We start from the raw sequence: 57,132 nt of genomic DNA, 5'->3' as shown, positions 1-57,132 counted from the left end.
GCATCCACCGGTGCTGGCGGGCGTGCTTTGCCGTCCTGAACAGCCGCAGGGAGCCGCAGTCTCCACCGCCTGGGGATTGCGCAGGGCATCGTGGAAATAGCCGGCAGTTTTGGCTGAAAGCTGGATGCACTTGTCCATGTCTTCCTGAGTGCCGAGAGTCGCCAGCACGGCGGCGCAGGTCGTGCAGCCGAATTCGGCTTCAAACCGACGACGCACCCCGGCGGCCAGGGCGGCCACGTTGTCCCAGCGTTCGTCCCCGTTGCTGCGGCCCTGCAGATAGCCCAGGGCGATGAGTCCACCCGAGAGCGCGCCGCACACCTCGGCCTTGCTGCGGCCAACGCCCGCGCCAAAGGCCGTCCCCAAACGCGTGACACCTTCTGGCTCGAGTCCCTGACCGGCCAGCACCGCCGCCAGCACCGATTCCGCACAGTTCAGCCCGCTGCAAAACAAAGCTTCAGCTCGCAGTTCAACGTCTTGTCTTTCCATGTCCATGCTCCGTGCTTGTGCCGGGCGGGTTGGTTCCGGCCCGTCCGGCGAGTTGAATTGATCTGTTTTTTTGTTTAGACCAGCCCGACGATCGGTTCCAACGAATATATCCGAAAGGGTCGATCGAAATTTCCGAACACACTGCTCGCATACGGGAGGCCGGATGGAACTGCGTGATGTGCGAACCTTCGTGGCCGTGGCGCGGCATTTGAGCTTTCACCGGGCAGGGCAGGAGGTGCACGCGGCGCAGTCCACGGTCTCGGCACGCATCGCCGCCCTGGAGGAAGAATTGCAGGTCCGCCTGTTTGACCGCCTGGGCCGGCGCGTAGCCCTCACCGAGGCAGGGGAGCGGCTGCAGCAATTCGCGATCAAGCTGCTGGACCTGGAAGACGAGGCTCGGGCCTGGGTGGCCGGGGCCTCTGAGGCGCGCGGGGCGTTGAGCATCCGGGTGCCGGAGTCGCTCTGCGCCTGGCGCATGGGCGGGCTGATTCGCGGGTATCGGGAACAGTTTCCGCATCTGCAGCTGCGCTTTATCTCCTGCACCTTGGACGGGCTGGAGAAGGATCTGCGCCAAGGCGTGACGGACTTGGCCTTCCTTATGGCCGACAGTGTCCGGGCCGGGGATCTGGTGGTGGAGGCCCTGGGCGTGGAACCCCTGGTGCTGGTGGCCGGGCCTGGGCATCGGCTGGCGCACGGCGGCCCCTGCAATGTGGAAGATCTGGCCGGCGAAACGTTGGCACTCTCCACGGCGGATTGCGCCACGCGCAAATCATTTGAACACTTGCTGGCCGAAGCCGGGGTGCGCCCGGCGGCCAGCCTGGAATTTTCCAGCGCCGCAGCCCTGCGGGGCTGTCTGGCCGGCGGGCTGGGGGTGAGCATCCTGCCGGCCCTGGCCGTGCGGGACGACCTGACCGCCGGTCGCCTGGCCCTGCTGCCCTGGGCCGGGCCGATCCTGGAGACGGCGGTGCTCATGCTGCACCACAAGGACAAATGGCTCTCCCCGCCGCTGGCCGCCTTCATGGATCTGATGCGCCGGGAACTCATGGGCGGGGCAGTTGCCTCGCCTCCCGCCTGCCTGGATTCACTCGCTGCGAAAGAGTGTATAACGGGGAAGAGCACCGACTGCTGCAGGGCAGGTGGGTAACGAAGCGACAGGAATCCGGCTAGAACCAATTCCTCCCAGTGTGCAGCATTAAAGACCCTTTGTCAGAGTTTGACGAGCGTGGTGGGAGGAGGCTTTTTACCACCCAGGGATTCCCCATCGTTTGGGCTACCGGGGCGTGGGCATCGCCGCGCAATGAGTGGGGCGGCACCCTGGCCGTAAGCAGGCCTTAGGACGGAAGCCAATCTCCGATATCTTGGGCTTTCCGCCTCGTCCTCCCTGGTTTCCTTGAGAATGTCGGGGGAGAGAAGTCTTCACTAGGGCAAGGGGTGGGATGATCGGTTGGGGGCCAGCAAAATGGAGGCGGATGAGGGAGGTGTGTCTGGGAGGGACCGCCCAGGCCCTTAACGAACGATTAGCCCAACGGCCTATCCGTTCCCGTCGCTTTCCAGGGGATCAACGGCTCTTCGCAGTCGCTCGAATTCATCAGGGGTTATTGCACCTTCGGCGAGGCGCAGGCGCAGGATGCGTAACGCGTCGTCTCGGTCGGCGGCAGCTCCACGGCGAAAAACAAACCGCTTGGGAGGATGAAACATTCGGACCAGGATCACGGCGGCTGCAAGCCCAACAAGGATCACCCCAAGCGTTTGCCAACCGCCCATGAAAAAGATTCTGTAGGTCGCACACATAGCTGGATGGGTATTTGATTGACCCTGAGCCGGCAGCAGGGACCGCCGGCTCAGGGAGTGTCTTTGTGTGGCTACTGACGGCCACCGCCCTGGTAGCCTGCCATCATGCCGCTACCCATGCCGCTTCCCATGCCGCTTCCCATACCACCGCCCATGCCGCTGCGCATTCCCCTTCCCATCCCAGGGCCGACATCCTTTGTCACCTGGATACGAAACTGAGTTCGCTCGGACAACAGCTTGCCCTGCAAATCGCCGATCTGCTTGGACAGGGCGTCTATCTTCGCCTGATCGGGATTTTGGGGCACAGACAAAGCGTTGAGTTCCGCCATTTTCACGCCAAGCTCGGCCCGCAGTTGCGCTGTCTTGGCAACAAATGCGTCACGAAGCTTTTGAAAGGTTGCCTGCTTTTCAGGGGTTAGCTGAGACATGCCGCCCCCCATGTTGGAGCAGCCGCCCTGCCCCGCGCCAGGTCCGCCGCCGGGGCGAGCCAGGGCCAGGGAAGAAGTCATAGCCAGAACAGCCAAAGCAGTCAGTGCAATATGAAACGTCTTAACGCGCATGATAAAACCTTCCTTTGGATATCCGGCCGCAACCGGAGTCGCTTGGTTGTGGAGAGGCGAGCGCCCAGAGCCTACACAAATTTAGCAGCATCCGTGCCATAGCAGTTTAAGTCCAGGAATGCAGTCTATTGCGGGAGAATGAGCCACGGTGATGTTCGCTGAACTGTATAGATAGTGACCATTATGACAGCTCAAAATTGATCTGTGTATACTTTCAACGCAAATCAGCTCGCGCTAACAGCGAGAATGATCCACCCACCAGATTTGGCTGGTGCGTTTTCAAGCGAACTGAAAGTCTAGATTTAAACGCGAAGGCTGTGCATGGCGTTTACGAGAGTTATCTCTGCCATTCTACTTCAGGAGGAATCGTTGTGAAACTCACGGACAAGAACTATACTTGGAAAAATACAACTGCTAGCTGAAAAAATGCCAAGTCATAAGCCTTGAAATTAAACGTTTTATTTAAAAATATGATGGAATAGAAACGATCTTTTATGATGGCAGGATATTTTTACTGGCCGCCAATCATGGCTGGATACATGAGCACTTCATGTCATTAGTTATTTGGCTAATTTCGACAACGATTGTCATGTTGTTTGAAACACTCGCGGTGTGAAACCGTAAGCTTTTTCCGTCATGTTGCCAGAGATCGATGATTTCACCCTGGATAAGACTTCCGGACAAAAGAGGCGGTCCGTATCGCGCTGAGACTTGAGCGACTAAATTCTTATACTGGTCTATGCTCATTGCATCCGTTTCAAAACTAGCCTCATAAAATACGTCATTTACAAAAGAATAATCAATCCATTTTACATCTATTCCAAAAAAATTGTCACGACGGTCTGTTCGTATCGAGTAGTTCTTGTTGTGATTGGCTATTTTTGCTTTATCTTTGCCGATCAATTCTTCCGGAACTGGATTTCCAAACTTTAGATCGCCAAATCCATCAGGGAGTGATTCGGCGCTAACAGAGTATGACGTGCTAAAAAGAAAAATTAGTACAGTTAAAAGCAATAGGTATTTTTTCATTTAAAAACTCCTTGGCCCTGTTTAAGTATGTACGCTGACCAATGCCCGGGGTCAACGGCAGACTGTATGTTTGAGACCAGCGGAAGAGGTGTTAGCTCCTCTCGCTGGCCCCAGGGCTGATTTTTTGCAAAGTGTACGCCTTTGATCCCATACAGGCCGAATATCTTATTTGGCATCACCTAAGACAACATTATTGCCGGCTTGTTCCCACCCAGAAAGACCTTCTGATGAGGCGATCACGTTTTTAAAGCCATTACTCTTCATAAAAGTTATTGCTTGTGGAGTCCACCGTCCTGCAAAACAATAGACCAAGTAGGTCTTATTCTTATCCATCATCTGGATGTTCTTTTCAAAATCAGGATGATTTGCAGGCATGTTTATTGCCCCGTCGATGTGGCGTTGCGCAAAAGCCGGCGCGGGGCTTACATCGAGAATGACAAAGTTGTCATTTGCTTTGTTTTCCGCAATGAATTTCTTCATTGACTTTGTATCTAATTGATTCGCTGTCTGAGTGACTACACTATTGCCAGCCTTCATCCAACCCTCTTTTCCTTCTGCCGAAGCAAAGAGGTTTTCAAAACCATTTCTTTTCATGACCTCGATGGCCTTTGGAGTCCATTTCATTTTATGGCAATACACGAGATAACTTTTGTTTTTGTCGAGCTTTTGTATGTTTTCTTCAAAGTTTTGGCTTTCTGCCGGCAATGAAATGGCTCCTTCAAGATGACTGCTTTCGTAAGACACTGTTGGACTTACGTCAATTACTACGAAGTTTTTATTGTTAGCATTCTCGGAAATGACAGACTTCATTGTTTCCGTATCGCAATGTTGAACGTCTGCTAATGCGAGACTGCTTAGACCAAGTAAAAAAAATATAGCCAAAACAATATGGCGCTTAATAGTCACAATGTACTCCGTGTTAGTCGTTCCGTTGTTACAAGGTTATTTATTTTTATCGGCTGGGCAGCAGGCTTCTTCTGCACTCAACACTTTTTGCGCAGTAACATTAAATTCGGTAGCAGCTGGACACACTTTCAATCCGCATTGGAACAATGTAGCTACCGAAAAACAAAGACATGCCCCCACCGCTAGACCAAAAAATCCTTTTTTGTATCGAGATAAAACTATTGTTTCCTCCTGATTTTTTTGAGCACCCATAACAAGCGTCAAGCTTGAAGCTAGGATACAGCTCATAAACACAAGGAATGCCCAAGTATACGTGTGGACTCCAAACACAACAGGGCCGAATCCTGGGTTTCCAGGCATTATATAGGAAAGAATTTGCCGAACAGAAACAGAAGCTCCAAACAGAGAAAAAATTATAATTAGCCCATAGTGGCTTGCTCTTTGGCCAAACTTTATGTTCATGAGCAGCAATGTAACGATAATAAACATGGCCATTCTTTGCCAAGTACACAAACGGCACGGCTGTTCGCCAATAAAGAATTGGATATAAAGCGATCCTAGTAAGACACACATTATCACAGTAATCCAGACAAGGTTACAAAAAACTATAAACTTCGAAATTTTCATCTCATAGTCCTTAGAGGGATATATTTAAATAGAAATTGATGTTGTAAACATACCACATGATAACGACAGGGAGGAGTGCGACAAGAATATAAATGGCTTGCTTTCTGTGCCCTAGGTACGTCAATACCATTGAGGCAGAAATTGCAAAGAAAAAAAATGCGTCCAAGGGGCATTCTCCTTTAAATATTGCTTTTGAAAACCGACTAATCCCAGAGATCTTTGCGAGACCGATGGCTTGTGAATTGTTTTGTCAGGATGCTTGTAGCCGCGATACGTCCGCCAATGCATTCTTTTGCCTCCGAAATATTCACAATAGAGTAATAAGCCTCATTGGAAAATATTCTTCGAGGATTGGCTCATTCCGAACGCCTGCCCCCCCCTGACCAACTCGGAGATTTGCCTCCCCTTAAGCATTTTTTGTTCCAACAAATTTGTCCATAATTACAGCACTGTGGCATCGACGCATCTCGATTGTGTAAGATAATCATGCAGTTATTTAGTTGTATGCTCATTTTCCATACACAGAGTGTGTCTAAAAATCTTACAAACCACTGCAATTCCATACTTTTCTGTAGGGATATTGAGTGTTGGTGTGTCTTCCGAAAGGAAGGAAAGTTCTGCATCCTTTTTTCTCGGATTCCGTCTTCCTCCAAAAGCCGCACATTTTGCGGGTACAGGAGAACTCAGATGAAAGAGCATTGCGATGTCGAGATCAGAGAATCAATCCGTACAAAATACGCCGAGACAGCCTTGTCCGGGAAGTCCGGCTGTGGCTGCGGGAGCGGATGCTGTGGCCCAAACAGCGCCACTTCATCGGAGGATTTGGCTCGGATGGCCGGGTATGCCACGGCGGAAGTGCAAAGTGTCCCGGAAGGGGCGAACATGGGCCTCGGCTGCGGCAATCCGCAAGCCATAGCCGCATTACGCCCGGGCGAGGTTGTCGTGGACCTGGGCAGCGGCGGTGGTTTCGACTGTTTTCTTGCGGCCAGACAGGTGGGGGAAACCGGGCGCGTCATCGGTGTGGACATGACGCCGGAGATGGTTGAAAAAGCGAGAAGAAATGCGGTAACTGCACAATGCGGCAACGTGTCATTTCGCCTTGGCGAGATCGAATATCTTCCGGTTCCCGACGGCATCGCCGATGTCGTGCTTTCCAACTGCGTCGTGAACCTGAGCACGGACAAGGCCCAGGTATTCCGGGAGGCTTATCGGGTACTCAAGCCCGGCGGGCGACTGGCCATATCGGATATCGTGGCGACGGAGGAACTCCCCGAAACGGTGCGTCGGGACATCAAGCTGCATGCGGCCTGTGTGGCCGGAGCCGAGCGAATTGTTGTGCTCGAAGCGATGATGCGAGAAGCCGGATTCAGGCAAGTTTCCATCCGTCCACGGCCGGAAACCAAAGCACTGCTTGCGGCGTGGCTTCCGGGACTTAACTTGGAGAAGAGCCTTGCCTCGGCGAGCATCGAGGCCGTCAAGGCTTAGGGACGGTTGTCATGCAGGAAGAGCTGGAAATCATGTGGATTGCGCATCGGGATGAACTCAGGGCTTTCATCACCCGGCGGGTGCTTTGTCAGGCTGCCGTGGACGATATCCTGCAAGACGTATTCTGCAAGACCTTATCTCATTTGGCACAAAGCCATGTTACGCAACCGCGAGGCTGGCTTTTCGCGGTTGCCCGAACAACTATTGCCGACCATTATCGCGGCAAGCGTCCCACGGTCGAACTCCCGCCGTCGCTGGCCTCTGCAAGCCCTGACCCGAGTGTGGGTTCCCCCAAAGAAATGGGAGCTTGCCTGAAGCCGATGATCGAAGCCTTGCCGGAGAAGATGCGAGCACCATTGGTTATGGCCGATTACGAGGGGATGCGACAACGGGAGGTGGCCAGCCGGCTGGGTATCTCCCTGGCTGCGGTCAAGTCCCGCGTTTTGCGGGCGAGGCTGCAAATGCGACGCATGATCGAGGATTGTTGCCAGTTGGAGTTGGATGCCCGGGGAAGCATCACGGATTTTGTCGTCAAACCGGGAGGATGTTCCCGGTGGAGTGCCGTGGGCACCGAAAACTGATGCGTCAAGCCTCGCATCAGTTGGAGGTTGGGCACAACGCCGATACAGACTCCATCCCCGACGCATTCATCATGTCTACCCCAAAAATGGCTGCCCCGGGGAGGACTTCGGGGCAGCCAGGTGGAGGGGGTGAGACGGAAATACTGTCAGCGTTTACGGGCTATCAGAACATCGCATTTGGCATGGGCCGCAACTTTGCTGGACACACTGCCAAGGAGAAACCGCTCAATGCCATGCATTCCTCTGGAGCCAAGAACGATCATGTCCGCGCCAAGTGTTTCGGCGGTTTCCAGGATTTTGCCCGCAGGGTGTCCAAATTCCAGTATCGACTGGGCGCGTATCCCCTTGTCGGCCAGTAACGCGCAAGCCTTGTCCAAGAGTTCTTTGCATTCTTTGGCGAATGCGTTGTTTATCGTCTCGCAGTAGCCTTCCGGAAATCCCGCCGCCGAGCAACTGAGTTCCGGGATCACAGAGATGACAAACAATTGCGCATCGAGCGTTTGGGACAGCCTGGCCGCACGCTCCATGGCAACTTCGGCATAATCGGAGTTGTCGTAGGCGAGAAGTATTTTCACGCGATACTCCTTTAAGCGAGTGGCTTTGTTCGGTTGGCACAGGGATGCCTGCATCGAAACCACAGCATCAAAACGGGCTGCCCGAAGGGGCACTATCGGGGCAGCCCGTACGCGCCGCGCTGCCGCTACACCTTCACCAGTTTCACCTGGGTTTGGTAAAACACTGCCGAGCCGCCCACTTTGTCCACAAGACAGGTGTTTTTGAGCACTGGGTCCACCCGCATGGCCGCATTGCCGTGCACGCCCGTGGCCCGGCGCGGGTCGGGCGTAATGGCCTGGCCGTCAATTTGCCACTGCCCAGCGCCGTAGGCCCAGTGTCCGTGTCCCAGGGAGAAGGCGGTGACACCCGGACGCAGCCCTTCCAGGATGCGCACCTTGCCGATCATGAACTTTTTGCCGAACGGTCCCAGATCCCACACCCCTTCGGTGTTGGAGGCCGAAACGATCTTGACCGCGTCGCCGGCCTTGAAGCCCAGGCGGGCCGCGTCGGCTGCCGCCAGCTCCACGAAGTTTTCCGGATACGGGGCCTGGAGCCAGTAGTCGCCTGAGGTGCGGCTTTTGGTCTGGGTCACGGCCTTGTAGGTGATCATGGTCAGGTCATAGCCGGCGGCCGCGTCGTCGAGGGGCTTGCCCGTGCAGTCCAGGGGCGAGGGCAGATAGCCGCCGTAGGGGAGGTAGGCCTTGCCGGTCATGGAGTCCTTGGCCTTGACCATGTTCTCGAAGTACAGACCCACCATTTTGCCGTACTTATTAACGAGCTGCCCATCCTTGTAGGCCTTGTCATAAGCCTGGAACCGCCCGCCCCGGTTGAGCATGGCCACTACCGACGGCCACAGCTCCGGGCCGACCAGCGCTTCCCAGCGCTTGGCGTCGAACACCGTGGCCGGCAGATGCTTGCGGGCGGCCAGGAAGATGTCCATCTCGGTCTTGTCGGCAGCCGGGATCTTCTCCGAGCCGTCGGCCTTGTCGCCGTAAGCCATATTGGCGCACATGGGCAGATACAGGTCGTCCATGTGCCGCAAATGTCGGCCCGGACCGAAGGCATTCTCGCCAAAGCCGGCCAGTCCCATCTTTTCGGCCAGCCCCAGCAGCATGGACTCCAGGCAGATGGGCATCTGCTGGCCGTAGACCGTGCAGGAGTCAGTCAGGGGCGCGGCCGCCGGCTGACGGATGGCCCCCACCTTGGGCGTCATGGACGGGTGGGAGCCCACGAATTCCCAGCGCTCCAGATAGGTCACGTCGGGAAAGACGTAGTCCGCGAAGATGCTCGTCTCGCCAACTGTAATATCGGAGGTGATGAACAGCGGAATCTTTTTCGGATCGGCCAGGATCTTGGCGATCTCGTGCCCGGCCGGCAGGGAATAGACCGGGGTGCCCATGTAGAGCATGAGGCACTTGAGCGGATAGGGATAGCCGTCCCCGGCCGAAGGGATGACCTCCTGGTAGATGTCCGAACAAAACGGATACCAGACGCGCTTGGCCGGATAGCCGGAAAAGAGCGTGGATTTGTCGTAAGCCGTCTGATGGCGGATGATTGACACGCCCCAGCCCTTGAGCTTGGCCGGATGTGCCGTACAGTCGTAGGGTTTGCCCGGGGACGCTCCGTCGTAGTTGAAGTTGGTGGCCTTGGACAGGCCGCCCATCCAGTCGTGGTTGCCGATCAGCGTGTTGACCGTGTACCAAGCTACCACGTTGTAAAAGCCGTTGGTGTGCTGGGACACACCACGGTGCAGGTCGGCCACGGCCCGCTTGCCGTGGGAGGTAAACTCCCTGGCCACTTCCACGACGTCGACTTCAGACAGGCCGGCCAGCTTGCACCACTCGGCCAGGGGTTTGGCGCTCGCTTCCTCCCAGTAGATCTGCAGGACCGTCTTGGCTGGGACACCGCTGGGCTCGCCGCTCCACAAGAGCTGTCCCTCGGCCACGGTCTTGTCGTCATTGGGATCAAACAGAACCGGGTTGCCGGCCTCGTCCAGGCAGACAAAGGGATCGAAGTCCCAATCGCCCTTGCCGTCCTTTTTCGGGCGCTTTTCCGGCGTCCCACCCAGGTCTGAGCCGCGCAGATACGGGCCGGGTTTGCCGCTTCCGTCGAGCTTCACCAGCCAGCAAGCCTGGCTCCAGGTCGGCTCGTTGTCGGCCTTGGCCGCAGCCTTGTTGGCGTTTTTGAGGTAGCGTTCGTCAAAGCGCTTGTTCTCAATGATCCAGCGGATCATCGCTTGGGCCAACGCACCGACGCCGTCGGGTTTGTTGGGCAGCCATTTCCAGGCCCGGGAGGCGGCCTTGGAGCAGCGCGGGTCCACTACGGCGACTTTGACGCCCTCGTGCTGGAGCCGCGTGATCTTGCCGGCCCGAAGCGGCGGTCCGTAGTTGGCCTCGAAGGGGCTGGCTCCCACAAACAGCAGGAATTCGGCATTACCGGTGTCGCCCTGCCAGTAGAACTTGGACCCGTCGGTGAATTTCCCTTCCACGAACTGATCCGACATGGCCTTGCCCGAGAAATAGAGCGAACCCTGGCAGACCGTGGTGTGGCCGTGGTAATTGTAAGAGCCGCAGGAGAAATCGGTAAAGCGCCGGATCAGCTCGCTGCGCCCGCCCTTGAGCCGGCCCCAGTTGAGGCAGAACTGGTTGTTTTTAAGCCCCAGGTCCGGGTGGTCCGGGTCGATCAAGTATTTGAGATTGACGGCCTGTTTGGCCTTGAACTCCTCCAGGGTCAGTTTCTTGGCCGCCACGTCGGCGGCGTCTTTCTGCAAGGCGTCGGCAATCTTGGGATCGCGGCAGGCGATGATGGCGTTTAATCCATCGACATGTCCTTCGCCAAACAGGTCGCCGCCGGCCACGACTTCGGCCACGGCCTGTTCAAAGGGGATGCTCTTCCACCTGTTCTCACCGCGCTTGCCAGCCCGCTTGAGCACCTTGACGATGCGGTACGGGTCGTAGAGCGTCTGGATGCCGGCATAGCCCTTGGGGCACAGGGAGGCGTCGAAGCTGGCCGCCTCGGCCATGGGCGTGGCGTAGGGCAGCTGCGGCGTCATGGTCCAGGGGCTAAATGGGTTTCCGTCAATCTTGGCCACCTGACCATCTTTAATCTTTACCTTGATGCCGCACTGGGTGTTGCACTGCTGGCAGGCTGAGAAAATCATATTTTCTGGCATATTGCCGGTGTATGTAGAAATGGAGGCCGAGGCGTCGGCCAAAGAGTCCGGGCGCAGCCAGCCCGAGACAGCCAAGGAGCCGCCAAGCAAGGCTGAAGTCTTGATAAAACATCTGCGATCCATGGCGTCACCTCATCGGGCCAAGGGTTGAAGCCAGGCCGGCCGGGAAAAAAGCCGTGGGAACAAACGCGGACCGACAACGAAGCCGGCCAAACCCAGGGAAAAGACCCACAGCGTCAGCAGCCATTCGCCAAGAGTCGGTGTGTAGGTCAACGTCAGGCGCGGGTCCTGCCAGGCCTTATCCAGCCCCGGCAGCATGGGCACGGACTGTGGAGCCACCACGAAGGCGTAGCGGTAGGCCAGGAAGCCGGCCACGATGCACAGGCCAGCCCAGGCCACGGCGGCGGGCGAGTTGCGACCGACAAGCAGCAAGGCCAAGGGCAGGAAAAGTCCCAGGCCAATATGGAGCAGCCAGAAGCTCCAGGCCGCTTGCCCGGTCAGCATGGCGGTCAGAGCCGCAGCGATGTCCGGGCGTCCGCCCCGGTAGCCGGCCGAAAAATACAACCACTCAAAGATGAGAAAACAGGCCAGGAGCACGGCCACGGTCCGGCCCAGGCGCAGCGTGACTTCGGATTCTTCCTGGCTAAACCAGGCCAGGGCGGTGACCAGCCCCCCGCCGGACAAGAGGGCCGCCAGCACGAACCAGACCGTGGTGAATGCACCGCTCCAGGCCGGATGGCTGGTGATGATAGAGAAAAAATAGCCGTTTGTGGCGTAGAAGCACAGGCTGACCGGGATCGAAACGAGCGAGCACAACCGGGCCAGCGACTGACTGCCCACGATGATGGCCAGGGCTTTTACGGCGTAGACGACGAGGACCGCCGTGAAAAAGATGAGCATCCAGAACATGGGGGAGGTCAGGCTGGGAGAGACGATAAAACGATACATCCGCTCCCAGTGCCCAAGGTCCAGGGCGATGGCGATGCCGGCACAGACTTCCGTTAAAAGTGTTGCATAGGTGACTACGCCAGCGATGCGGTCCAGTTCCTTCTTCCCAAGGATGTATACCAGACAATTGACGAGAAGCCCGCCGGCCGACAGCCCCAGAAAAAGCAGATACAGCGCCACACCAAGCCCCCAGGGCACATACGACCCCAGCCCCGTGGGTCCCGTCCGGTAGACCAGCGCTTCAAAGACGCCATAGAGGCCGGCGAGCAACCCGAGGCAGGCAACAAGGAGCAGCGGGTTGGAGCGTTTCGTATTGGCCATATCGCACCTCCCTTAAGCCAGATAGTAGACGTTGGGTTGGGTGCCCTGCTCTTCTTTGAGCCGGAACACGCGCGGCGACCCCATGCATTCCCGGACATAGGACGCGGGGTCGTTGGCGTCGCCAAAGACCGTGGCCCGGCCGATGCAGGAGGTGACGCAGGAGGGCAGTTGGCCCACGGCCAGACGGTGCTGGCAGAAATGGCATTTCCGGGCGTTGCCGATAGGTGAGCCATGGCCGCGTGGGGGCCAGGCCTTGCCATATTCCGGGGTGGCGGCATCCTCGTACCCCTTGGCGGCTGCCTTGCGGCCGAGAAGCAGGCCGTCGGCCTCGGCTGTGGCGTTGGTGTAGAAGCCGGCAAAATCCGAGCAGCGCGCGCCATAGGGACAGGCGGTCAGGCAGTAGCGGCAACCGATGCAGCGGTCGTAGTCGATGACGGTAACGCCTTGTTTGTTTTTCCAGGTGGCTGTGACCGGGCACACGGCCACGCAGGGCGGATTTTCGCACTGCATGCAGGGCCTGGGCAGGAAGCGGCGACGGACATTGGGGTAAACGCCAATTTCTTCTTCCATGACCGGTCGATAGACCACCCCAGGCGGCAGCTTGTTTTCCGACACGCAGGCCACGGCGCAGGCATGGCAGCCGATGCACCGGGCCAAGTCAATGACCATGACCCATTTGACCTTGTCCGGGTCCTTGGCCAGTGCCCGGGCCAATTCCCGGTGCATGCGGACAAGCAGGTCTTCAGAAGGGAGGCTTGGACTCATGAAGTTTCCCCTTTCCTGGCGGTTTTCGAGGAGACGACGACTGGCACGGGATACTAAGTTTTCGTGTGACTTTAATATTTGCGTATCCGAATATTACGAATGTGACAAGGGGGGGGCAAAGAAACAGCGTTCCTTCTTTGGCAAGAAAATGCTTCCCTTCGAAAGCGTCCGGGGAGAAGGGTGACGCGGTGAAATGGGTGGAGCCAGAGCATGGCTTACAAATTGCGAGCTGCCGGGATAGGCCCGGGCGGGTTGATTTCGCCTCTTGACAAATTCGCCTAAGCGAATACATGGTGAAGCATGAATGAACTTGCTGCAGGATTCAAGGCCCTGGCAGATCCGACCCGGCTGCGGTTGCTCAACCTGTTGCGGCACGGCGAGTTGTGCGTCTGCGATTTGATGGAAGCACTCGATGTGCCACAGCCCAAAGTGTCAAGACATTTGAGTTTCTTGAAAAAAGAGCAGTGGGTGAGCGGTCGGCGCGCCGGCAAGTGGATGCACTACAAATTGTCCACCCCGCGTCAAACCGTCCTCATCAAAGTGATGGACGTCCTGCAGGAGCACCTCGGCGACTCTGAAACGGCACGGTGGGATGAGGCGCGCCTGCGGCAGCACCTCAAAACGAAATTGACTGGACACTGCGGCTGAGTATGGCCCAGGAGGATCGTCATGAGTGAGAGCGTTGTAAAAAAACTGTCATTTCTTGATCGCTTCCTGACGGTGTGGATTTTTGCCGCCATGTTTGTCGGCGTCGGGATGGGGTATTTATATCCTGGAACGAAAGACATCATTAATGCCTTTCAGGTGGGGACAACCAATATCCCCATAGCTCTTGGTCTCATTTTGATGATGTACCCACCGCTGGCCAAGGTGAAGTACGAGCAATTGGGGCAGGTTTTTCGAAACGGGAAAGTGCTTGCCCTTTCGCTGGTGCAGAACTGGATCATCGGCCCGGTGCTGATGTTCTTCCTGGCCATCACATTCCTCTCAGGGCATCACGAATACATGGTCGGTCTGATTCTCATCGGACTGGCCCGCTGCATCGCCATGGTCATCGTTTGGAACGATCTGGCCCAGGGCGACCGGGAATACTGCGCCGGATTGGTGGCTTTCAATTCCATCTTTCAGGTTCTTTTCTTTTCGGTCTACGCCTATTTTTTCATCACAGTGCTGCCCAAGGTGTTCGGTCTTGAGGGTGTTGTGGTCGACATCTCCATGGGACAGATCGCCGAAAGCGTCTTCATCTATCTTGGCATACCGTTTATTGCCGGCATGATCACGCGGTTTGTCGGACTCAAAATGAAGGGCGAACAATGGTATGAAACCGTCCTCGTCCCAAAAATCAGCCCGCTGACCCTCGTTTTTCTGCTCTTTACCATCCTGGTGATGTTTTCGCTCAAGGGCGAATACATCGTGCAGTTGCCGTTCGACGTCGTGCGCATAGCCATTCCCCTGGGCATCTATTTTTTGCTCATGTTTTTGGCGTCGTTTTATCTCTCGGCCAAGGCCGGAGCAACCTACGAACAGTCGACGACGCTCAGTTTTACCGCGGCATCGAACAATTTTGAGCTGGCCATAGCGGTAGCCATTGCCGTTTTCGGCATCGATTCCGGCGAGGCCTTTGCCGCAGTGATCGGACCGCTTGTGGAAGTCCCAGTGCTGATTGCCCTCGTCAACGTCGCCTTGTATTTTAAGCGCAAGTATTTTTCCTACGCGGTGGAAACGCTGACCGGTGTTTGTCATGTCGCCTGTCCGCCCAAGCGGTAACATGAAAACGCATGCATCTTTCGGCCATATACCCTACGTCATCTGTCTCAAATTGTTTTTGAGATAAATGAAGTAAGCTCACTAAATTTTTACTGTTGCTGCCATATCGGTTTCATGAATTTTGTTAAATCAGGAGGACAACATGGATATCAACAATTGGGATTTGATTGTTAAAAAATCTGTTTCCAACATTGAGTATAAAAACAGATTACTTACTGAACCCAATATAGTTTTGGCTGAGGAAGGCGTGCTTGTCCCAGAAGGCGTCACAGTTCATGTTGTAGAATCAACACCAACAGAAGTGTGGCTCATTTTACCAAATCACAGGGAGAGCGTAAAGTTCTTGAGTCCATATGTGGCAGTGTGCGAAGTTAATGGGGTCGAAGTCCAAGGGTGTGATCCAAAAAATGCAAAAATCCTGCGGCAGGATGTGCCAAGTAATAATCCAGCAAGCGCTGCCATACTCAGTGTTTGAAACCGCTAGGCAGCGTACTTTATGAATGTGCTATCCATCGAGGCGCGTAATGACAAATGCTGACAACACACACGATGACCTGTCGCAGCGAGACCACCCTTCGCGACTCTTTGTCGAGGTGACTTCCAGATGCAATCTTCGTTGCGCCTTCTGCGTGAAGCAATCCGGATCTGCGCCGTCAATTGACGGCGACATGCTTCCAGAAACTTTTACTGCGTTAGCGCCCGAATTTGAGCACCTGCAAGCCCTGGTCCTCAATGGCATAGGTGAGCCGCTCATGCATCCGCTGCTCGAAGAATTCATTAGGACGGGCAAACGCCTGATGCCCGCCCAAAGCTGGGTTGGTTTTCAAACAAACGGGCATCTGCTCGACACGGCTCGCAGTTCTTCGCTCATTGCGGCCGGGCTGGACAGAATCTTTCTTTCCGTGGACTCGACTTCTCCCGAGCTTTTCAAGGCCGTGCGGGGTGGAGGCAGTCTGGGGCATATTGAACGAGCCCTGACTGCTTTGGCTCAAGCGAAAAAGGAACACCCGGGAAACACGTTGGAGGTCGGCGCGGAGTTCGTTGTCATGCGTGATAACATCGCTGAACTTCCTGCGATCATTGCATGGCTTGCCAAACGTGGCGTAAGCAGGCTTGTCGTGTCCCATGTTTTGCCTTTTAGTTCTGCGCTGGCGAATCAGACGGTCTTTGGCATCAATACAAATTCGGCGAAGTATTTTTACAAGGCTTGGTCTGACAGGGCGCGCCAAGAGGGCATAGATATTACGCAATATTTCAATGTGCTGTGGAAGTATCACAAAACGCCGCAAGAACTAACATTGGTGCGTTTTGTCCAACGGATGGTATCCCAGGCACTTGAAAATGATATTCCTTTGCATGTTGCGAATCTGACCGATGGCGATGATGTTGGTCCGGTGGAGGCGGTATTCCGCAAGGCAGAGGCCGTTGCCGGTGCTGTTGGCCTTCGGCTTCTTCTGCCGTCTGTAAGGCCAGTCAACGGGCACGCCTGTTTGGGAGTCAAACAGGGAGGTGCGTTTATTGCCTGGGATGGCAAGGTGTCTCCGTGCCATTTCCTCTGGCGAAGCTTTAACTGCTATTTCTATGGGAGAGAGAAGCAAGTCGCTCATAAAGTATTCGGAGATTTATCCCAGGATTCGCTATCTGAAATATGGAATAGCTCGAAGTATAAAGCATTTCGTGCTGATGTCATGCAGAAAAGATACCCACATTGCCCTGGATGCAATGTGTATCCCTGTGAAGATATCAATAGCATTGATTTCGAATATGACTGTTACGGCGAAACAGTTCCCTGCGGCGATTGCTTATGGAACATGGGACTCCTTCAATGCATGGGGCAAGAAGATGAATTTGGAGAGTTCCACGATTGCTGCGATGGTATCCAGAGTGTTGACAAATTTAAACATACTGATTTTGGTGTGCCTGCACAGGTATAATATTAACAACATGGGCAGCCGGTTGCGAATATGGTAGATAACAGCCTTTTCTTTGAAGCAAAATTGTCAGGAATGCGTTTTCGGTTGAGCGACAATCAAATCCGCTCCCGCTGCGAGAAGGAGCTTGACAAGGGCTTGCTTTTGGCTATTTTGCCAAATAGAAAATGACTGGAAAATGGAGAGTCGATGCCAACGCGAAAATTTTCGTCACAAGTCAAGGTCTTCAAGGCATTAGGCCATGAAACCCGCCTGTTTATTGTTGACGAGCTTTCGCGCGGCGAACGATGTGTCTGCGAATTGACGAAGATGGTCGGCGCGGATATCTCGACAATTTCCAAGCATTTAAGTCAGCTTCGCGAAGCAGGGATCATAGCTTCGGATAAAAGGGGGATGCAGGTCTACTATCGCCTGCTTACCCCTTGCGTGTTGCAACTTTTCTCATGTGTTAAAGGTGTTTATTCGCACCCTCCATGCGAGTGTTCAGAGTCGAATCCCGGGTAATTTTTTTGCGCTTATACTTTGCTATTTGGCAAAACATACAAACACCGTCAAGATTACCCCTTGCTGGAGGTCGTCTTGGCAAAACACTGGAGATAAAATCATGTCCGAGAAAAAAAGCTGCTGCTGTTCCGCCGCTCCCAAACTCGTATTCGCTTGTTCCGGCGGTGCCGATGTCGGGGCCTTGGCTGATCAAGTTGCTAGGAAACTCACAGCGGAGGGTGTGGCCAAGATGTTCTGTCTGGCCGGTATCGGCGGTCGCGTCAGCGGCATCCTCAAGACCACGGAAGCAGCGTCCAAGATCGTGGCCATTGATGGCTGTCCCCTTAACTGCGCCCGCAAGTCGCTGGAAGAGGCCGGATTCACCGACTTCGCCCATGTGCAATTGGCTGATCTGGGTTTTAAAAAAGGGGAAAGCCCCGTGACCGAAGAGCGTGTGCTGACGGCGGCCATGGCCACGGCCCCGCATTTCGCCAATCTGTCCTGACCATTTTTCCACGAAGGGCCTGCGTGAATCTGGTGGGCTGCTCCGTCGGTCCTGCCACGTAAGCGGCAATTGAGGAGATGTTTGTATGGAACCACTTGGAAAAATGACCTGCTGTACCAAAGAAGCTGTGGCTGAAAGCGCACACCCGCACAACGGGAAGCTTGTCCGCTATCTTTTGCTGCTTGCGCCGGCCCTGGTCGTCTGGTGGGTGGTGTACGGAATGCTGCCCGGGTTTTCCCGTCTGCTGACCTATGATGTCCTGGGGATCGCCCAGGGGAGCCACCTTGGCGACTCCGTCGAATTCCTGCTCTATGACACACCCAAGGTGCTCATGTTGCTGACCCTGGTGGTCTTTGGGGTAGGTGTCATCCGCACCTTTTTCACACCGGAGCGTACTCGGCGCGTACTGGCCGGCAAGCGTGAATCGGCTGGCAACGTGCTGGCCGCCTTGCTCGGCATCGTCACGCCCTTTTGCTCCTGCTCGGCAGTTCCGCTCTTTATTGGCTTCGTTACGGCAGGCGTCCCCATGGGCGTGACCTTTTCCTTTCTGATCTCGGCTCCCATGGTCAATGAGATCGCCCTGGTTCTGCTCTACGGCCTACTCGGCTGGAAGGTGGCCGCCCTCTATCTCGGCACCGGGTTGGCCATTGCTATCGTTGCGGGCTGGGTGCTCGGCAAGCTCAATCTGGAGCCATATGTCGAAGATTGGGTCATGAAAATTCGGACCGATCCCTCGGTCTTGCCCCTCGATGAACAGACCTGGACGGATCGGATCGAAGCAGGCTTTCATGCCGTCAAGGATATCGTCGGCAAGGTCTGGATTTACGTTGTGATCGGTATCGCCGTGGGCGCAGGCATCCACGGTTACGTACCTGAAGGCTTCATGGCCTCCATCATGGGCAAGGACGCTTGGTGGTCCGTGCCGGCGGCCGTCCTGATCGGCATACCCATGTATTCGAACGCGGCGGGCATCGTCCCGGTAGTTGAGGCGCTCCTGGGTAAAGGCGCAGCGCTCGGCACCGTTCTGGCGTTCATGATGGCAGTGATTGCTTTGTCATTGCCTGAAATGATCATCTTAAGGAAAGTACTCAAGCCGCGACTTATCATGGTTTTTGCTGGAGTTGTTGGGTTGGGAATTGCTTTTGTGGGATACCTTTTCAATTATCTCTACTAACAATTTGTAACGCGAAATCAATCATTGGAGGAAAGCCATGGAAATCAAGGTTCTTGGTCCCGGATGCGCCAAATGCAAAGAAGCAGAAAAAATTGTCTTGGAGGCCGTCAAGGAATCTGGAGTTGACGCCACGGTGGAAAAAATTGCGGATTTTCAGCAGATCGCCAGTTTTGGCGTATTTTCTACTCCGGCAGTCGTCATTGATGGCGAGGTCAAAGTGGTGGGCAAAGTGCCATCCAAAGGGGACGTTCTTTCCTGGCTGAAGTAGGCGGCAGGTCTTCGAAACCCATAGAAGGAGAGGGTCCTCTCTTCTTGGTTGGTTTGGCCATCTGCTGCCTGCGGCTGACGCCCTGGAGCAGCCTGTTCCCGGGACCATCCGGATGCGCACACATTTAAAGATTCGGTCAGGTCGCCGCGTAGGTACGGGAGAAAAGCACCATGCACGATCAAATCAAGGTGTTGTGAGAACTCTCTATGTATAGCGTTTAAGTATGATATATCCATATAATGTGTCTATTATTTAGACACAGAGACTGTTCAATGTGTATAGTAATTTTTCACATACTACACGACAAAGGAGGATCATTCGACAAGATACTGAAAATGCACGATTAAAATTGTGGCATAATTCCTGCTTGTTATACAAACTACTTTCAATTGAGGAACGCTATGAAACATGTTGCTATGTGTTTTGCTCTCGCCACCGTGCTGAGCGCTGGGATTTGCTTCGCCGCAGAGCCCGTTCCTGAGGTCCCGGTCAAGGGGATGGTAACCGTTGTCGATCTTGGCGCTAAGACATGTATCCCCTGCAAAATGATGGTTCCCGTCTTGGATGCCATGGAAAAGCAATACCAGGGCAAAGCATCAGTCGTATTCATTGACGTGCGTGAAAATCCTGCCCAAGCTCCCAAATTTGGGATTAAAACGATACCAACCCAAATCTTCTACGATAAGAACGGAAAAGAGACTTATCGCCACGAGGGTTATTTGGACCAAAAACCATTTGCCGAGATGATTGATAAATTGCTGGCCGATTAAGGTGGTGCCACATGCTTGACCAGCTCTTCTTGGCTATTAACACCTGGATGACCGGCAGCCTCATCGTTGCGGCGCTGGGCTGTTTCCTCTGGGGTCTGGTAAGTGTTCTTTTCAGCCCCTGCCACCTTGCTTCCATCCCCTTGATCGTTGGCTATGTCGCCGGGCAAGGCAGAATCATCCATGGCCAGGAGGCGGCGCGCTATGCCGTCGCCTTTACCTCCGGCCTGTTTCTGACCATAGCAACCATCGGGATTCTCTGTACGCTCCTTGGGCGAATGCTTGGGGATGTCGGCCCATATTGGACTATCCTCGTCGGAGCCGTGCTGATTTGGGTTTCCCTGGACATGATGGGGGTCGCCAAGTGCTCGGTCTCCGGCGGCATGATGGGCAAGCTCAAGGTCAAGGGCGTTGGCGGAGCGTTTCTCCTCGGCTTGGCCTACGGCGTTCTGTCGGGTTCGTGTACATTCGGTTTTATTGCTCCCATCCTGGCCATCATCACCATTCAGGAAAAGATCCTGACCGGCGTGGTGCTCATTGTGCTCTTCGCAATTGGGCACTGTCTTCCCATCGTGGTGGCCGGCAGTTCAACGGCCCTGGTCCAACGTTGGCTGGAAAATGGGGCCATGCGCCACGGGGGAACTTGGTTCCGAAAAACCGCCGGGGCAATGATCGCGCTTCTTGGAATCTACTTCATTGCTATGCCGTTTCTGCCTGTTTGAGTTTGCCAACTGTTTCGACATGGATTCAAGGAAGGGACATGCATAAAGGTAACGCATTTGTGAGCACGCTTATTTCCATGGTGTTTATCATGGGAATACTTGCTCCAGTGCCTGAGTGCTATGTCACCAGGATCGTTGGCCCGCTCCGGGCAAGTATAGCTCACGCAAATCTTGCCTTGAAAGGTATGCCAGACTCTTCCGGTCCCGCTTCGTGTTGCCCCAAAGTGGAAAAAAACATCGGGGGCAATGACCAGTGTCCCTTGGCTTCGTCGAAATTATGTAAGAAACCCTATGCTCCAGCCTTTGAAACAGCAGAAGTCCCGGGAATCCCGCTCGCGCTTTTGCCTGTTCCTTTCCACAAGCCAATTGCACGCACTATCGTGGTTTTCTATTTTAATATAGATAATCAGCCCGATATGCCTGACCCCATTCCTATCCTGCTTCGCAAACAATCCTTTCTGATTTGATCTCTCGCCTGCCCGGCGATTTGACACGTACTCTCGCAGCCAAGTCAGGGCTTTTTCATTCGTGCTCTATGGCGCATCCCTTGCGTCGAGAGCATAGAATGCAAGAAAATAGCCAGGCTTGTACGGGTCAGCGCAGAGCTTGCGTCCTCTTCATGAATGCGCCAAATGATATATGGTGCACCAATGATTAATATTTATTTCAACATGAAGGAAATGTATTATGTGGATCGTTCGACTTGCATTGAGTCGACCATATACATTCGTCGTCGCTGCGCTTGTGCTCTTGCTTATGGCACCTTTCGTGTTGCTTCGAACCCCGACAGACATCTTCCCGGAAATTAATATTCCTGTGGTGAGTATTGTTTGGGTCTATAACGGTTTGAATGCCCAAGAAGTGGAACAGCGCATCATCTACAACCATGAGCGCATGGTCAGCACTCTGGTCAATGATATCGAGCACATAGAATCGACATCATACAACGGCGCGGGCGTCATCAAGGTATTTCTCCAGCCCGGGGCCTCCGTTTCTGATGCGGTTGCCCAAATCACGGCCAGCGGTCAGAGCGTTCTCCGATTGCTCCCTCCGGGTATTAACCCACCGTTTATTATTAAGTACAACGCCGCCTCGGTTCCGATTCTCCAGTACAGCCTGGCAAGCAATAAGTTGTCAGAGCAGCAGATTCAGGACCTGGCCATGAACCGCATCAAAGTGGGGCTTTCGACCGTGCCAGGCGCTTCCGTGCCGTATCCGTCGGGCGGCAAGGCACGAGTCGTCGCCGTGGACATCGACCTCGCGGCCCTGGAGGCGAAAAATCTTGCTCCGCAGGATGTCGTCAACGCCTTCACTGCCCAAAATTTCATTCTTCCCAGCGGTACGGCAAAAATCGGCGAAACCGAATACACCGTATCCCTGAACACCAATCCGACGGAGATCGCAGCCTTAAACGACCTGCCGGTGAAAACCGTCAACGGTGCGGTGATCCGTGTGGGCGACGTGGCCCAAGTGCATGACGGCTACCAACCGCAACAGAATGTTGTCCGACTGGACGGCGTGCGTGGCGTGCTGCTCACTATTCTCAAGAGTGGCGCGGCATCGACCCTCAAGGTCGTCGATGGCGTGAAAAAAGCTATGCCCTCGATATTGAGTGGTCTCCCGCCCGAGTTGGAAGCCAAGGAATTCGCCGACCAATCGCTCTTTGTTCGTGCTGCTGTCGATGGAGTGGTGAAGGAAGGTTTGATCGCCGCGATACTGACAGCCGTCATGATTCTCCTCTTTCTCGGCTCCTGGCGAAGCACCTTCATCATCGCGCTTTCCATTCCGCTTTCGGTCCTGTGCTCCCTCACTCTGCTCAGTGCGCTTGGGGAAACCATTAATCTCATGACGCTGGGAGGGCTTGCCCTGGCCGTCGGCATCCTCGTGGATGATGCCACCGTTGAGATCGAGAATGTTCACCGGCAGATGGCTCTGGGAAAACCCAACATCCAGGCCATTCTCGACGGGGCGCAGGAAATCGCCCTTCCGGCCTTCGTCTCGACGCTTTGTATCTGCATCGTGTTCGTACCCATGTTTTTTCTCACCGGGGTCGCTCGCTATCTCTTCGTGCCCCTGGCTGAAGCGGTCGTTTTTGCGATGCTGGCCAGCTATGTGCTCTCACGAACGCTTATCCCGACACTTGTCATGTGGTTCTATCGCAACATTTCCTATAGCGGCCATGCCGCCGACCCGGGAACGGCTTCTCTGTGGTTGCGCCCCTTTGTTCTTCTGCAAGGCAGCTTTGAGAACGCTTTCGCTCGATTTCGAGAAAGTTATCGCCTGTTCCTGGGCACGATCCTGTCGCACCGCGCTCTGGTTGTAACCTTGTTTCTTGTATTTTGCGCCGGCACAGCCTTCCTCATTCCGCAGCTTGGACAAGATTTCTTCCCCACCGTTGATGCAGGTCAATTCAGGCTGCACGTTCGTGCCCATAGCGGAACGCGCATCGAAGAAACAACCCGGCTCGTGGACCGCATTGAGACCGTGATCCGAGAGGTCATCCCGGCCGAAGAACTCACCGGGGTACTCGACAACATTGGCTTCCCCTCCGGCGGAATCCCACTCACGTACATCGATAACGGCCTCACGGGAACCGGAGATGCCGATATTCTCGTCTCTCTCAACCATGGGCACCAGCCTACAGATGACTATATGCAGCGTCTGCGCATCAGGCTTAATCACGATTTCCCAGGAGTGATCTTTTATTTCCTGCCTGCCGACATCGTCAATCAGACGATCAACTTTGGGCTGCCGGCTCCCTTTGACATCCAGATAGTGGGGCGGGAACGTGACAAGAGCCAAGCTATCGCGGCCAAGATTGTTGAAAAAATCCGGAAGGTATCAGGCGTTGTCGACGTTCGCGTACAACAACCGACCGATCTGCCCGAACTCCACTTTGCGGTGGACCGCACCAAGGCATCCCAGATCGGCCTCTCCGAGCGTGACGTAGCCAACTCGGTGCTCCTGAGCTTAAGCGGCAGCAGCCAGGTGCAGCCCAACTACTGGCTTAACCCGAAGAACGGCATTCAATATCTCGTGAATATGAGGGTTCCAGAGCATCCGATGGATTCGCTCGCCGCGCTCAATGCGATTCCTGTGAGTGCCGGACAGCCGGACACTGGAGGCGCTCAACTCCTCGCCAATGTCGCATCCCTTAAACGCGCCAACGGTTCCCCCATCTTCTCTCACTACAACGTGATGCCAGTCATCGACGTCTTTGGAGGGGTGAGTGGCCGCGATCTGGGCGGGGTGCTGCAAGACATCACCCCCATCATCGAACAGGCCAAAAAGGAACTTCCGAAAGGAAGCTCCATCATGCTCCGGGGGCAGGCGGACACGATGCACTCCAGCTTCACCGGGCTTGGCCTCGGGTTGGTGCTGGCGGTGGTCCTTATCTATTTGCTGCTGGTGGTCAATTTCCAGAGCTGGCTCGATCCGTTCATCATTATTTGCGCGCTGCCCGCCGCTCTAGCTGGTGTGGTGTGGGGACTCTACCTGACCTTCACCACACTCAGCGTGCCGGCCCTGATGGGGGCAATCATGAGCCTGGGCGTTGCCACGGCAAACGCTATTCTTGTCGTGAGCTTCGCGCGAAACGCCATCAGCCAGGGCGTGGACCCGCTGACTGCCGCCTGGGAAGCCGGGGTGGGCCGTCTGCGTCCGGTGCTTATGACTGCGCTGGCCATGATCATCGGCATGCTCCCTATGTCCTTCGCCCTCGGTGAAGGCGGCGAGCAAAATGCCCCCCTCGGCCGCGCGGTCATCGGCGGCCTTGTCTTCGCCACCGTGGCGACCCTGGTTTTCGTTCCCGTGGTTTTTAGCCTGCTCCACAGGCGTGTCCCGGCGGCCACACTGCTTGACGAGTCCGGTTCAACTGAAACACAACCTTCATAGGTGTTGCCATGCACTCAAATTCAAATGATTCAAGCCAAGTAGCGACGACTTTCGAGCCGAAAAAGATGCCTGGGACAGCTCCACGAAAGTTCTCGCTTCTGCCCACTGTTCTTGTGTTGTTGCTGTTAGTTCTGGGGGCGGTTGCCGGGCTTCTCGTGCGCTCCCAGCAAAAAACGGCGCTGGCCACCACAACGCAGCTTCTTTCTGTCCCGAGCGTGGCCGTGGTCTCCCCCAAACCGAGCCCGGCAGTATCCGGCATGCCGCTTCCCGCTGAAATCAAGGCCTGGGTCGAAACACCGATTTTTTCGCGCCTCAATGGCTACCTCAAGCACCGGTTCGTCGATATCGGCGACAATGTTGTCGCGGGTCAGCTCTTGGCTGAGATTGATACGCCCGAACTTCGCCAGGAGTACGCGCGCGCTCAAGGCCAGTTGGTCCAGGCGCAAGCGGCTCTCGGGACCGCCAAGCAGTACTCCGATCGCTGGGCGCTCCTTGTGAAGTCAGGAAGCGTTAGCGTTCAGGAGAACGCGGACAAGCAGGCAGACTTCAACCTCAAGGCCGCCGCCGTTGAATCTGCCCGTGCGGAGGTGCGCAGACTGGAAGAGCTGCTGTCGTTCAATCGCCTGACGGCTCCTTTTGCCGGGACAATTACAGCCCGCAATATCGATTCGGGCGATCTCATCGTGGCGGCCGGGGGCAAGGAACTCTTTCATCTGGCGCAGACGCGCAAGCTCCGGGTGTTTGTGCAAGCTCCTCAGGGCATGGCCCTTGGTTTCCGAACTGGGCAGGATGCAGAAATTACTGTCCAGGAACGGCCGGGTCGGGTGTTCCCGGCCAAGGTCGTCCGCACTGCAGGAGTGATGGCGTCTGACTCAAGAACCCTCCTGGTCGAACTCGAAGTTGACAATCCGAAACAAGAAATTCTGGCCGGCAGCTATGCCCAGGCACGTTTCACCGAGACCAAAGCGGAGGCGGCCCTGACCCTGCCTGGGAACACTGTGCTGTTCGGCGCAGAAGGGCCGAGGGTTTGCGTTGTGAAGGAAGATGGTCAGGTCGAGGTTCGGCCGGTAAAGCTTGGACGCGACTTCGGGCAAATGATTGAAGTAATCACGGGTGTGGAACTGAAGGATAGGATTATTGTAAACCCATCCGAATCGTTTGAAAATGGGTCCACAGTATCCGTAAGTGTGCCTTCTACCGATCCCAAAAACAATAATTTTGACATAGTATTTGGGAAAAAACCGATAGAAACTTGGGTATTTCGGTATGTCATTGTGAGCAAGGAATTCACTACCGAACTGGGCTCCGTCCTGCCCATAGGATTATGTGCGATTCTTATGAGCGGTTCGCAGGGTGCTGTATGAGTATTCGTTTTAAATTATTGGTGCTCCTACTGGCCCTCTCACTGCTTCCTTTGGGTATTCTGCGCACACTCCGAGGGGGAGCCCTGGAACAGCTCGGCGTTGAGATGGGGAATCTCACCCGTGAGGCCCTCCTTGAAAATGCCAAAAATCAACTGCTGACCACCGTGGAAGACCAAGCCCGACTCCTCGACCAGGGGGCACGTCTCCTGACGCTGGCCCTTGCAAGCCAAGCCGACCGTGCCGCGCAATTCATCGAGAATGGAGGTCGGCCGGATGCAACGGACAGCGTCAGTCTGACAGTTTCCGAAGCAGTGCATGAGCTGACAAGCTGGCAGGTAACCGCGTTGGAGGACGGGCGGATGCAGGTCTATCCAGAGGGATATCCATTACCACCTCAGTTCGATCCTCGCCACGCCAAATGGTACCGGGATGCCCTGCGCTCTGGGAAGCTCGTGTGGACTATTCCTTCCGTTGAACCATCTACCCACCAAGTCACCATCACGGTATCCATGCCACTGCGGGACGCCAGTGGTCGAACCGTGGGAGTGACGGCCATCATGGCTCCATTTTCCCGACTGCTTGCGGATTCATTTCGAGCGCAAGGCCTCACCCCGGAGATCAAGGCTTTTCTGGTGTCTACTGATGCGTCTGAGGGGACCTCTCAAGGACTCCCTCTTATCGCTCAATACGAGGCTACCTCTGCTGAAGTCTCACCTGAAAACACGAAATTCGCATGGTGCTGTCCTTCCGGCCAACTTCGACTCAATGCTGACGATCCCCAGCTTGGCCGAGCAATGTTAGAGGACCTTCGTTCGCGCAAGAGCAATTACCGCCAAGCTTTCTATGAAGGCCGCGATGCACTCTGGGCTTACGCCCCGACCGACCAGTGGGGGGCTGCCCTCGTTATCGTCGCACCCGTTGACCATATGATGCAGACAGCAAATCTGGCTCGACAGCGCCTGGAGGCGCGCGTGGCCCAACAAGCTGACACATCTCTTCGTTTCGTGTTGGCGGCTATGGCTATTATTGCAACTATGGCCTTGTGGGTGGCCGGGCGGGTCACTCGTCCCATACGAGATTTAGCCCTCGCCACGGAGCGCATAGCGCAAGGCGATCTGGAAACTAAAGTCGAGCCGCACGGCAAAGATGAACTGGCTTCCCTCGGACACGCTTTCAACAACATGGTTCCTCGTCTGCGGGATCACGCTCGTCTGATCGAGGCGATTGCTTTGGCCGAAGAACTTCAGAAGAACCTCCTTCCCGAGAGTTTGCCCCAATTCGCTGGGCTGGAGATCGCCGCCCATACCAAGTTCTGCGAGGAAGTGGGCGGTGACTTCTATGATGTGATCAAGGATGCCCATGGGTATCCTGGCTGTCTGAGCGTGCTTCTTGGGGATGTTTCCGGACACGGATTGGACGCGGCCCTCCTTATGGCTACCGCCCGGGCTTTCTTGCGCCTGCGAGCGAATCAAAACGGAACACCGGCCGAAGTGGTTTGCGAGGTGAATCGCTTCCTCACGTTGGACACGGATGGGACCGGTCGGTTCATGACCCTCTTCTATATGGAATTTGACCGTGCCGCTGGGATGATTTCCTGGGTGCGTGCCGGACATGACCCGGCAATGTTGTTCGATCCAGGACAAAGCACATTCACGGAGTTAATCGGTCCAGGAATCCCTTTAGGAGTCGTAAGGGATTATGTTTTTTTGCAGCAGAATCGTTGTTGGCTGTTGCCAGGACAAGTGCTCCTCATTGGTTCTGATGGTCTTTGGGAGGCAAGGAATTCATTTGGTGAAATGTTTGGGAAAGATCGAACAAAAGATGTGATAAAAGCCAATGCTGAGCTTTCATCTCAGTCTATTCTTGACGCGCTACTGGCAAATCAATCCGAATTTGTTGGGACAGATACATCTGAAGATGACATTACATTGATAGTCGTCAAAGCAACTCAAGTTCAAAATGCAAAAAATTTCTGCTGGCTGTATCCATGAATGGGTACTTAGATGTTAAGTGACTTTAAATGTATTTTATTAGCTTAGCTAAGTTTTAAAATTTTCAAGACAATCTAACATGCCAATATTGTAAAATAATACCCGCGAGGTAAACGCATGCAGGTGAAATTTTTTAGGACAAGATGTAAATCGCCCCATTTAAATATATTTTTAACTATAATTGTATTTCAAATGCTGGCATTGATGCCGCTAAATGCCGACGCGTTAGAGTGGAATTTCCTCTGGAAAAGTTTCGATGACGCCATGGTTGTTTACTATGACGATCAGTCCATTCAAAGTTTTGGCAATTACGTTCGACTAACAACAAAAGTGTTACTTCGTAATAGCGGCCAATTTGATCGAGACAGCAACAGAGACTACAGGGCTCCGATAGATAATTTTACAACAGACGTCCTTGTTGACTGCAATAGCAACAAAAAGGCTCCATTTAAAATGCAATTTTTCGATAAAGATGGAAATTTGCTAGACTATATATCTTGTTCATACAATGAACAGGTAAGGTTTTTGTCTAGCGACTTTGCTAACAAGATTTGCGACCAAATCATGTCGAAGGCAGCTGAGTCGCCATAGCGATGGCGAATTGTTGGTTATGTAGATTTTTCTATTCACAAGTTAGCTGCACGCAATTGTATAGCTAGGTTATTTGTGGTGTCGTATTGATTTTAACCTTAAATTGAAGTGTCTGTGCTTTCCTTGTGCAAATCTAAAAAACAATTACGGTAAGGTGAGCGAGATATGATTATAAACAAGACTAGATTGACAATCATTTTATTCGCTTCTTTCATAGTGTGCATGATTTTACCCCAAGCCAACGCATTGGCTCAGGATGCAAAAGATATTGGGGGCAAAAAACGGGTAGAGAATAGATACCCAACGCTACCCAAGGCCTCCGATTCACCCAGAGATGAACTTGAGGAGAAAGTTCAAAATGTTCCTCTTCCAGAGTTCGTCAAGGAGAGTTTGCTCACTCCTCCCGCTAGTTCCGTGCAGGCCGGCAAGACTCTCGTGCCATCCGTGGATAGCGTAGCGTTTGATATGGGAAAAAGCGTACAGCGTAGTCTTGATGCCAATCCGCAGATGCAGTCTGCTCGTGCCCTTTACGCCGGTTCTGAGCAGTCCCGTCGCCAGTCTCTCGCCAACTTCGGCCCGGTTGGCACAGTCAGCTACAGTTACAAGCGCGTCGATACCCAGACATACAAGACAGGCAGTATCACCGATCCTTCGGTGCAAGTCATCAATTCCATGACCGGTTCCAACCTCTCAACCACCAAGGCAACCACCCCCAAAATTGGACACTGGCAGAATTCCTACCAGCTCCAAATGGAGATCACCCAGCCACTTTTCACCGGCTTCAAACTCCTCTCCAGTTACCAGAAGGCCGAACTGGCCAAGGAACAGGCTGAGGCCAACGTAAAGTACAGCGAGTTGACCTTGGTTAAGGCCGTGCAACAGGCCTTCTTGGCCCTGCTCCAAGCTCGATCCAACGTGCAGAGCAATATGGCTTCGGTGGCCCGCCTCGAATCTCAGTACAAGGTGGCTCAGGCTTATTACGATGTCGGCCTCAAGCCGCGACTCGATGTGTTGCAAGCCGAATCCGATTTGGCTCAGGCTGAACAGGACCTGCTCAAAGCTCAAAACAACGTGCTGGTCCAGACCGCCCAGCTCAACTCCCTCCTTAACCTGCCGCTCAACCAGCAGACGAATTATGTAGGCGAGCTCGCTTACCTACCTTTTCCCTTGAGCATCGAGGCATGTCTGGACACGGCCTACAAGCAGCGCCCTGACCTCTACATGGGCGTCAAATCCGTGCAGATGGCTGAACGCGATGTCAAGATTGCGGCCAGCCCCCTGTATCCGCAAGTCCAGACCCAGGCCACCTACACAAAGCAGGGCAACACCCCCAACCTGTCGCTCAAAGACATGTCGGGGGCTACCACTCCCGACACCACCACCATAGGGGTTTCGGCCACACTTCAGGCCTGGGACTGGGGGTCAACATTTTTCGGCATTCAGGCCGCGCGAGACAACGTGAAGAAGCTCCAGGCCGATCTAGCCAAGTTGCGCCTCGACGTCGGCTATCAGGTCAAGAATTTCTATCTCAACATTCAGGACGCGGCCAAACGCATCTCGGTCGCCCGCACGGCCCTGGAAGCTTCCATGGAGGGCTACCGTATGGCTGTGGCCCGCTACCAAGCCCAGGTGGGTACCAGTACTGACGTGCTCGACGCCCAGGCCCGGGTGAGTTCAGCTGAATTCAACCTGACACAGGCCCTGACCGACTATCAAAGCGCCCTGGCCGATATTTATGTGGCAATGGGCATGAAAGACCTGAACCTTATGCCCCTCTGACTAGCAGGAATGAGGAGTTGACACATGATGTTAAGGAACAAGGGCGTCGACAAGGACGTAAGAATCCTGACTAGCTCGCACTGCTCCCTGTCGATGCATTGCGGCGAGAGCAAGTTGCGGATAGTGGTGGGTATGCCTTCGCACGAAGTAACAAATGTGTTTAGCTAAATCGATCTCCTAAAGTACCTGGCCAGTGATTGTCACCGTTGTATTTATGACCGTAGATATCTATTGTGCGATTGCGTGTTCTGGTGGATTCGTTCAAAAAAATAACCGACAATTCATAAGCGATAAAAATATTTCGAGCATAGATATGTCGAAGACAACGAGAGACTTGTCCATCATGATTGCAACACGTTAGCAGCCTTGCCTTCTTGGAGAAACCTGTTGGCTCTCTGCGATAGGACGATGCCAACGTAAAACTTCTAAGGAGAAATCAGCACAATGAGTAATATCTTTCATGACAGCAGTGTCATAAATAAGGCAGATTGCGTACGTCATATCAATCAATTTCTCACAAATGGTGAGAGTGTAGTCGTTGCCACTCTTGTTGCTCGGAAAAAGTCCGATTTGCGTACGGCCGATTCCAAGATGCTTGTTCGGCGCAATGGAGAAATCGCCGGCGTAGCCGAAGGAGGGGCGCTAGAACGAAAAATAATTGCCACAGCGGCTCCAGTTTTTGCGTCTGGCATGCCAAGTCTGATAAATTTTGATGGATTAGGCACTGTTGAAGACAAGGAAACGGGCATTTCTGAAAACGTAGAACGGATATTTTTAGAAAACATTGATCCTGATGTGTCGAGTTTGCATCTATTTAATACATTGCACGATCGACTGTCTAAGGGGCATACGAGCCTACTTTTATCTCGCTTGAGCGCTCCAGCCGATTCATGTGAACAAGACATACGGAGGTGCCTGCTTGGGGGGAATGACGTAGTGGCGGGTAGTTTTTTATCCTCTCTATTGCTTAGGGAAACCCTGAGTCGGGGACAAGACCTCAATACCCCAATCGTTTTTCAGTTTGATGGCATATGCTATTTTCTGGAACCATTTCTTCCTTTATACCCACTCTACATTCTCGGCGCAGGAAAGGTGGGGCGTTTTACAGCCCAACTGGCGGCTTTCTCCGGGTTCAGGGTGGTGGTCATGGATGATGACCCCTGGTTTGCCAACAGCGAGCGTTTTCCACTGGCCGACGAAGTGGTTGTGCTGGAATCCTTCTGCGACTGTTTTCAAGGACGGAGTGTGGATGCAAACTCGTCTGTGGTCGTCATTACCCGAGGCCACGAACATGACAAAGAAGTGCTTTCCCAGGTTTTGCTCACCGAGGCAGGTTATGTGGGCATGATGGGATGCAAGGCCGACGGGCCGAAGAAGGTGGCTCAGGTAGGTCACGAAGGTGGAACGCACCTGGATGTCAGCCGTGTCCATTGTCCAATCGGACTGCCCATCGGTGGCGCTACCCCAGAGGAGATAGCGATGAGCATCGTTGCGGAACTTATTTCGGCCCGAACGAAACGCCTGACCTGAAGCGGAGAAATCAGGAGATTCATTTGATGCGTGCGTATTCCAATCGGGAGAAATCGGATGCTGGGGGCAAGCTCCGGAGCAAGGTCCGCATGCTGGGTGTGCGGCACCAAACAATCAGAACAAATGATGCGAGGGACAGGTGGATAACCTCTTGATCATTGGCGGCAGCGATGCGGGCATCAGTGCGGCTCTGCGGGCCAGGGAAGTGGCCCCATCCTGTAGCGTGACCGTGATGTTGGCCGACGATTACCCTAACTATAGCATCTGTGGCCTGCCATTTTTCCTCAGCGGGGAAATTCCGGACTGGCGCGCTCTCGCCCATCGGACCAGAGAAGAGTTGCTCAGGCAGGGCATCCGGTTGCTCCCCGACCACAAGGCGACAGCCGTCCGCCCAGAAGAAAAGATAGTTGTGGTTTCGTCTTCAAGCGGAGGGAAAACGCTTTCATATGATCGGCTCATCCTTGCCACGGGGGCTGCTTCCCGGAAGCCTGGGCACATAAAAGGCCTGGATACGCCGGGCGTGTTTTTCCTGCGCTGGATGGCGGACAGCTTTGCCATTGCCCAGCACATAGAACGCAATACCCCTACCTCTGCCCTCATTATTGGCAACGGCTACATCGGCATGGAGATGGCCGACGCCCTCACCCGCAGGGGGCTTGCGGTGACCTTGGTTGGTCATTCCCAACACGTATTGAAGACGGTCGACCCCACCTTGGGAAGGCTGGTTCTGGCCGAGCTTGAACGCAACAGTGTGCGAGTGGCGAGCGGTGTCGACGTCGAAGAAATAGGAGTCAGGGATGGCCGCCTCATGGCCATTGGATCTGGTGGATTCCAGGCCCAGGTTGATCTTGTCCTGGTGGCCACCGGGGCGGAACCGGAAGTTGGCCTGGCCAAGTCGGGGAAGGTGCCCCTGGGGTATGGCGGGGCTATCAAGGTCAACCGTCGGATGGAGACTGGCGTGCCTGGCATCTTTGCTGCCGGCGACTGTGTGGAAACTTGGCACAGGCTCCTAGAAAAGTCCTTGTATCTTCCTCTTGGCACCACGGCTCACAAACAGGGAAGGATTGCTGGAGAGAACGCCCTGGGGGGGCGCAAAGAATATGCCGGCACTTTGGGGACGCAGGTGTTGAAACTCTTCGATTTAGCCATAGCGCGTACCGGATTAAACGATGCAGAGGCTCGGTTGGAAGGATTTTCACCTCTGACGGTGGAGACGGAGTGTTGGGACCACAAAAACTATTACCCAGGTGCGCATCGGCTTCACATTCGCGTAACTGGAGATAGGACCACTGGATATTTACTTGGAGCGCAAATCATTGGCCATTGGCAGACGGGTGTGGCTAAGCGGATCGATGTTTTCGCAACGGCAATATTTAACAGGATGAAAGTTGAGGAAGTCGAACAGCTCGACTTAAGCTATACGCCTCCGCTCAGTAATCCATGGGACCCAGTTCAGATGAGCGCAGAGGCGTGGTGCAGAACTGCATACCAATAAGGGGCGGCGAATAACTAAACCGAGCACGCTATTATTGATTGGCTGTAATTTCAGACAGATAATGTTTTGGCATAAAGGATCAACAACTAGCTCGGCAAATAGCTAGATTTGTTTGCATGGAAAAGCATGGCCTGAATCGTAACGGCGTCAACGGCATGATTGAGGCAACTGTAGACATGTCTAAACACCGACCAAAATAGTCGATGAGATTTAAAAGCGTTCTCTTGTTGTAGGCAAATCGGATAAATTCCAACACTTGGAGTCGTCATGCTAATAAAGGAAGTTCTGTCTTTCGTCCTTGTGAGTTTAATTCTGGTTACGCAAGTTAATGCGTCTATTGGTGAGGAATATAAATATATTTCTCCAGAAACACTACAGGGACGCATAAAGGCTGGTGACTCCTCAATGATCATTTTGGACATCTGCCCTGTGGAACAATTTGCAAAAGGGCACATCCCCGGGGCCATCGAAACCAATGCTTCGCCAGCCCAACGGCCCGAGGAAACTGCGAGATTGGAAGCTGCCCTACCTAAGCTTGTTGGCGACAAGGACATTATCATAATTTGTCCTGGCGGTGGTGGTGGTGCAAAACGAACTGTTGATCTATATAAGTCGAAAGGAATCGACTCTAAAAGACTGCTCATTTTAGAGAATGGAATGAACAAGTGGCCTTATGAAACTGAGCCCAAGTAGCACTCCTATCCTGCTAAATCATGCAAAATTTTTGCATTGAAAAACCATAAATGCACTAATGGAACCGTCAAGCTTCACACATTCGAATAGTCGTGACTCATTCAGTTTGACTCACAGTAAGATTGTACCAACCTATAGCGCAGGAGAAATTGTGAAAAGTTTTACGATTGCCGCATGTCTTCTTGGAATTCTTTGCGTTGCTCAGCCAGCTGTTTCCGCTGAGACAATAAGCTTGGAAAATTTCGTCCGGACGTTTAATTATGAAACGAGAAAGGACATGAAATGTTCCGGGAAAGAGCTGCTGACGCTTTTGGCCAAAAATGAGGCAGTTCTTATTGATATCCGATTCCCAGAGGAGCAACAGGCCTGGGGGATGGAATTCGCAATGAAAATTCCTCTCAACGAGCTTCCGAATCGCCTGAAAGAAATACCAAAAGACAAGATCATTGTGACGGCCTGTCCGCACATAGACAGGTCAAACATAGCCATGGCCTACTTGCGAACCCAGGGCTATAACTCTCGCTATCTGGTCGATGGACTGGTTGGACTTGCCGAATTGCTACGTGGGGATGTCGCTCGTGAGTTCATGGAAGGCCTCAGTAAAAAGAAGTAGGAATTCCTTTTAGTCAAGTACAACCTCAAGTCATACAACATTGAGTTTGGCATGGCCTTATGTTTGAGTCCATTTCTATGAACATGGACTGTAACTATTTAGTTGACAAACCATGCACGCTCTTATGTTGTATTTTGACAGCCTGAGTAGCCGTCCGTCCTTCTTGTTGCGGGGGACGGACGGATTTGGCTGAGAAGCTAAGAATGACTCGCGGGAAAGCTGTTGGCTATACGACGCGGCCGAGGCTTCAAAACAAAAGGGAATCATATCAGCGCGCCTTTATCAGATCAGCGCATCGGGGCCAAGTAGCGGGGGCAGGTGTTGTCAGTACGAGACACCTTGGGGCTATCGGTCGTGGTGTTTGCCCTCATGCGTGTCGGGATGATGCCAGCTTCTCCCTCAAGAGCAGGGCTACTTTTCCCGGGATTCTGAGATGAGTCCCTTTTCATTTGCATTCCTCCCCAGGGGGGACAAGATGTTCCCCTTGTTCCGTAAGGCCTTGCCCCACTTGGCCTGAGCAAAAAGCAAGGCGGCCTCCCGGGCTGCCGCATCATGCGCAGAATATGTGATTTGCTTTCCCGTGTCGCGGATGGCCCCTCCGCTGGCCAACCGGATGAATACCGTCCCCTTGGTGTCAATCGAACTCGTGAAGTCCGAAAAAAGTTGTTTTCCTCCCATTGAGGCCTCTAAATCTGCTAATTCGCGGGCTTTAGTCACGGCTAGGAGGCCGCGCCGCGTCTGTGAACTCACGCCGGTGGAAGTCGCAATGTCCAATTGCTCTTTAAGCCACTTCTCCTGGATCTCCTCCCTTTGGCCATGGCGCGGGGCTTTACTCTCCGGTTCGACGAGTTGTTTCTTCGACCGAAGGATGGCCAGGGCCGTTTCGTTGCCCAGTCCAGCTTTCCACCTCAAAAAATCTGTCCAGGTAGCATAGGGTGTTGCCTGCCTAATCGTCTCCCGTGCGGTATAGATCCGTTTTCGAGTCTGGAGGCGATGCTCCGCATCATGCAGGCGCGCAATTTTGAGCAGCTCAAAGCGGTGACGCCCGAAAAACTCTCGGGAAATCTTTTGGCGTTCCAGGTCCCACCTGATCCGAACGGCTTCAAGCTCTGTCTGGGCACGAGTGTTGAGGTTCTCCAGGGCCGCCTTCCGAGTGGCGACCCCGGCTTGATATTCTTCATAGAGGGCACTGCGATTGGGCTCGCGCTGTACGGGCTTGGCCGTGTACCGCTCGTCTTCGGGATTGTGTTCTTTCGCCTGGTCAGGCGGGACGTAGGCCCCAAACCGGCGGACCAGGTTCCCCATGGACAAGGATCGGTCCAGCGAGCTGGCTTTGATGGCGTGTCTGCCGTTGCGGTCCTTGATGACCAGGCCATTGCCGTGCGGCCTGATCTCAAGTCCGTACCGAGCGAAGGCGGCATGGACCTGCTGCCATCCAGCGGCCTGCCCCAGGGCTTCAAGGAGTGACACCCGCCGCTCCTTGACATAGCCGTCAAAGGACTGCTGACCCGTCTGGGCCTCAACCGTGGCCGCTACTGGTGTCCGCTTCGGCTCCGTGCTCTCCACGGAACGGCCATTGTCGATGGCCAAGCCAAAACGTCTTTCCAGCTCACGGCATACGCGATCCCGGATGTGGTAATCACGGAAGGGCTCATGCCGAGCCAGTTTCTCCGGGTGGATCATGTTGTAGGCCATGTGCATGTGCAGGTTGTTGGTGTTTTTGTGGACCCCGCAATGCCGTTGGTGTTCCTCGAATCCCAGTGCCTTGGCGAACTCCAGTTCGATTTCCTTGAGCATCTCCGGTGTGAGCTTGGCCTCGTCCTCGGGCCGGAAGCTCACGATGAGATGGTAGGTTTTCTCCCGGGTGGTTCTGGTGTTGAGCGCCTGGGTGTCGGCGACTTCGCGGATGGCCAGTTCGTAGTCGTCGCCGGCCCAACAGCCGGCGCACCAGCTCATGAGAGATTTTTCATCTCCATGGTCGGCCGCACGGATATACCGAGCCAGCCGTCGGTAGTCATCGTTTTCAACCTTTCGGGAAATACGCCGACTAATCATAGATTTGCGGTTTTGTGTTCAGATTTTCGAAATGAGGGTTTTCATTTCGCGCTGTCTTGCCTCGATCTCCCGAAGCACATGGCGCACCTGCGGGTGCAATGCCTCCAGAGGGGGCCCCTTCTCGGACAGGCACAGTTTGAAAAGGCCGCCTAACCGGCCGAGGTCAGCGTTAATCCTGAGCAGGTCAAGCCGGAATTGCTGTTTTTCGAGACTAGGGGTCGGAAGCCCCAGGCAAACGCGTTTGACATAGGCCGAGTACGATAATCCGGCCCTCTTCGCGTTGGCCGTGATTTCAGCGTGCTCTTCGGCCGTAATGTACATTTTGATCGTAGGAAGTCGTGACGGCACTTGGGTCCTTCCGATGGTGTCTAGCGTTGAGCCGGAGGCGAATAAGCAAAGCCCCGCAGGGCAGGACGTACGGTAGGCCTACCGTACCTGTCCTGCCTCCGCTGCCTTTGTCATTGTTTCGACAAATAGTGTCAATATATAATACAAAATCTGGAAGTGACAAATTATGTCGCTATAGTGACAAAAAAATGTAAGTCATTTCCAAAAAATTTGCGCAACACACTGAACAATAAGATTTTTTTATTGACAAATATTGACAAATTGTGACAAATAACGTCGCTCATAGTGCGACGCCGAGATGTTTTCCAGGCAATTCCTGGACATGGAGAATATTTATGAATTTTATCGGAGGATTTGTTGTTGGGGGATTGATTGTCGTTGGCAGTTTGTTTGGATGCATAGCATATTTTCTTGCCTCACTTGGCCCAGTATTTGTTGGTTTGTTTGCTTTTCTGTGTATTGGTCTTTTTTTGTTGTCACAGGGGTAAGGGTTGGCAGCCCATGGCTTTCATTCTTCTCGTCTTGTATTACTATTTTTCTTGTTATTCTTGCTATCGCCGCAGAATGCTATGGCTTTAAATATGCGGGATGGCCTGTGTTTGGTCGGGGCGGGGTGCTTCTACTCGGAGTCGGTGCGGGATTAACTTATGCTGCAAGGCGCTCTAATATCTGGCTATGGCGTTTTTTCTCAGCACTATCCGGATGTTAAATGCAACACAGTTGTTATACAAAAGCCCCACCCCCATGCATCAACAAATGGGCGGGGCTTGAAATCGCTAGAGACAAGTTCCTATGTTGACATAATCAACGAACTGCTCTAAAGCTTTAACGGCAGATGCACCTTGGCTTGGCGCAAGATGAGCATAGCGCATTGTCATTTGAAGAGTTTTGTGACCAAGCAGTTGGCTTACAACGATTAGAGGCGTGCCTGACTGAACAAGCCAGCTTGCAAAAGTATGTCTCAATGTATGAAACACCACTTTTTGGCGACGATCTTGAGTTGAAGCATTGAGCTGACACATTTTTACTGAATCTGAGAAAATTCTGTTAACGTTTTTTATTTGACGCTCGTGCTCTTCGAAAATGAACCTTCGGCACTGCGTTGAATTGCGCTGTAGCACCTCAAGCGCCTTTGCGTTAAGCGGGATAGTTCTGTTCCTATTCGATTTTGTTTCGAATATATATAAAACAGAGTTATGCCGATCAAAATGGCTTGGATGTAAAGAAAATATTTCGCCCGCCCTCAAGCCGGTATTCAACGCCAACAGGCCGATATCGTGCCAAATTTGAGACTTCGCCGACAGAGCAATCAACAGTGTCGAGGCCTCGGATTTAGTCAAGAATCGAACGCGCTTGTTGTCAAACTTCGGCATATCGAAATTTGGCAGCTTTGAATCGCATAATTCCCATTGCTGGGCACGATGCAAAACACGTCGCAGCAACGAAAGACAATGAGTTATAGTTTGTGGGCTTAAACGCTTTTTAACCAATACTGCTCTGAACGAGAGCAAGCTTTTGTTAGTAATACTTTCAACCGGCAAAGATGTGCCAAAGTATTTAAGTATGTGATTGTTCCATCTCCCTGTTTCTGTCCGGATGCAATTAGCTGGACTTGAAGACAAAACCAGGTTAGCGTAGAGCTCCCAAGCATCAGAAATCGTAGCCATGCACATCTCCTAACGGTGAGAATTTGAGATGAGACTGGCATAAAGAAAAAATTATGGAATTTCAAGGGAATGCGTCAAGAAACGGCCTCTCACGCCGCTAACAGGGGTTCAAATCCCCTTGGGGACGCCAAGAGAATTCAGCGGGTTAGGACAATCTCCTAACCCGCTTTTTCTTTTGTCCACACGAAGTCCACATCCAGCCCCCGGACAGTAGTTCAAATCGACCGTCGTCTTGTGCGCCATGAAGAGGCTTCCACCGTATGGATTCACCGGCGGCTCCACAGGCAAAGTTTCATGAATAAGCATGTCATAGAAGCGGTTTTACGAACATTTCAGCGCCGAGAAAAAGAAGCCCAATCAGGAACCAGCGCCGGAAAGTCGCTGGACTCACCCTTTTGCGGACGACCTGCCCTACCCACATTCCAGCCAGGGCAGGGAGTATTGCCAATGTCGACAACAAGAGACTGTTGTCATGGAAGGCGTCGCGCAGAAGCAATCCAACCGCAAGCGCTATGGTTGAGACGGTGAACGACAATCCCAATGCCTGGACCAAATCATCCTTCTGAAGACCTAGAGCTTGAAGGTAAGGCACGGCAGGAATAACGAATACTCCCGTTCCTCCAGTCACCGTCCCGGTCGAAACGCCGACAAGAAGTGAAAGCCACATTTCGTGTCGGGCCGGAACCAGGATTTGACGGGAAAGAAGCGTATAGCCTGCGTAGAGGACCAAAGCCGCTCCGAGCGCACAGGTTGTCAGCCGGGTGTTACCGCTCGCCAACAGGGCTGTGCCTGAAACAGTACCGGCGACGATGGCGGCCATCATGGGCCAAAGTCGCCTAGCCAAAGCACCAAAGTTCGGTCCAGCCAAAAGCTGCCAGACGTTTGTGACCAGTGATGGAACAACAAGAAGAGCTGCCGCCGTGACTGGAGAGAGCAGCGTTCCGAGCACACCCATGGCCACTGTTGGCAGTCCCATTCCGGTGACTCCCTTCACCATGCCGGCAAGGAAAAATGTGGCCCCGACCTCAATAATCATAAATGGAGTTGTGCTAAGCATGGCTTCACAGTGCGTCATTGGCTCGCTTGGCACAATGCGGAATTGCCGCAGGGTGGCTCCGGCTAGACCGAAGGCTCGTTGTGTTGTATCCTCCCTGTATGTGGTACGATCTCACCGATCTTCGTCTGTTTCTCGCGGTCCTAGAGGCCGGGAGCATCACCCATGGGGCCACTGCGGCTCATCTGTCACTGGCTGCCGCCAGCGAGCGGCTGCGGGACATGGAAACAGCCGGAGGAGTGAAGCTGCTTGAGCGCGGACGAAGGGGGACCGTCCCGACAGAGGCCGGCAATGCGTTGGCTCACCATGCACGGATTGTCCTTCGTCAACTCGCGCAGATGCATGCGGAGCTCGGTGACATCACAAAGGGCCTGCGCGCTACTATTCGTTTGCTGGCAAACACCGCCGCAATGACGGAATTTCTGCCCGACCGCCTTGGAGCCTGGCTTGCCGCGCACCCTCACATCGATGTCGACCTGAAGGAACGGCAGAGCACCGATATCGTCAAAGCCGTGTCCGCCGGGTTTGCCGAAGCCGGTATCATCTCCGATGCCGTCGACACGGCAGGGTTAGAGCTCCAGCCCTTCGCCGTCGACAGGCTGGTCGTTGCTGTCCCGCGAGGCCACGCCCTCGCCGCAAAAAAGCAGATCCTTTTCTTGGACATCCTGCACGAACAGTTCGTGGGACTTGCCCGGGGAGCTTTGCAGGAGCACATCGACGGGCATGCCGCCCGGCTGGGCAAGAAGCTGACCTTCCGTGCCCGAGTGCGCACCTTCGAAGCCATTTGTGGCATGGTCGCGCAGGGCATAGGACTCGGCATCGTTCCGCAAAGAGCCGCTCGCAGGTGCCGCAGTTCAATGCCATTATCGTTGGTCAGCTTACTTGACCCTTGGGCGACACGCCACCTCTCGATCTGCTATCGTTCAAAGGATGATTTGTGCGCGCACACCCAAGGCCTCCTCATGCATCTATCCGCGAGCACGAAGCAGACTGATGGTTCCTCACGAAAATTACATACGCCCCAATGACAGTAGTTTAAATCAACCGACGTGCCGCATCAGTGGATTGTCATGAATTGGTGTTGCGCGATAAAGCGCAAGAAAGCCATGTGCTTAGCCAATCTATAACGTCGGAAATCTGCTCTTTCTGCTGGCATGGTTACGTTGTATTAGTAGATTGAATTCGAGACAATTAATTCCATCATGTATTTGATTTTGTGCCGGGCATATTTCTTGAAAATTTGCGCAGGATCCTGCGCATGCGGTTCAGCTTGATCGCTGAACCAAAACCAAACGGTTTGGCATCATCGAGGAATCAAAACTCTTTGGGATTCGGTCGCCGGCGGATGATAGGATTTTATTTATACAAGTTCATATAGTTACGTAACTTTTCAGACTTTTCGTATTTCCCACCCCCTCACTCCTCCCCTGTGAAAAGGCCAGACGCGGTCCACATCCTGGGGCGACCACAGCCCCTCTCTTGATCGTGGCGCTCATTCAAAAATAAAAGTATTTGAAGGTGTTTGATAAAGCAGTTGAGTCGGCCCGGCCACTCTCACGCCGCTAACAGGGGTTCAAATCCCCTTGGGGACGCCAAGAGAATTCAGCGGCTTTCGCGATATGCGGAAGCCGCTTTTTCTTTACCACAGCTCGTCCCCATCCACCCCTTTGGTATTGCCTCAAATGGACCGGCGTCTTGGGCGCTGGATGATGCGTGCTCATTTTCTGCGGGCGTTCACCGCCACGCTGCCCGCTCGCTACAGGGCGGCTGCGGCCGCACTGGCCCGTTCCATTTCCGCGCCGACATAGCTCGCAATCTCACGGGCAAACGGGTCGAAGAACTGGAATCTGTCAAAGTCGATCTTTGTGGAAAGGCGTGTCAGACGGAGCAGGTCACCGTTATCCTCTGCTTCATGAGGCCAGATTCCTGCAAAATGATATCCCGCATTTTCAGCTTGTTCACAAAGCAAAGAGGTTTGCGGCTGCAGCAAGGGGAGGTCGAGGCATACCAAATCCGCTCCGGCAATGTCGATCAGGTCGATGGTGGCGCGCAAAATCTCCCGCCACTGCCGGCTGTCGGCATCCTTGACTGTTATCATGCCCTTGTTATCCATCTTGTTGAAGGAAACCGCATAGCGCCCAGGCATGTCGCGCCGGTCCGGTTCCCCCGGAACCAATGGCCGTTGAAGCTTGGCGTAGATGCGCTCGACGATTTCCCTGTGCCGGGCCGGGACATGAACGGAGGCAGGGGGTGGATCGACGAGATACTTGAAACAATGCAGGAATGATTCGCGTTGCGGCGGCATCCCCTCAAGTCCCAGGGCCTTGAAACCAAACGGGGAAATTGTGGCCAAATCCAACCCGCAGGGGTGCGCGCCGAACTTCGCCACCTCCCGCTGGCTGATGGCATGACTTGTGACGGCCCCGAACGACAGCCCGAACAGGTTCATCTCCTGCGCCTTGAGAGCCAGTGCATCGGTCAAAGCGGCTTGCAGCCCGCGCCCCCGATGGGAGGGCGATACCACCAGCGCGACCATTTCAGCCATGGCGGCCTGGCCGGAACGGAGCATACCGGCGTGTCCCGTCACCTCGCCATTTTCCGCAACAGCCACATAACTGACGAGTTTCCCCTCCTGCACCAGCTCAAGCAAGCCTTCAGGCCGGTAAAACTGCTCGAAACGGTATGTATAGCCATAGGCCAACCAGAACATCCGCGAGACCTGCAAAGCGTCATCCGGCTGCAACGGCCGGATTGCGTATCGTTGCATGGGGGCCTGCGGCATTCCCATCGACTGGGGAGCCGGGGCCTGGATGGCATCACTGCCGGGCAGGCGCTTGACCAACCGGAGCTCCTTCCCGTCTTTCCCCTGATTGATCCAGCGCACCGCATCAACCGCGTGGTGGATAAGCTTGAGTCCCAACCCGAGGCCTTCCGTTGCCCCCCCGGCAGTTTCAAACCTCGCCTTTTCGATTTTGGCCGGATCGAATGGCAAGCCTTCGTCACCAAAAGCAAGCCTGAGTTCACCGGCGGCAATTTCGCCATGCAGGAAGACGCCGCCATTGGTGCCGTCTGGATAGGCGTGCTCGCGAATGTTCAAGAAGGCCTCTTCTGTCGCCAGTTCAAGCGCGAGTATGTCTCGTCCGGATAAGCCTCCAATCTCTGCCAATATCCTCACGCTGTCTTGAAGCAGAGGCAGAAACCGGCTGTCCGTTGTAACATGCAGTTTCGTCTTGAGGGTGGGCGTCATCGGGACCTTCCAACGTGGATGGGCGTTCTCTTCGCGCTCGCATTGAAACCATCGTGCAAGGAACGAGGGAAACGTATTAAACGATGCCATTTAATTCAAGCCCTTCAGGAGCTGCGCAGGCCTTTGCCGGGGTGCGTCCTTGGGCATATCCTCCCCCGTGGGGACGCCAGGAGCCTGCTGTGACTGTCGCAATACGCACAAGCCGCGTTGCCTTGCTTTGCCGTCCCAAAGCGCTCACAAGACGCCGGTTGCCGCCCCTGCCGCCCGTATCCCCGACACCAAAGGAGTACGACACTGCGCCAGGGGCTGTCCGGCAGCCCTTGGCGAAGCACCACCACCCCACTTCCCTCCTGCATACCCAGCCTTGCATTTTCGGACGTTATCCAGCACAGCAGGCGAAACGAATTTCCGGGTAAGTCAAAGTTTGCGGCTGTGATCCATTGGGGTCGCAGTCCCGATGGTCTTCCCCCTCGCTTGGAGCGCTTCCCGGCAAGCCGGCCTTGCCCTGGCCTCGGCCAGGGCCACCGAGGCCAGGGCAAGGCCGGGAAGCACCCGGCAACATCCGCAGCCCCTTGGCCGTGACGCCGGGGCGCGGAAAACCGAATAGGCGGCTGTACGACGGAGCGAACAAGAGCATGGAATATGATGCCGACCTCCTGAAGGAATTTTTGCTGGCGCTAGGCAGCGCCCCTGGCACGGTCGCCGGACTGGACCCTGCCGTGGCGCTGGGGGATCAGGGTGTTTCCCCGGCGGCCCTGGCCGCCCTGCCCGGCCGCCTGGCCGAGGCCCTGGGCGCGCCTGCGCCCGGTTCGCACCTTGTCAAACAGGGGTCCCTTGACGACTGGTGCGCTTTTTTGCGCGACAATCTCGATGATGCCACCGTCAAACGGGCCGCCGTCGCCCGGATCGTGGCCGCAAAACAGCCCCTGCCGCCGAACCAGGCGTATGTGCTCGACCGGATGCGGCCCGAGGACGCCTCCGGGGTGGCCCGGATATTTCACGACATCTACGGCGACAAGTATCCTGTCGTGGACTACTTCGTCCCGGAACAACTGACGGTACTGAACCGGCGCAACGCGGTCCTGACCATGGTGGCCCGTCTGCCCTCCGGCGCAATAGCCGGCACCGGTGCCTATTACCGCAGTTCGCCGCCCAACCCCGCCGTCTACGAGCAGGGCCAGCTCCTGGTCGCCGCAGAGTACCGCAATACGTCCCTGGCCTTTCGCATCCTCAAGCGACTCGAGGACCACTCCCACACCACAGCCTTTGCCGAAGCCATTTTCGGCGAGGCCGTGTGCAACCATCTGGTCACGCAAAAGGCCGCCGTACTCTACAACTACACGGCCTGCGGCCTGGAACTCTCGCTCATGCCCTCCGGCGCCTACGAAAAGGAAGGGGCTTCGGGACGCGTGAGTTGCCTGCTCAACTTCCGGGTGGCCAGAGACCGGCCCCAGCCGCTTTTTCTTCCCGAGTCCTACCGCCCGGTGCTGGAGCACATTCTGGCCGGGTTTACCCTTGAGCGCGACATCCGCTATGCTGTCCTTGACGCCCCGGAACCGGCCCACACCGTCCTGGATGCGCGGGTCTTTGATTTTGCCCAGGTTGAGCGGGTGCAGGTGGCGGCCATTGGCCGGGATTTTGAGCAACACGTGGACGACATGGTCAAACGGGCCGGCAGCCAGGGGCTGGCCGTCATCCAGGTGTACCTAAGCGCGGCCGCGCCCGGCGTGGCCTTTGCAACCGAGATCTTAAACCGCCACGGCTTTATTTTCGGCAGCTTCGCGCCGCTGTGGTTTGGCCCGGACGCCCTCATGCTGCAATGGCTGGCCGAAGAACCGGACTTTGCAGCCATAAAGCTCCACACCGACCAGGCCCGGATTCTCCTTGGCCATATCGAGGCCGATTGGCAGTTGCACCAGGGACGGCGTCACCATGCCGGATAACCTCTCCCCCCGCGCCGATGCCCTGGCCAAGGCCACCGGAACCGAACGCTACAGCGCCGACGAAACGCCTCCGGGTTGTCTGTGGGCCGGAGTCCGGCGGGCGGGTATTCCCCACGGCCTGATCACCGGGCTGGATGTGGCTGCTGCCCGGAGCCTGCCCGGCGTGGCCGCGGTCCTGACCCGGGCCGATGTGCCCGGAACCAACCGCCAGGGCATCGTCCACAAGGACCAGCCAGTGCTGTGCGGCCGGCATGTGCGCCACTGCGGCGACGCCGTGGCCCTGGTGGTGGCCGAGAGCCGCGACGCCCTGGCCGAAGCCCTCTCGCGCATCCAGGTGGAATGCACCCCGCTCCCCGGCGTGTTTGATCCCGAGGCCGCGCTGTTGCCCGATGCCCCGGCCGTCCATCCCGGCCGCGAGGGCGGCAACCGCCTGGCCTACGGGCTGGTGGAAAAAGGCGACGCCCCGGGGGAATTCGCGGCCGCGTCGGACGACGACGTGCTCGTTGCCGGCGAATTCCACACGCCCTTGCAGGACCATGTCTTTCTGGAACCGCCAAACGGCCTGGCCCGGCTGACCCCGGCCGGCCTGCTGGACATGGTCGTCTCCACCCAGGCCCCCTTCCGCGACCGCTTCGAGATCGCCCATGCCCTGGGCCTCGACCCCATGAAAATCCGCATCCGCGCGCCCTATCTCGGCGGCGGTTTCGGCGGCAAGGACGGGGCCACGGTCCAGTGTCTGCTGGCCCTGGCCGCCCTGGCCGTGCCGGGGCGCTTCATCAAGATGGCCTGGAGCCGCGAGGAGACGTTTCTGGCCGGCTACAAGCGCCATGCCGCAACCGTGCGCCTGAAGCTTCTGGCCAAACGCGACGGCACCCTTCGCGCCCTGGCCGGCACCATGCTTTTCGACGCCGGCCCCTACGCCCACTTAAGCGGCGAGATCATGGCCCTTGGCATGGAACATGCCGGCGGCCCCTACCGCATTCCCCACACCCGGGTCGAAGGCTCCTGCGCCTACACCAACAACCCCGTGGGCGGCGCATTTCGCGGCTTTGGCGTGGTCCAGGCCGGCTTTGCCACCGAACGACTCATGGATGCCCTGGCTGTGCGCCTTGGCCGCGACCCGGCCGGACTGCGCCGACAAAACGCCCTGAAGCCGGGGGAACACAACTGTGTCGGCGTCATGGCCGAAGCCGGGACCGACACGGCCGCCTGCCTGGACGCCGTCATGGCCCATCCCGCCTGGACCGGACGCGAGGCCTGGAAACAGGCGGCCCCGGCCTTTACCCGGCGCGGCACCGGCCTGGTCGCCATCCAAAACGCCATGGGCTACGGCCGGGGCCTGCCCGATGCTGCCGCCGCCAAGCTGGAGCTGACCCGCCAGGGCACCTTTCGCCTCTACAATTCCGTGCCGGACATGGGCCAAGGCAACGCCTCGGCCTTCGTGGCCATGGCCGCCAGGGCCCTGGGCCAGCCGCCGCAAGCCGTCAGCTGCGTCCAGCCCGACACCCGCATCTGTCCCCCGGCCGGTTCGTCGTCCGCCAGCCGCACCACCTACACCTTTGGCAACGCCCTGTTGCGGGCCTGCCGGGCCATGCGGGACAAGCTGCTGGCCCGCGGTGCCCTGGCCCTTTTGTGCGACACGCCCGAACGGCTGGAACTGATCCCCGGAGCCGTGTCCGATCCGGTGACCGGGCGCTCGGTGCCCCTGGCCCGCATCGGCATGATGCTGTGCCGCGACGACCGCATCTGCGTCGACCAGTACATCATGCCCGTGGTGGACCATCCGCCGGATACCGGCCGGGAGTTCAAACTGGGCTTCCCCCACCGCTTTTATTCCTACGGGGCCTGCCTGTGCGCCGTGGAAGTGGACACCCTGACCGGCACGGTGCGTCTGGTTAAGTGCCTGCTCTCGGTGGCCTGCGGCCGGGTGTTTTCCCTGTCGGGCGTCGAGCAGCAGCTCCAGGGAGCCGCCGCCCAGGGGGCGGGGCTGGCCCTTTTTGAGGATATCGGCCTCACCCGCGGACGGATGCGGGCGGGTGACCTGAGTACCTATCTGATCCCGACCGCCCTTGATCTGCCGGACATCGAATGCCTGGCCCTGGACGACGACGAACCAAGCGGCCCCCTGGGGCTCAAGGGCATGGGCGAAATCGGCATCCACGGCCCGGGACCGGCCGTGGCCCAGGCCCTGTACGACGCAACCGGCCTCTGGGTGCGGCACCTGCCCGTCTCGCCCCGGGAAGTGCTTGAGGCCATGGGAGGCCCCTTGTCATGAGCGAGCGCATGGAGCTGTCCTTTACCCTCAATGGCGCGCCGGTCTGCCTGACCACCGAACCCGGCCGGCGGGCGCTTGATCTGCTGCGGGAGGAGTTCGGGCTGACCGCTGCCAAGGAAGGCTGCGGTTTGGGCGAGTGCGGGGCCTGTTCGGTCCTCGTCGACGGTGAGCTGAAACTGTCCTGCCTGCTGCTTGCCGCCCAGTTGGCCGGCCGCAGCGTGGTCACGGCCGAGGGCCTGGGCACGCCCGACGCCCCCCACCCCATCCAGTCGGCCTTTGCCGACTGCGGCGCGGTGCAGTGCGGCTACTGCACCCCGGGCATGACCCTGGCCACGTCTGCCCTTCTGGCCCAAAATCCCGATCCTGACCGGGACGCGGCCCGCGTCGCCCTTTCCGGCAACCTGTGCCGCTGCACCGGATACGTGAAAATCGTGGACGCGGTCCTGGCCGCCGGCGCGGCGCTGCGTGGGGAAAAGCCATGATCCGCCGGGTGTTTCGACCAACGGACCTGGCCCGATTGTGGCCGCTTCTGGCCGATGGGGCCCTGGCCATGGCCGGCGGCACGGACCTGCTGGTGCGCCGTCGGGGACAGGCGGCCGTGGATGTGGCCCTGCTGGAAGGGATCGGCGAACTGGCCGAAATTGCTGCAATGAGGACCGGGCTGGTGCGCCTTGGGGCCATGGCCAGCCACAGCGCCCTGGCCGCCAGCCGGCTGGTGACGGCTCGGCTGCCGGTGCTGGCCCGGGCGCTCCTGGCCCTTGGCTCGCCGCAGATCCGGGCCATGGGCACGCTTGGCGGCAATATCGCCACAGCCTCCCCGGCCGGCGACAGCCTGCCGCCGCTCTATGCCCTGGACGCCCTGGTCGAGCTGGCTTCACGCCACGGCCGGCGGCGCGTGCCCCTGGCCGAAGTGATCCTTGGGCCGAGCCGGACGGCGCTTTCTCCGGGCGAGATCATTGCCGCCGTCCTGGTCCGTCCGCCGGTTTCAGGCAGCCTGCAGCATTTTGAAAAGGTCGGCCGCCGCAGCGCCCTGGCCATTGCCGTGGCCAGTCTGGCCGCGGTCATCGAGACCGATGCCGCAGGCCGGGTGGCAAGCGCCCGGCTGGCCGTGGGCAGCCTCGGGCCGACCGTCCTGCGCTGCCCGGCTGCCGAGGCAGCCCTTGCGGGGCAAAGGCTCACGCCTGACGTTTTGCAACAAGCGGCCGGGCACATCCGCGCCGCTGTCTCGCCCATCGACGACATCCGGGCCACGGCCGCCTACCGCCGGCAGGTGGCCGGCAACCTGCTGCTGCGGCTGGCCGCCGGGGAGTGAGAGGGAAAAGAAGAGGGGGAGTGCCTCCGGCGGCCAAAGGCAGTGCCCTTTGGAAACCCACCCGGGGTAAGTTGATTGTACCGGAGGCCTGAGGCCCCGGACCCCCCACAGGGGAAGAGGGGGAAACGGGGAGGTTGCGGTTGCGCCGTGCCGCAGCGGCAGGGCTAAGCCTGCCGTCGGCGGGCCAGCGGCAGGATGCAAAGCCCCGAAGCCACGGCACAGACGGCACAAAGCCAAAAGAGCTTGGGATAGCCGCCCCCGGCCGCCAGCAACATCCCCCCGGCCATGGGCCCGGCCACATAGCCTGCGTCCATCATAAACAGCATCAGGTTCATGTTGACCCCGCGCAGATGGGCCGGAGAATGGCCGAACATGACCGCGTTTAAAAGCGGCATGGCCACGCCCAGACACAACCCGTAGCCGCCGGCCAGGAGCAGAAACCGTGTGACGCCCGTTGTCGCGGCAAAGCCGGCCATGGCCCCGGCCAGCCCGAACAGGGCGGCCAGGAGCAGGATTTCCTTGGGCAGCCGATCGTAAAACGCCCCGCCCGCCACCCGCACCGCCATGGACGCGGCGGTTGAGACGGTGAAAAAAAGGCCCGGATCAGCCAGCCCCAGCCCCAGGGCAAAGGGTTTCATGAAAAAGAAGATGAGGGTGGTGCTCAAAAAACGAACAGATTGGCCAGTAAAATAAGCCGCACCGCCGGCAGGGCCAGATCCTGGCGCAGGTCGGCCAAACTTGGCCGGCCCGTGCCCGAGACCCCGGCCATGGCCCGACGCCCCAGGCGCCGGCCAAGGGGCACAAGCAAGGCCAATCCGGGCACAACCAGCAGCGAACAGGCTGCATAGGCCCTGTCCTCGCTCCCCAGGCGGGGCAGCAGCCATTCGGTCAGGGGCGGCATGACGGCATAGGGAACAAGGGCCGACAGGGAAAAATAGCCAAAGGCCCGGCCGGCGATCTTCGGGGGGATGACCCGCGAGAGCAGCACGATGACCGCGCTGACCAGACACACAAAGGCCAGCCCGTGGAAAAGCCGCACCCCCAGAATCGGGCCCACGCCCCGGGCGAACTGGTAGCAGCAAAGGGCCGCGCCCATGGCGAGAAGGGCTGACCGGGCCACGGCCAGGGCGTTTCGCGGCGTGACCAGGACCGAGAGAAACGGCCGCAGGCAAAAGGCGGCCAACGGTTCCGCGCCAAGAAGCAGGCCGCGCCAGGCCGGGTCGATGCCCAGGCGCTCCAGATAGCTGGCAAAGCCGTAGAAGATGGCGATATTGCAAAAGCCAAAGGTCGCGGCCAGGGTCAGCACGGTGAAATCGTAGCTGAAAAGCCGCTCGGCCGGCGCTGTTGCGGCCCTGGTCATGGCTTGTCCAAGACCTTGCGAAAGGCCCGGGCAAAGGCCTCCATGGCCGGCTCGCGGGCCAGGGTGACGCGAATCCAGTTGGGAAAACGAAAGCTCGTCATGGTGCGCACCATCACCCCCTCGCGCATGAGCCGGCGATAGAGCAGCGTGTCGGAAACCGGCGTGCGGACCATGATGTAGTTGCCTGCGCCGCTGACCTGCTCGAGCCCCATCGCGGCAAACAGGCCGCCCAGGAAGCCCCGGGCCTCGCCCACCATGCGCCGGGTGGCGGCAATGTGTTCGGCGTCGTCGGCCAGGGCGGCGGTGGCGGCCATCTGGCCCAGGGCGTTGACCGAATAGGCGATCTGGGTGCGCCGCACGATGTCCACGGCCGCCAGGGAGCCGCACAGGTAGCCGACCCGCAGCCCGGCCAGACCGTACATCTTGGAAAACGTGCGAAAGACCAGCACATTGGCATGGCGCTCCAGGACCTCCATGCCGTCCGGGAAGTCCGGATCGTCGATGAATTCGCAGTACGCCTCGTCGAGCACCACCACGGCCCGGCCGTCCAGGGCGGTCAGAAACGCCTCCAGGGTCTGCCGGTTCCACCACGACCCGGTGGGGTTGTTGGGATTACAGACAAAGATGATTTTCGCCCGCCCGGTTGCGGCCGCAAGCATGGCCCCGGGGTCCAGGGCGTGGTCGCGAAGCGGCACCAGCCGGGGTTCGATGCCGGTGAAGCGGGCCACCCACTCGTAAACGGCAAAGGTCTTGTCCACCGTGACAATGGCGTCGCCCTGGGCGCAAAAGGCCCGCACCACCGAGCCGATACCCTCGCACGAGCCGTTGCCGACCAGAAACTGGTCCGGGCTCTTGCCGAATCGGGCCGCCAGGGCCAGACGCAGATCGTAGGCGTCGCCGTTGGGATAGATGGCGGCGCGCTCCGGGGCGTAGGCGGCCACGGCCTGCCGGGCCAGGGGCGGCGGCCCCAGGGCGTTTTCGTTGTTGTTTAACCGGTACAGATGCGACACGCCGTACTGGCGCATGAGCACCGGGTCGGGCCGGCTTGGCGTATAGCTTTCAAATTCCCGGACATGGTCGGGAACGAGATCAATGAGACTTGCCATGCTGCCACACGACCAGATCGCCGCGTCCGCCATGGGGCAGGACGACGTTTGGCGTAAAGCCCGCCCGCAACAGGTCGTCGGCCAGGGCCGCCTCCCAGGGACGGGAAAGGTCCATGTAATAGAGAATGTTTACAATCCCCTTGTCCCGCAGGGCGCAGACATGGGCGGCCAGATTGTCGGCCATGTCCTCGCCGTCGAGAAACGGCCGCAGCTCGCCCAGGTCCCGGTTGCGATCCAGGGTGCAGCCCAAAAGCGAGGCCCGGCGCTCACGCCCCTTTGACGCTTCGACCGGCAGGATCTCCCGGGGCATGGCCAGCCGGTCGTAGGTGTCGCGCAAAAAATCGACCAGCGCCGGCCGGCTCCAGACCGCCATGCCGGCGTCCTCGCGCAGATGGCGGAAAAGGACCGGCTCGGGGCAGCACGCCCCGTCGCGGTACAAGTCCAGGCAGCCCAGGGACTCGAAGGCCTCGGCCGGCACATCGCTTGTGGCCCGGAAGCTCAGGACGATTTCGTATTTTCCCCGGCCAACGGCCCCTATGAAGCCGTCGACCAGCAGCCCGGCCACTGCCCCGGCCTCGTCCGGCGGGACAAAGACAAAAGGACCGGAGAAAAACAGCGCCCGCTCGCTGCACGGGCTCCAGGGGAGCAGACCGGCCAGCTGTCCGGCGGCGTCATAGGCGGCCACGCAGGCAATCTGCCCGTCCTCGACCCGGTCGGCAAATTTGCCGGGCGTGCGGAAACTCTGCGGGCAGTGCCAGACCGGATAGACGGCCAGGGCCAGGGCCGCGCCATGGGCCAGTTGGGCCGGGTCCAGGCAGGGCCGGACCGTATACGGCCCGTGGAGCCCCGCCGGTACCCTGACCGCCGGAGCCGGGGCATAGGCCCGGTCCACCTCGGCTTCGAGGAAAAAGCTCTTCTCGCCCTTGTGGTCCAGATGAAAACGGTCTGCCGCTTTCCCGGCCAACAGCAAGCCCAGGTCGTGGGACGGTTCGCCATCGGCGCAGGCGGCAATGCCGGCCGTCACGTTGAGCGCCCCCAGGGCCAGACTCGTGGCCGTAAAGGCAAAGGCCAGGCGCAGCACATGCCGCTTGCCGGTAAAGACCACCCGAAGGGGCTTGTCGCCTTCGGCCAGCCCGACCAGACACAGGAAAAATTCCTCAACGGTCAGTTGGAAGCGCAGGCTTTCCCGCTGGCCAAAGCCCTTGCGCGCCGCCAGGGTTTCGGCCGCTGCCGTCAGGAGCCGGGCAAAGGCAATATCCGGCGGTATTTCCATTGTGACGAGAAGATCATCGGTCATGGGCGCTCCGGATGCGGATTGCGACAACAGCCGAATGATGGCGATTATCGTTAGAAATCAAATTATAATGCTGACTACAACCAAATACAACAAGGGAAATGGAACTCGGCCCGGCCGGCCGAGGTTGTCCCGAACCGGAAAACGGGCAATACAGAATCTCCGGGGCAAAAAACGGCGTCTGCCCCGGGCAACACACCGGGGAGGCCGTTTTGCCTTACTCATGTTGCGGCTTGGTCGAGACTGCGCTCTTTGGAGGGAGTATTCACATGCGAAGCAGCATTACGGAGGTCATCCGGGAAATGGTGCAGGGGTCTGGAAAACCGGCCAAGGCGCTGGCCAGGGAACTGGACAAACCCTACTCCACGTTCATGCGGGAGTTGCAAAGCAGCGACAGGAACGCAAAATTCGGGGTGGAGATGCTGCTGCCGCTCATGCAGGCCTGCGCCTCGATCATGCCCCTGCGCTATCTGGCCTCCCGCATGGGCTGCCGGGTTGTTTCGCTGGAGAGCGGTTCCCCGGAAAAATCCTCGATCCACGAGGAGCTGCTCGACTCCTATGACGCCATCGCCCACTACCATCGGGCCATCCGCAGCCAGGAACCGCTCGAACGGGTGGCCGAACTGCGGGAGCAGGTGATCCGGCAGGTGCAGAAGGATTTTGTCGCCTACCGCCAGGAAATCGCCGCGCCGCAAGCCTAGGCGGGCCCGGCCGATCTTCACAGGATCGTTACCTTCGGGTGTCATGCTCGTCCCGGCCACAACCACCCGAAATCACCAACGCCCAGTGTGGGACCCCGGAAAACATGATCACGATTCATAAGAACAAAAGCGCAGCGACGAACGGACCCGAAGATGCCACCGGCTACACCTGGATCAATCTGGTCGATCCCAGGCCCGAGGAAATCGGGCAGGCCCTGGCCATGGGGTCCCTTGGCGGTGAATTTATCGAACACGCCCTGGATCAGCACGAATGCCCGCGCATCGAATTCGACGATGAGAGCACCATCGTGGTCATCCGCGCCCCCTGCATCGAGGTGCGCCAGGGGGAACAGCGCCGCTCCACCGTCCCCATCGGCATCATCCTGGCCAAATCGGTCATGACCACCATCTGCCGGGTCGACGACGCAGCCATCCAAAGCCGCCTGCATACCTGCGTCCAGGCCGCCTGCCTGACCCGGATCGAGCCGCAGCTGTGCCAGATCGTCAAGGAAATATCCCTGTTGTTCATGCGCTATCTCAAAGAAATTTCAGCAGAAATCCAGGAACTGGAACACGATCTGGCCGATACCCGTTCCAACGAAGACCTGAAACTGCTGCTCAACCTGCAAAAAACCGTCACCTACTTCCATTCCGCCCTCAAGACCAACGACTTCATCATCGACCGGATCATGCGCCGGGGCCTCAACATCGGCACCGGGACCAAGCTCTCCTTTACCGAAGACGAGGTGGACGGCCTCGACGACGCCCTGACCGAGACACGCCAGGGCATTTACATGTCGAAAATTTTTACGGAAGTCCTGACCTCCATAGCCAACGTCTATTCCTCCATCATCTCAAACAGCGTCAACCAGATCATGAAGGTCCTGACCTCACTGACCGTCATTATCATGATCCCCACCTTCATCACGAGCTTTTACGGCATGAACATCGAACTGCCCTTCCAGCACGACGCCACGGCCATCTCCATCGTCTCCGGCATCGGCGTCGTCACCACGGCAGCCATCATCCTCATCATGAAGCTGCGAAAGATCCTTTAGTGCGGGAAAGGGGGAATGCCTCCGGCGGCCGGGGGGATGATCCCCCCGGACCCCTGCAACGGGAGACGTTTTTCAAGGTTTTTTGGGCACTGGCCGGAGCCACCGTGGCAGCGGCGGCCGATGGGGCCGGCACCATTGCGGTGTACTCAAAAACTGCTGTATATAAGCCTCAAGGAAAAAAAAATGAAACGACTCATTGTCGGCATTTCCGGTGCCAGCGGCGTGGTCTACGGCATCCGGCTGCTCGAAGTCCTGCGCCATATCGCGGACGTGGAAACCCACTGCATCATCAGTTCCGGCGCGGCCGTGACCTTGGCCCTGGAAACGAAATACACCGTGGACGAGGTGCTCGCCCTGGCCGATGTGGTCCACGACCACGGCAATCTGGCCGCAGCCATCTCGTCCGGCTCCTTTCCCGTGTGCGGCATGGTGGTCATCCCCTGCTCCATGAAGAGTCTGGCCCAGATCGCCCTGTCCTTAAACGACAACCTGCTCACAAGAGCCGCCGACGTGACGCTTAAGGAACGGCGCAAGCTGGTGGTCGTCCCCCGCGAGACGCCGCTGCATCTCGGGCACTTGCGCCACATGGTGGCCCTGGCCGAGATGGGGGCCGTCATCCTGCCGCCGGCCCCGTCGTTTTACCATGCGCCCAAGACCATAATGGACGTGGTGGACCAGACGGTCGGCAAGGTGCTCGACCAGTTCGAGATCAGCCACGAGCTGTTCCGGCGCTGGGACGGTCATGGAGCCTGAGGCCGTCGAAGCGGCCATACACCGGCTGCTGGCCGAGACAACGGCCATGACGCTCGCCACCTCGGGCAGCGCCGGACCGGACGACGCGCTCCCCTGGGCCTCGACGGTCTACTTCGCCCCCAACGGCTACGATCTGGTCTTTTTGTCTTCGCCGACCTCCCGGCACGGGAGCAATCTGGCCGCCAACCCGGCCTGCGCCGCTGCAGTCTCTCCCGAGACCGCCTCCTGGCGCGACATCCGGGGCCTGCAACTGGAAGGCCGGGCCGCCGTTGTGACCGGTCTGGCGGCCAAGGCGCGGGCCATGGCCGCCTATTGCGCCAAGTTCCCCTTTGTCGAGGCTCTGCTGGCCGATCCGGGCGAGGCCGCCCGACGCCTGGGCAAAGTCTCGGCCCATGTGTTGCGTCCGACCGCCATCCGCTACCTCGACAACACCCTCGGTTTCGGCACGCGCTGGCTCCTGCGTCTGGAAGACGGCCGGCCGGTCGGGCCGCCCGAACGCGAAAACACGGACTGAGGCCGGCCGCAGTTGCAGCCGCCGGGCGCAACCCCAACCCCCAAGGAGTCCTTTGTGGCCGCCATCGACCTGAGTATCTTTGATCTGCTCAAAATCGGTCCCGGCCCGTCCAGTTCGCACACCATGGGTCCCATGCACGCCGGCTGCAATTTCCGCCGGCTCCTGGCCGGGCTGCCGGCCGAGACCCTGGCCGCCGCGACACGCCTTGAAGTCGTGCTCTACGGCAGCCTCTCGGCCACCGGCCACGGCCACGGCACCGACCGGGCCGTCCTGGCCGGCCTGCTCGGGCAGGAGCCGGCCCACTGTCCGCCGGACTTTCTCGACGAACTGGCCCGCACCCCGGGCCTGCGCCACACCCTGGGCCTTGGCCCGCCCGGCCTGACCCTTGGCCTTGACGATGTGGTCTTCGGACCGGTTGTCCATCCCTTCCCCAGCAACAACACCCTGGTCATCCGCCTGCTCGGCCCGGCAGGGACGGCCCTGCCCCTGGCCGAGCGGGAATACGCCTCGGTCGGCGGCGGCTTTCTCCACTACCCGGGCCAGCCGGCCCTGGTACGCGGCGCACCGGTCCATACCTACGAGACCATGGCCGACCTGCGCCGGCTCGTTGGCCGAAAGGGCATAGAACTGCCCGACATCATGCTGGAAAACGAGATGGCCATAACCGGCGCGAGCGAAGCGGCCGTCCTGGCCGGGCTCGACGCGGTGCTTTCGGCCATGGACGCAGCGGTCACAGCCGGCCTTGCGGCCGAGGGGCTGCTGCCGGGGCCGCTTGGGCTGTCGCGCAAGGCCCGGCGCATTTACCAGCGCAGCCTGTCCAAGCGCCAGCCCCACGAAAACGTCCTGGCCCTGCTTTGCGCCTTTGCCTTTGCCGCAGCCGAGGAAAACGCCGCAGGGCACAGCATCGTCACCGCGCCCACCTGCGGTTCGGCCGGCATCATCCCGGCCACGGCCCGGTTCCTGCGCCAGCGCCAGAGCGTTGCCGAGCAGACCATCCGGGAGGGCCTGCTCGCGGCAGCGGCCGTGGGCTTTCTGGCCAAGCACAACGCCACCATTGCCGGAGCCGAGGGCGGCTGCCAGGCCGAGATCGGCGTGGCCTCGGCCATGGCTGCGGCCATGCTGGCCCAGGCAGCCGGCTATGGCCTGCACGTGGTGGAAAACGCCGCCGAGACGGCCCTTGAGCACCACCTGGGCATGACCTGCGATCCGGTCGGCGGCTTTGTCCAGATTCCCTGCATCGAGCGCAACGCCATGGGCGTGGTCAAGGCCTACACGGCGTATCTCATTGCCGCCGCGGAAACCCCGGACCACCACAAGGTCGGCCTTGACCAGGCCATCGCAGCCATGGAAGCCACCGGCCGGGACATGCACTGCAAGTACAAAGAGACCGCCCTGGGCGGACTGGCCGTCAGCGTCCCCAATTGCTGAACGCATTTCCCCAACGTTCCCCTTTGCAGGGGTCCGGGGGGATCATCCCCCCGGCCGCCGGAGCAACGGTGGTTCCTGTCAAGCTGGCACTGCACATTGCTCGACCGACGGGATTTTTCCCGCCTCTCCTCCACCGCCGCGGCAACGCCGCTCCCCTATACCCTTTGCCTCCAGGTGGGATTCCAAAGGGCTCAGCCCTTTGGCCGCCGGAGGCGCTCTTTCTC

At 57.1% G+C, this 57,132-nt stretch carries 51 protein-coding genes (1 of these 51 only partly in view); 33 read left to right on the top strand and 18 right to left on the bottom strand.

The window, feature by feature from the left end:
* Nucleotides 1-486 carry the 5' portion of a C-GCAxxG-C-C family protein gene (locus DVDV_RS03775; protein ID WP_043640289.1) on the bottom strand. It extends 12 nt beyond the left edge of the window, so the window shows 486 of its 498 coding nt (coding positions 1-486); its start codon is at nt 484-486; the stop codon falls past the left edge of the window.
* A gap of 163 nt (nt 487-649) precedes the next feature.
* Here DVDV_RS03775 and DVDV_RS03770 point away from each other — a divergent pair, with 163 nt between their 5' ends.
* A complete protein-coding gene (locus DVDV_RS03770; RefSeq protein WP_083634602.1) occupies nt 650-1,630 on the top strand; it encodes a LysR family transcriptional regulator in 981 nt (326 codons plus the stop codon).
* Nucleotides 1,631-2,016: 386 nt separating this feature from the next.
* Here the strand turns inward: DVDV_RS03770 and DVDV_RS23155 are convergent, their stop codons facing one another.
* From DVDV_RS23155 to DVDV_RS03750, 5 genes are all read right to left on the bottom strand, one after another.
* Complete coding sequence (locus DVDV_RS23155) at nt 2,017-2,184, bottom strand: SHOCT domain-containing protein (protein WP_254845229.1); 168 nt, start codon at nt 2,182-2,184, stop codon at nt 2,017-2,019.
* Nucleotides 2,185-2,348: 164 nt separating this feature from the next.
* The gene (locus DVDV_RS03760; protein ID WP_043640292.1) at nt 2,349-2,837 is read right to left on the bottom strand and encodes a periplasmic heavy metal sensor; all 489 of its coding nucleotides are present in this window, start codon (nt 2,835-2,837) and stop codon (nt 2,349-2,351) included.
* A gap of 525 nt (nt 2,838-3,362) precedes the next feature.
* The gene (locus DVDV_RS22055; RefSeq protein WP_139311508.1) at nt 3,363-3,866 is read right to left on the bottom strand and encodes a hypothetical protein; all 504 of its coding nucleotides are present in this window, start codon (nt 3,864-3,866) and stop codon (nt 3,363-3,365) included.
* 165 nt (nt 3,867-4,031) lie between these two features.
* Nucleotides 4,032-4,772: a rhodanese-like domain-containing protein gene (locus tag DVDV_RS03755; RefSeq protein WP_139311507.1), complete on the bottom strand. Its 741-nt coding sequence runs from the start codon at nt 4,770-4,772 to the stop codon at nt 4,032-4,034.
* A gap of 36 nt (nt 4,773-4,808) precedes the next feature.
* Entirely contained in the window at nt 4,809-5,399 is a 591-nt protein-coding gene (locus tag DVDV_RS03750; RefSeq protein ID WP_075353378.1) for a disulfide bond formation protein B, read from the bottom strand.
* Between the two features lie 687 nt (nt 5,400-6,086).
* Here DVDV_RS03750 and arsM point away from each other — a divergent pair.
* Both arsM and sigZ read left to right on the top strand, forming a co-directional pair.
* Nucleotides 6,087-6,884: an arsenite methyltransferase gene (gene arsM / locus DVDV_RS03745; RefSeq protein ID WP_075353377.1), complete on the top strand. Its 798-nt coding sequence runs from the start codon at nt 6,087-6,089 to the stop codon at nt 6,882-6,884.
* An 11-nt stretch (nt 6,885-6,895) separates the two neighbouring features.
* Nucleotides 6,896-7,465 (top strand): RNA polymerase sigma factor SigZ, encoded by a 570-nt coding sequence (gene sigZ / locus DVDV_RS03740; RefSeq protein WP_083634600.1) that lies wholly within the window; start codon nt 6,896-6,898, stop codon nt 7,463-7,465.
* 146 nt (nt 7,466-7,611) lie between these two features.
* Here the strand turns inward: sigZ and DVDV_RS03735 are convergent, their stop codons facing one another.
* From DVDV_RS03735 to DVDV_RS03720, 4 genes are all read right to left on the bottom strand, one after another.
* Nucleotides 7,612-8,040: a universal stress protein gene (locus tag DVDV_RS03735; protein WP_075353376.1), complete on the bottom strand. Its 429-nt coding sequence runs from the start codon at nt 8,038-8,040 to the stop codon at nt 7,612-7,614.
* Nucleotides 8,041-8,165: 125 nt separating this feature from the next.
* Nucleotides 8,166-11,315, bottom strand: a complete 3,150-nt coding sequence (locus DVDV_RS03730; RefSeq protein WP_075353375.1) for a molybdopterin-dependent oxidoreductase — start codon at nt 11,313-11,315, stop codon at nt 8,166-8,168.
* A 9-nt stretch (nt 11,316-11,324) separates the two neighbouring features.
* Nucleotides 11,325-12,461, bottom strand: coding sequence for an NrfD/PsrC family molybdoenzyme membrane anchor subunit (gene nrfD, locus DVDV_RS03725; protein WP_075353374.1), 1,137 nt, complete (start codon nt 12,459-12,461; stop codon nt 11,325-11,327).
* Nucleotides 12,462-12,473: 12 nt separating this feature from the next.
* The gene (locus tag DVDV_RS03720; protein ID WP_075353373.1) at nt 12,474-13,226 is read right to left on the bottom strand and encodes a 4Fe-4S dicluster domain-containing protein; all 753 of its coding nucleotides are present in this window, start codon (nt 13,224-13,226) and stop codon (nt 12,474-12,476) included.
* Between the two features lie 300 nt (nt 13,227-13,526).
* Between DVDV_RS03720 and DVDV_RS03715 the strand changes: the two genes are divergently transcribed.
* From DVDV_RS03715 to DVDV_RS03630, 19 genes are all read left to right on the top strand, one after another.
* Entirely contained in the window at nt 13,527-13,874 is a 348-nt protein-coding gene (locus DVDV_RS03715) for a helix-turn-helix transcriptional regulator (protein WP_075353372.1), read from the top strand.
* Nucleotides 13,875-13,895: 21 nt separating this feature from the next.
* Nucleotides 13,896-14,993 (top strand): ACR3 family arsenite efflux transporter, encoded by a 1,098-nt coding sequence (arsB, locus tag DVDV_RS03710; RefSeq protein WP_075353371.1) that lies wholly within the window; start codon nt 13,896-13,898, stop codon nt 14,991-14,993.
* Between the two features lie 142 nt (nt 14,994-15,135).
* Nucleotides 15,136-15,468: an NHLP leader peptide family RiPP precursor gene (locus DVDV_RS22050; protein WP_075353370.1), complete on the top strand. Its 333-nt coding sequence runs from the start codon at nt 15,136-15,138 to the stop codon at nt 15,466-15,468.
* 49 nt (nt 15,469-15,517) lie between these two features.
* The gene (locus tag DVDV_RS03700; RefSeq protein WP_075353369.1) at nt 15,518-16,927 is read left to right on the top strand and encodes a radical SAM/SPASM family putative metalloenzyme maturase; all 1,410 of its coding nucleotides are present in this window, start codon (nt 15,518-15,520) and stop codon (nt 16,925-16,927) included.
* A gap of 186 nt (nt 16,928-17,113) precedes the next feature.
* Nucleotides 17,114-17,428: a metalloregulator ArsR/SmtB family transcription factor gene (locus DVDV_RS03695; protein WP_075353368.1), complete on the top strand. Its 315-nt coding sequence runs from the start codon at nt 17,114-17,116 to the stop codon at nt 17,426-17,428.
* Nucleotides 17,429-17,528: 100 nt separating this feature from the next.
* Nucleotides 17,529-17,912 (top strand): putative zinc-binding protein, encoded by a 384-nt coding sequence (locus DVDV_RS03690; RefSeq protein ID WP_075353367.1) that lies wholly within the window; start codon nt 17,529-17,531, stop codon nt 17,910-17,912.
* A gap of 85 nt (nt 17,913-17,997) precedes the next feature.
* Entirely contained in the window at nt 17,998-19,086 is a 1,089-nt protein-coding gene (locus DVDV_RS03685; RefSeq protein ID WP_075353366.1) for a permease, read from the top strand.
* 37 nt (nt 19,087-19,123) lie between these two features.
* Nucleotides 19,124-19,354, top strand: coding sequence for a thioredoxin family protein (locus tag DVDV_RS03680; RefSeq protein WP_043640525.1), 231 nt, complete (start codon nt 19,124-19,126; stop codon nt 19,352-19,354).
* A gap of 401 nt (nt 19,355-19,755) precedes the next feature.
* Complete coding sequence (locus DVDV_RS03675; protein ID WP_075353365.1) at nt 19,756-20,124, top strand: co-chaperone YbbN; 369 nt, start codon at nt 19,756-19,758, stop codon at nt 20,122-20,124.
* Between the two features lie 11 nt (nt 20,125-20,135).
* Complete coding sequence (locus DVDV_RS03670) at nt 20,136-20,843, top strand: cytochrome c biogenesis CcdA family protein (protein WP_075353364.1); 708 nt, start codon at nt 20,136-20,138, stop codon at nt 20,841-20,843.
* Between the two features lie 38 nt (nt 20,844-20,881).
* Nucleotides 20,882-21,310, top strand: coding sequence for a hypothetical protein (locus DVDV_RS22045; RefSeq protein WP_139311506.1), 429 nt, complete (start codon nt 20,882-20,884; stop codon nt 21,308-21,310).
* Between the two features lie 220 nt (nt 21,311-21,530).
* Nucleotides 21,531-24,737, top strand: coding sequence for an efflux RND transporter permease subunit (locus DVDV_RS03665; RefSeq protein ID WP_075353363.1), 3,207 nt, complete (start codon nt 21,531-21,533; stop codon nt 24,735-24,737).
* 8 nt (nt 24,738-24,745) lie between these two features.
* Entirely contained in the window at nt 24,746-26,101 is a 1,356-nt protein-coding gene (locus tag DVDV_RS03660; protein ID WP_254845225.1) for an efflux RND transporter periplasmic adaptor subunit, read from the top strand.
* The gene (locus DVDV_RS03655; protein ID WP_075353362.1) at nt 26,098-28,092 is read left to right on the top strand and encodes a SpoIIE family protein phosphatase; all 1,995 of its coding nucleotides are present in this window, start codon (nt 26,098-26,100) and stop codon (nt 28,090-28,092) included. Before DVDV_RS03660 ends, DVDV_RS03655 begins: the two co-directional genes overlap by 4 nt.
* A gap of 756 nt (nt 28,093-28,848) precedes the next feature.
* A complete protein-coding gene (locus DVDV_RS03650) occupies nt 28,849-30,462 on the top strand; it encodes a TolC family protein (RefSeq protein WP_075353361.1) in 1,614 nt (537 codons plus the stop codon).
* A 444-nt stretch (nt 30,463-30,906) separates the two neighbouring features.
* Complete coding sequence (locus DVDV_RS03645) at nt 30,907-31,992, top strand: XdhC family protein (RefSeq protein WP_075353360.1); 1,086 nt, start codon at nt 30,907-30,909, stop codon at nt 31,990-31,992.
* A 139-nt stretch (nt 31,993-32,131) separates the two neighbouring features.
* A complete protein-coding gene (locus DVDV_RS03640) occupies nt 32,132-33,487 on the top strand; it encodes an FAD-dependent oxidoreductase (RefSeq protein ID WP_075353359.1) in 1,356 nt (451 codons plus the stop codon).
* A gap of 267 nt (nt 33,488-33,754) precedes the next feature.
* Nucleotides 33,755-34,180 (top strand): rhodanese-like domain-containing protein, encoded by a 426-nt coding sequence (locus tag DVDV_RS03635; RefSeq protein WP_053062295.1) that lies wholly within the window; start codon nt 33,755-33,757, stop codon nt 34,178-34,180.
* Between the two features lie 151 nt (nt 34,181-34,331).
* The gene (locus DVDV_RS03630) at nt 34,332-34,793 is read left to right on the top strand and encodes a rhodanese-like domain-containing protein (protein ID WP_217694118.1); all 462 of its coding nucleotides are present in this window, start codon (nt 34,332-34,334) and stop codon (nt 34,791-34,793) included.
* 411 nt (nt 34,794-35,204) lie between these two features.
* Here the strand turns inward: DVDV_RS03630 and traI are convergent, their stop codons facing one another.
* Nucleotides 35,205-36,848: a TraI/MobA(P) family conjugative relaxase gene (gene traI, locus DVDV_RS03625; RefSeq protein WP_075353358.1), complete on the bottom strand. Its 1,644-nt coding sequence runs from the start codon at nt 36,846-36,848 to the stop codon at nt 35,205-35,207.
* A gap of 683 nt (nt 36,849-37,531) precedes the next feature.
* On the opposite strand from traI, the gene DVDV_RS22650 reads away from it, so the two are divergent.
* Complete coding sequence (locus tag DVDV_RS22650; RefSeq protein WP_175577053.1) at nt 37,532-37,684, top strand: hypothetical protein; 153 nt, start codon at nt 37,532-37,534, stop codon at nt 37,682-37,684.
* Nucleotides 37,685-37,972: 288 nt separating this feature from the next.
* Here the strand turns inward: DVDV_RS22650 and DVDV_RS03615 are convergent, their stop codons facing one another.
* Nucleotides 37,973-38,863: a site-specific integrase gene (locus DVDV_RS03615; protein ID WP_075353356.1), complete on the bottom strand. Its 891-nt coding sequence runs from the start codon at nt 38,861-38,863 to the stop codon at nt 37,973-37,975.
* 307 nt (nt 38,864-39,170) lie between these two features.
* Nucleotides 39,171-39,920 carry a sulfite exporter TauE/SafE family protein gene (locus tag DVDV_RS03610; RefSeq protein WP_075353399.1) on the bottom strand — a complete coding sequence of 250 codons (750 nt, stop codon included), beginning with the start codon at nt 39,918-39,920 and terminating at the stop codon, nt 39,171-39,173.
* Between the two features lie 98 nt (nt 39,921-40,018).
* Between DVDV_RS03610 and DVDV_RS03605 the strand changes: the two genes are divergently transcribed.
* On the top strand, nt 40,019-40,945 hold the full coding sequence (locus tag DVDV_RS03605; RefSeq protein ID WP_075353355.1) for a LysR substrate-binding domain-containing protein: 927 nt from the start codon (nt 40,019-40,021) through the stop codon (nt 40,943-40,945).
* A gap of 728 nt (nt 40,946-41,673) precedes the next feature.
* Here DVDV_RS03605 and DVDV_RS03600 read toward each other — a convergent pair.
* On the bottom strand, nt 41,674-43,164 hold the full coding sequence (locus DVDV_RS03600; protein ID WP_075353354.1) for a GNAT family N-acetyltransferase: 1,491 nt from the start codon (nt 43,162-43,164) through the stop codon (nt 41,674-41,676).
* A gap of 635 nt (nt 43,165-43,799) precedes the next feature.
* Between DVDV_RS03600 and DVDV_RS03595 the strand changes: the two genes are divergently transcribed.
* Genes DVDV_RS03595 through DVDV_RS03580 form a run of 4 tightly spaced genes read left to right on the top strand, consistent with a single transcriptional unit; the run spans nt 43,800 to nt 48,694 of the window.
* Nucleotides 43,800-45,107: a hypothetical protein gene (locus DVDV_RS03595; protein WP_075353353.1), complete on the top strand. Its 1,308-nt coding sequence runs from the start codon at nt 43,800-43,802 to the stop codon at nt 45,105-45,107.
* Nucleotides 45,097-47,382, top strand: coding sequence for a xanthine dehydrogenase family protein molybdopterin-binding subunit (locus tag DVDV_RS03590; protein WP_075353352.1), 2,286 nt, complete (start codon nt 45,097-45,099; stop codon nt 47,380-47,382). Before DVDV_RS03595 ends, DVDV_RS03590 begins: the two co-directional genes overlap by 11 nt.
* Nucleotides 47,379-47,864: a (2Fe-2S)-binding protein gene (locus DVDV_RS03585; protein WP_075353351.1), complete on the top strand. Its 486-nt coding sequence runs from the start codon at nt 47,379-47,381 to the stop codon at nt 47,862-47,864. Before DVDV_RS03590 ends, DVDV_RS03585 begins: the two co-directional genes overlap by 4 nt.
* Nucleotides 47,861-48,694 carry a xanthine dehydrogenase family protein subunit M gene (locus DVDV_RS03580; RefSeq protein WP_075353350.1) on the top strand — a complete coding sequence of 278 codons (834 nt, stop codon included), beginning with the start codon at nt 47,861-47,863 and terminating at the stop codon, nt 48,692-48,694. The genes DVDV_RS03585 and DVDV_RS03580 overlap by 4 nt, the downstream gene beginning before the upstream one ends.
* Before the next feature lie 164 nt (nt 48,695-48,858).
* On the opposite strand, the gene DVDV_RS23150 is transcribed toward DVDV_RS03580, so the two are convergent.
* Genes DVDV_RS23150 through DVDV_RS03565 form a run of 4 tightly spaced genes read right to left on the bottom strand, consistent with a single transcriptional unit; the run spans nt 48,859 to nt 52,457 of the window.
* Complete coding sequence (locus tag DVDV_RS23150; protein WP_254845224.1) at nt 48,859-49,359, bottom strand: MFS transporter; 501 nt, start codon at nt 49,357-49,359, stop codon at nt 48,859-48,861.
* Nucleotides 49,356-50,054, bottom strand: coding sequence for a hypothetical protein (locus DVDV_RS23145; protein WP_254845223.1), 699 nt, complete (start codon nt 50,052-50,054; stop codon nt 49,356-49,358). The genes DVDV_RS23150 and DVDV_RS23145 overlap by 4 nt, the downstream gene beginning before the upstream one ends.
* Nucleotides 50,051-51,160 (bottom strand): histidinol-phosphate transaminase, encoded by a 1,110-nt coding sequence (locus DVDV_RS03570; protein ID WP_075353349.1) that lies wholly within the window; start codon nt 51,158-51,160, stop codon nt 50,051-50,053. The genes DVDV_RS23145 and DVDV_RS03570 overlap by 4 nt, the downstream gene beginning before the upstream one ends.
* Nucleotides 51,144-52,457 (bottom strand): hypothetical protein, encoded by a 1,314-nt coding sequence (locus DVDV_RS03565; protein ID WP_075353348.1) that lies wholly within the window; start codon nt 52,455-52,457, stop codon nt 51,144-51,146. The genes DVDV_RS03570 and DVDV_RS03565 overlap by 17 nt, the downstream gene beginning before the upstream one ends.
* 266 nt (nt 52,458-52,723) lie before the next feature.
* Here DVDV_RS03565 and DVDV_RS03560 point away from each other — a divergent pair, with 266 nt between their 5' ends.
* The 5 genes from DVDV_RS03560 to DVDV_RS03540 all read left to right on the top strand — a co-directional run bounded on the left by DVDV_RS03560 (nt 52,724) and on the right by DVDV_RS03540 (nt 56,908).
* Complete coding sequence (locus DVDV_RS03560; protein ID WP_075353347.1) at nt 52,724-53,155, top strand: phage regulatory CII family protein; 432 nt, start codon at nt 52,724-52,726, stop codon at nt 53,153-53,155.
* Between the two features lie 104 nt (nt 53,156-53,259).
* The gene (locus tag DVDV_RS03555) at nt 53,260-54,213 is read left to right on the top strand and encodes a magnesium transporter CorA family protein (RefSeq protein ID WP_075353346.1); all 954 of its coding nucleotides are present in this window, start codon (nt 53,260-53,262) and stop codon (nt 54,211-54,213) included.
* A 183-nt stretch (nt 54,214-54,396) separates the two neighbouring features.
* A complete protein-coding gene (locus DVDV_RS03550; protein ID WP_075353345.1) occupies nt 54,397-54,966 on the top strand; it encodes a UbiX family flavin prenyltransferase in 570 nt (189 codons plus the stop codon).
* The gene (locus DVDV_RS03545; protein WP_075353344.1) at nt 54,956-55,480 is read left to right on the top strand and encodes a pyridoxamine 5'-phosphate oxidase family protein; all 525 of its coding nucleotides are present in this window, start codon (nt 54,956-54,958) and stop codon (nt 55,478-55,480) included. Before DVDV_RS03550 ends, DVDV_RS03545 begins: the two co-directional genes overlap by 11 nt.
* 54 nt (nt 55,481-55,534) lie before the next feature.
* Complete coding sequence (locus DVDV_RS03540; RefSeq protein ID WP_075353343.1) at nt 55,535-56,908, top strand: L-serine ammonia-lyase; 1,374 nt, start codon at nt 55,535-55,537, stop codon at nt 56,906-56,908.
* The last annotated feature ends 224 nt before the right edge of the window (nt 56,909-57,132 follow it).

Source organism: Desulfovibrio sp. DV, from assembly GCF_001936595.1.
Classification (GTDB): Bacteria; Desulfobacterota; Desulfovibrionia; order Desulfovibrionales; family Desulfovibrionaceae; genus Solidesulfovibrio.
This window is presented reverse-complemented; position numbering and strand designations above follow the sequence as displayed.

What these genes read in the sequence shown, in the direction of transcription:
- nrfD (WP_075353374.1), bottom strand. Translation starts at nt 12,461, where the DNA reads ATGGCCAATACGAAACGCTCCAACCCGCTGCTCCTTGTTGCCTGCCTC.
- DVDV_RS03580 (WP_075353350.1), top strand. Translation starts at nt 47,861, where the DNA reads ATGATCCGCCGGGTGTTTCGACCAACGGACCTGGCCCGATTGTGGCCG.
- DVDV_RS03635 (WP_053062295.1), top strand. Translation starts at nt 33,755, where the DNA reads ATGCTAATAAAGGAAGTTCTGTCTTTCGTCCTTGTGAGTTTAATTCTG.
- DVDV_RS03670 (WP_075353364.1), top strand. Translation starts at nt 20,136, where the DNA reads ATGCTTGACCAGCTCTTCTTGGCTATTAACACCTGGATGACCGGCAGC.
- DVDV_RS03660 (WP_254845225.1), top strand. Translation starts at nt 24,746, where the DNA reads ATGCACTCAAATTCAAATGATTCAAGCCAAGTAGCGACGACTTTCGAG.
- DVDV_RS03555 (WP_075353346.1), top strand. Translation starts at nt 53,260, where the DNA reads ATGATCACGATTCATAAGAACAAAAGCGCAGCGACGAACGGACCCGAA.
- arsM (WP_075353377.1), top strand. Translation starts at nt 6,087, where the DNA reads ATGAAAGAGCATTGCGATGTCGAGATCAGAGAATCAATCCGTACAAAA.
- traI (WP_075353358.1), bottom strand. Translation starts at nt 36,848, where the DNA reads ATGATTAGTCGGCGTATTTCCCGAAAGGTTGAAAACGATGACTACCGA.
- DVDV_RS22050 (WP_075353370.1), top strand. Translation starts at nt 15,136, where the DNA reads ATGGATATCAACAATTGGGATTTGATTGTTAAAAAATCTGTTTCCAAC.
- DVDV_RS03585 (WP_075353351.1), top strand. Translation starts at nt 47,379, where the DNA reads ATGAGCGAGCGCATGGAGCTGTCCTTTACCCTCAATGGCGCGCCGGTC.
- DVDV_RS03685 (WP_075353366.1), top strand. Translation starts at nt 17,998, where the DNA reads ATGGAACCACTTGGAAAAATGACCTGCTGTACCAAAGAAGCTGTGGCT.
- DVDV_RS03645 (WP_075353360.1), top strand. Translation starts at nt 30,907, where the DNA reads ATGAGTAATATCTTTCATGACAGCAGTGTCATAAATAAGGCAGATTGC.
- DVDV_RS03595 (WP_075353353.1), top strand. Translation starts at nt 43,800, where the DNA reads ATGGAATATGATGCCGACCTCCTGAAGGAATTTTTGCTGGCGCTAGGC.
- DVDV_RS03700 (WP_075353369.1), top strand. Translation starts at nt 15,518, where the DNA reads ATGACAAATGCTGACAACACACACGATGACCTGTCGCAGCGAGACCAC.
- DVDV_RS03565 (WP_075353348.1), bottom strand. Translation starts at nt 52,457, where the DNA reads ATGACCGATGATCTTCTCGTCACAATGGAAATACCGCCGGATATTGCC.
- DVDV_RS03545 (WP_075353344.1), top strand. Translation starts at nt 54,956, where the DNA reads ATGGAGCCTGAGGCCGTCGAAGCGGCCATACACCGGCTGCTGGCCGAG.
- DVDV_RS03590 (WP_075353352.1), top strand. Translation starts at nt 45,097, where the DNA reads ATGCCGGATAACCTCTCCCCCCGCGCCGATGCCCTGGCCAAGGCCACC.
- DVDV_RS03695 (WP_075353368.1), top strand. Translation starts at nt 17,114, where the DNA reads ATGCCAACGCGAAAATTTTCGTCACAAGTCAAGGTCTTCAAGGCATTA.
- DVDV_RS22045 (WP_139311506.1), top strand. Translation starts at nt 20,882, where the DNA reads ATGCATAAAGGTAACGCATTTGTGAGCACGCTTATTTCCATGGTGTTT.
- DVDV_RS22650 (WP_175577053.1), top strand. Translation starts at nt 37,532, where the DNA reads ATGAATTTTATCGGAGGATTTGTTGTTGGGGGATTGATTGTCGTTGGC.
- DVDV_RS03680 (WP_043640525.1), top strand. Translation starts at nt 19,124, where the DNA reads ATGGAAATCAAGGTTCTTGGTCCCGGATGCGCCAAATGCAAAGAAGCA.
- DVDV_RS03760 (WP_043640292.1), bottom strand. Translation starts at nt 2,837, where the DNA reads ATGCGCGTTAAGACGTTTCATATTGCACTGACTGCTTTGGCTGTTCTG.
- DVDV_RS03650 (WP_075353361.1), top strand. Translation starts at nt 28,849, where the DNA reads ATGATTATAAACAAGACTAGATTGACAATCATTTTATTCGCTTCTTTC.
- DVDV_RS03750 (WP_075353378.1), bottom strand. Translation starts at nt 5,399, where the DNA reads ATGAAAATTTCGAAGTTTATAGTTTTTTGTAACCTTGTCTGGATTACT.
- DVDV_RS23155 (WP_254845229.1), bottom strand. Translation starts at nt 2,184, where the DNA reads ATGTTTCATCCTCCCAAGCGGTTTGTTTTTCGCCGTGGAGCTGCCGCC.
- DVDV_RS03550 (WP_075353345.1), top strand. Translation starts at nt 54,397, where the DNA reads ATGAAACGACTCATTGTCGGCATTTCCGGTGCCAGCGGCGTGGTCTAC.
- DVDV_RS03675 (WP_075353365.1), top strand. Translation starts at nt 19,756, where the DNA reads ATGAAACATGTTGCTATGTGTTTTGCTCTCGCCACCGTGCTGAGCGCT.
- DVDV_RS03720 (WP_075353373.1), bottom strand. Translation starts at nt 13,226, where the DNA reads ATGAGTCCAAGCCTCCCTTCTGAAGACCTGCTTGTCCGCATGCACCGG.
- DVDV_RS03560 (WP_075353347.1), top strand. Translation starts at nt 52,724, where the DNA reads ATGCGAAGCAGCATTACGGAGGTCATCCGGGAAATGGTGCAGGGGTCT.
- DVDV_RS03655 (WP_075353362.1), top strand. Translation starts at nt 26,098, where the DNA reads ATGAGTATTCGTTTTAAATTATTGGTGCTCCTACTGGCCCTCTCACTG.
- DVDV_RS03605 (WP_075353355.1), top strand. Translation starts at nt 40,019, where the DNA reads ATGTGGTACGATCTCACCGATCTTCGTCTGTTTCTCGCGGTCCTAGAG.
- DVDV_RS03570 (WP_075353349.1), bottom strand. Translation starts at nt 51,160, where the DNA reads ATGGCAAGTCTCATTGATCTCGTTCCCGACCATGTCCGGGAATTTGAA.
- sigZ (WP_083634600.1), top strand. Translation starts at nt 6,896, where the DNA reads ATGCAGGAAGAGCTGGAAATCATGTGGATTGCGCATCGGGATGAACTC.
- DVDV_RS03600 (WP_075353354.1), bottom strand. Translation starts at nt 43,164, where the DNA reads ATGACGCCCACCCTCAAGACGAAACTGCATGTTACAACGGACAGCCGG.
- DVDV_RS03610 (WP_075353399.1), bottom strand. Translation starts at nt 39,920, where the DNA reads ATGCTTAGCACAACTCCATTTATGATTATTGAGGTCGGGGCCACATTT.
- DVDV_RS03615 (WP_075353356.1), bottom strand. Translation starts at nt 38,863, where the DNA reads ATGGCTACGATTTCTGATGCTTGGGAGCTCTACGCTAACCTGGTTTTG.
- DVDV_RS03665 (WP_075353363.1), top strand. Translation starts at nt 21,531, where the DNA reads ATGTGGATCGTTCGACTTGCATTGAGTCGACCATATACATTCGTCGTC.
- DVDV_RS03730 (WP_075353375.1), bottom strand. Translation starts at nt 11,315, where the DNA reads ATGGATCGCAGATGTTTTATCAAGACTTCAGCCTTGCTTGGCGGCTCC.
- DVDV_RS22055 (WP_139311508.1), bottom strand. Translation starts at nt 3,866, where the DNA reads ATGAAAAAATACCTATTGCTTTTAACTGTACTAATTTTTCTTTTTAGC.
- DVDV_RS03715 (WP_075353372.1), top strand. Translation starts at nt 13,527, where the DNA reads ATGAATGAACTTGCTGCAGGATTCAAGGCCCTGGCAGATCCGACCCGG.
- DVDV_RS03690 (WP_075353367.1), top strand. Translation starts at nt 17,529, where the DNA reads ATGTCCGAGAAAAAAAGCTGCTGCTGTTCCGCCGCTCCCAAACTCGTA.
- DVDV_RS23145 (WP_254845223.1), bottom strand. Translation starts at nt 50,054, where the DNA reads ATGACCAGGGCCGCAACAGCGCCGGCCGAGCGGCTTTTCAGCTACGAT.
- arsB (WP_075353371.1), top strand. Translation starts at nt 13,896, where the DNA reads ATGAGTGAGAGCGTTGTAAAAAAACTGTCATTTCTTGATCGCTTCCTG.
- DVDV_RS03770 (WP_083634602.1), top strand. Translation starts at nt 650, where the DNA reads ATGGAACTGCGTGATGTGCGAACCTTCGTGGCCGTGGCGCGGCATTTG.